Annotated in this window: 46 protein-coding genes and 2 tRNA genes (1 of these 48 running past the window's edge); 27 read left to right on the plus strand and 21 right to left on the minus strand. The window is 46.3% G+C overall.

What is annotated here, in order from left to right:
* Positions 1-322: 322 nt before the first annotated feature.
* Both ACOJTG_RS14655 and ACOJTG_RS14660 read right to left on the minus strand, forming a co-directional pair.
* Entirely contained in the window at positions 323-1,345 is a 1,023-nt protein-coding gene (locus ACOJTG_RS14655; protein ID WP_420154511.1) for an acyltransferase family protein, read from the minus strand.
* A gap of 79 nt (positions 1,346-1,424) precedes the next feature.
* Positions 1,425-2,339: a hypothetical protein gene (locus ACOJTG_RS14660; RefSeq protein ID WP_420154512.1), complete on the minus strand. Its 915-nt coding sequence runs from the start codon at positions 2,337-2,339 to the stop codon at positions 1,425-1,427.
* A 235-nt stretch (positions 2,340-2,574) separates the two neighbouring features.
* On the opposite strand from ACOJTG_RS14660, the gene nadC reads away from it, so the two are divergent.
* Entirely contained in the window at positions 2,575-3,426 is an 852-nt protein-coding gene (nadC, locus tag ACOJTG_RS14665) for a carboxylating nicotinate-nucleotide diphosphorylase (RefSeq protein ID WP_420154513.1), read from the plus strand.
* A 109-nt stretch (positions 3,427-3,535) separates the two neighbouring features.
* A complete protein-coding gene (gene nadA / locus ACOJTG_RS14670; protein ID WP_420154514.1) occupies positions 3,536-4,540 on the plus strand; it encodes a quinolinate synthase NadA in 1,005 nt (334 codons plus the stop codon).
* A gap of 116 nt (positions 4,541-4,656) precedes the next feature.
* On the opposite strand, the gene ACOJTG_RS14675 is transcribed toward nadA, so the two are convergent.
* From ACOJTG_RS14675 to ACOJTG_RS14690, 4 genes are all read right to left on the minus strand, one after another.
* Positions 4,657-5,625 carry an AAA family ATPase gene (locus ACOJTG_RS14675; protein WP_420154515.1) on the minus strand — a complete coding sequence of 323 codons (969 nt, stop codon included), beginning with the start codon at positions 5,623-5,625 and terminating at the stop codon, positions 4,657-4,659.
* 120 nt (positions 5,626-5,745) lie between these two features.
* Entirely contained in the window at positions 5,746-6,588 is an 843-nt protein-coding gene (gene prmC / locus ACOJTG_RS14680) for a peptide chain release factor N(5)-glutamine methyltransferase (protein WP_420154516.1), read from the minus strand.
* Positions 6,589-6,590: 2 nt separating this feature from the next.
* Positions 6,591-6,827, minus strand: coding sequence for a DUF4834 domain-containing protein (locus tag ACOJTG_RS14685; protein ID WP_420154517.1), 237 nt, complete (start codon positions 6,825-6,827; stop codon positions 6,591-6,593).
* A gap of 13 nt (positions 6,828-6,840) precedes the next feature.
* Entirely contained in the window at positions 6,841-7,473 is a 633-nt protein-coding gene (locus ACOJTG_RS14690; protein WP_420154518.1) for an NUDIX hydrolase, read from the minus strand.
* A 201-nt stretch (positions 7,474-7,674) separates the two neighbouring features.
* Here ACOJTG_RS14690 and ACOJTG_RS14695 point away from each other — a divergent pair, with 201 nt between their 5' ends.
* The 3 genes from ACOJTG_RS14695 to ACOJTG_RS14705 all read left to right on the plus strand — a co-directional run bounded on the left by ACOJTG_RS14695 (position 7,675) and on the right by ACOJTG_RS14705 (position 11,054).
* Positions 7,675-9,144, plus strand: coding sequence for a capsule assembly Wzi family protein (locus tag ACOJTG_RS14695; RefSeq protein ID WP_420154519.1), 1,470 nt, complete (start codon positions 7,675-7,677; stop codon positions 9,142-9,144).
* 386 nt (positions 9,145-9,530) lie between these two features.
* Positions 9,531-10,277: a ferritin-like domain-containing protein gene (locus ACOJTG_RS14700; protein ID WP_420154520.1), complete on the plus strand. Its 747-nt coding sequence runs from the start codon at positions 9,531-9,533 to the stop codon at positions 10,275-10,277.
* Positions 10,278-10,301: 24 nt separating this feature from the next.
* The gene (locus ACOJTG_RS14705) at positions 10,302-11,054 is read left to right on the plus strand and encodes a ferritin-like domain-containing protein (RefSeq protein ID WP_420154521.1); all 753 of its coding nucleotides are present in this window, start codon (positions 10,302-10,304) and stop codon (positions 11,052-11,054) included.
* Positions 11,055-11,180: 126 nt separating this feature from the next.
* Here ACOJTG_RS14705 and ACOJTG_RS14710 read toward each other — a convergent pair whose 3' ends face one another.
* Together ACOJTG_RS14710 and carB are read right to left on the minus strand one after the other, a co-directional pair.
* Entirely contained in the window at positions 11,181-12,041 is an 861-nt protein-coding gene (locus ACOJTG_RS14710; RefSeq protein WP_420154522.1) for an alpha/beta fold hydrolase, read from the minus strand.
* Positions 12,042-12,277: 236 nt separating this feature from the next.
* Positions 12,278-15,103 carry a carbamoyl-phosphate synthase large subunit gene (carB, locus tag ACOJTG_RS14715; protein ID WP_420154523.1) on the minus strand — a complete coding sequence of 942 codons (2,826 nt, stop codon included), beginning with the start codon at positions 15,101-15,103 and terminating at the stop codon, positions 12,278-12,280.
* Between the two features lie 281 nt (positions 15,104-15,384).
* Between carB and ACOJTG_RS14720 the strand changes: the two genes are divergently transcribed.
* Positions 15,385-16,269 carry a hypothetical protein gene (locus tag ACOJTG_RS14720; RefSeq protein ID WP_420154524.1) on the plus strand — a complete coding sequence of 295 codons (885 nt, stop codon included), beginning with the start codon at positions 15,385-15,387 and terminating at the stop codon, positions 16,267-16,269.
* A 46-nt stretch (positions 16,270-16,315) separates the two neighbouring features.
* Positions 16,316-17,779, plus strand: a complete 1,464-nt coding sequence (locus ACOJTG_RS14725) for a hypothetical protein (RefSeq protein ID WP_420154525.1) — start codon at positions 16,316-16,318, stop codon at positions 17,777-17,779.
* Between the two features lie 53 nt (positions 17,780-17,832).
* Here the strand turns inward: ACOJTG_RS14725 and ACOJTG_RS14730 are convergent, their stop codons facing one another.
* Together ACOJTG_RS14730 and ACOJTG_RS14735 are read right to left on the minus strand one after the other, a co-directional pair.
* Positions 17,833-19,434: a hypothetical protein gene (locus ACOJTG_RS14730; protein WP_420154526.1), complete on the minus strand. Its 1,602-nt coding sequence runs from the start codon at positions 19,432-19,434 to the stop codon at positions 17,833-17,835.
* 172 nt (positions 19,435-19,606) lie between these two features.
* Positions 19,607-20,617, minus strand: coding sequence for an NAD(P)H-dependent glycerol-3-phosphate dehydrogenase (locus tag ACOJTG_RS14735; protein WP_420154527.1), 1,011 nt, complete (start codon positions 20,615-20,617; stop codon positions 19,607-19,609).
* Positions 20,618-20,929: 312 nt separating this feature from the next.
* Here ACOJTG_RS14735 and ACOJTG_RS14740 point away from each other — a divergent pair, with 312 nt between their 5' ends.
* From ACOJTG_RS14740 to ACOJTG_RS14750, 3 genes are all read left to right on the plus strand, one after another.
* The gene (locus ACOJTG_RS14740; RefSeq protein ID WP_420154528.1) at positions 20,930-23,053 is read left to right on the plus strand and encodes a peptidylprolyl isomerase; all 2,124 of its coding nucleotides are present in this window, start codon (positions 20,930-20,932) and stop codon (positions 23,051-23,053) included.
* A gap of 139 nt (positions 23,054-23,192) precedes the next feature.
* Positions 23,193-24,285 (plus strand): peptide chain release factor 2 gene (gene prfB / locus ACOJTG_RS14745; RefSeq protein WP_420154529.1). Its coding sequence is split into 2 segments (ribosomal slippage): positions 23,193-23,252 and positions 23,254-24,285, totalling 1,092 coding nucleotides; the frame shifts between segments, so codons are not numbered across the junction.
* 106 nt (positions 24,286-24,391) lie between these two features.
* The gene (locus tag ACOJTG_RS14750; protein ID WP_420154530.1) at positions 24,392-25,174 is read left to right on the plus strand and encodes an alpha/beta fold hydrolase; all 783 of its coding nucleotides are present in this window, start codon (positions 24,392-24,394) and stop codon (positions 25,172-25,174) included.
* A gap of 39 nt (positions 25,175-25,213) precedes the next feature.
* Here ACOJTG_RS14750 and ACOJTG_RS14755 read toward each other — a convergent pair whose 3' ends face one another.
* The 4 genes from ACOJTG_RS14755 to ACOJTG_RS14770 all read right to left on the minus strand — a co-directional run bounded on the left by ACOJTG_RS14755 (position 25,214) and on the right by ACOJTG_RS14770 (position 28,421).
* Entirely contained in the window at positions 25,214-25,363 is a 150-nt protein-coding gene (locus ACOJTG_RS14755) for a hypothetical protein (protein WP_165795901.1), read from the minus strand.
* A gap of 266 nt (positions 25,364-25,629) precedes the next feature.
* Positions 25,630-26,655, minus strand: coding sequence for a Holliday junction branch migration DNA helicase RuvB (gene ruvB / locus ACOJTG_RS14760; RefSeq protein WP_420154531.1), 1,026 nt, complete (start codon positions 26,653-26,655; stop codon positions 25,630-25,632).
* A gap of 106 nt (positions 26,656-26,761) precedes the next feature.
* Positions 26,762-27,280 carry an HNH endonuclease gene (locus tag ACOJTG_RS14765; protein WP_104709419.1) on the minus strand — a complete coding sequence of 173 codons (519 nt, stop codon included), beginning with the start codon at positions 27,278-27,280 and terminating at the stop codon, positions 26,762-26,764.
* Positions 27,281-27,383: 103 nt separating this feature from the next.
* Positions 27,384-28,421, minus strand: a complete 1,038-nt coding sequence (locus ACOJTG_RS14770) for an ATP-binding protein (RefSeq protein ID WP_420154532.1) — start codon at positions 28,419-28,421, stop codon at positions 27,384-27,386.
* 277 nt (positions 28,422-28,698) lie between these two features.
* Between ACOJTG_RS14770 and ACOJTG_RS14775 the strand changes: the two genes are divergently transcribed.
* Both ACOJTG_RS14775 and ACOJTG_RS14780 read left to right on the plus strand, forming a co-directional pair.
* Positions 28,699-30,927 carry an ATP-binding protein gene (locus ACOJTG_RS14775; protein WP_420154533.1) on the plus strand — a complete coding sequence of 743 codons (2,229 nt, stop codon included), beginning with the start codon at positions 28,699-28,701 and terminating at the stop codon, positions 30,925-30,927.
* Positions 30,928-30,938: 11 nt separating this feature from the next.
* Entirely contained in the window at positions 30,939-31,361 is a 423-nt protein-coding gene (locus tag ACOJTG_RS14780) for a response regulator (protein ID WP_104709416.1), read from the plus strand.
* A gap of 418 nt (positions 31,362-31,779) precedes the next feature.
* Here ACOJTG_RS14780 and ACOJTG_RS14785 read toward each other — a convergent pair.
* Both ACOJTG_RS14785 and ACOJTG_RS14790 read right to left on the minus strand, forming a co-directional pair.
* Positions 31,780-31,864: transfer RNA gene (locus ACOJTG_RS14785), tRNA-Leu, on the minus strand.
* A 41-nt stretch (positions 31,865-31,905) separates the two neighbouring features.
* Positions 31,906-31,978: transfer RNA gene (locus ACOJTG_RS14790), tRNA-Gly, on the minus strand.
* A gap of 329 nt (positions 31,979-32,307) precedes the next feature.
* On the opposite strand from ACOJTG_RS14790, the gene ACOJTG_RS14795 reads away from it, so the two are divergent.
* The 6 genes from ACOJTG_RS14795 to ACOJTG_RS14820 all read left to right on the plus strand — a co-directional run bounded on the left by ACOJTG_RS14795 (position 32,308) and on the right by ACOJTG_RS14820 (position 39,205).
* Positions 32,308-32,778, plus strand: coding sequence for a DUF4293 domain-containing protein (locus ACOJTG_RS14795; RefSeq protein ID WP_104709415.1), 471 nt, complete (start codon positions 32,308-32,310; stop codon positions 32,776-32,778).
* A gap of 205 nt (positions 32,779-32,983) precedes the next feature.
* Complete coding sequence (locus ACOJTG_RS14800) at positions 32,984-35,302, plus strand: RecQ family ATP-dependent DNA helicase (RefSeq protein ID WP_420154534.1); 2,319 nt, start codon at positions 32,984-32,986, stop codon at positions 35,300-35,302.
* Between the two features lie 136 nt (positions 35,303-35,438).
* Entirely contained in the window at positions 35,439-36,716 is a 1,278-nt protein-coding gene (gene purD, locus ACOJTG_RS14805; protein WP_420154535.1) for a phosphoribosylamine--glycine ligase, read from the plus strand.
* 90 nt (positions 36,717-36,806) lie between these two features.
* Positions 36,807-38,000 (plus strand): PSP1 domain-containing protein, encoded by a 1,194-nt coding sequence (locus tag ACOJTG_RS14810; protein WP_420154536.1) that lies wholly within the window; start codon positions 36,807-36,809, stop codon positions 37,998-38,000.
* A gap of 43 nt (positions 38,001-38,043) precedes the next feature.
* Positions 38,044-38,505 (plus strand): gliding motility lipoprotein GldH, encoded by a 462-nt coding sequence (locus tag ACOJTG_RS14815; RefSeq protein WP_420154537.1) that lies wholly within the window; start codon positions 38,044-38,046, stop codon positions 38,503-38,505.
* A 76-nt stretch (positions 38,506-38,581) separates the two neighbouring features.
* Entirely contained in the window at positions 38,582-39,205 is a 624-nt protein-coding gene (locus tag ACOJTG_RS14820; RefSeq protein WP_420154538.1) for an LON peptidase substrate-binding domain-containing protein, read from the plus strand.
* Here the strand turns inward: ACOJTG_RS14820 and ACOJTG_RS14825 are convergent.
* Positions 39,177-40,379 (minus strand): AI-2E family transporter, encoded by a 1,203-nt coding sequence (locus tag ACOJTG_RS14825; protein ID WP_420154539.1) that lies wholly within the window; start codon positions 40,377-40,379, stop codon positions 39,177-39,179. The two genes, ACOJTG_RS14820 and ACOJTG_RS14825, sit on opposite strands and share 29 nt — an antisense overlap.
* A gap of 100 nt (positions 40,380-40,479) precedes the next feature.
* On the opposite strand from ACOJTG_RS14825, the gene ACOJTG_RS14830 reads away from it, so the two are divergent.
* The 8 genes from ACOJTG_RS14830 (at position 40,480) to ftsZ (ending at position 50,683) form a co-directional block, all read left to right on the plus strand.
* Positions 40,480-41,331 (plus strand): hypothetical protein, encoded by an 852-nt coding sequence (locus ACOJTG_RS14830; RefSeq protein WP_420154540.1) that lies wholly within the window; start codon positions 40,480-40,482, stop codon positions 41,329-41,331.
* 111 nt (positions 41,332-41,442) lie between these two features.
* Positions 41,443-42,243 (plus strand): serine O-acetyltransferase EpsC, encoded by an 801-nt coding sequence (gene epsC / locus ACOJTG_RS14835; protein ID WP_108724052.1) that lies wholly within the window; start codon positions 41,443-41,445, stop codon positions 42,241-42,243.
* Between the two features lie 131 nt (positions 42,244-42,374).
* Entirely contained in the window at positions 42,375-43,604 is a 1,230-nt protein-coding gene (locus ACOJTG_RS14840; protein ID WP_420154541.1) for an FtsW/RodA/SpoVE family cell cycle protein, read from the plus strand.
* A 113-nt stretch (positions 43,605-43,717) separates the two neighbouring features.
* The gene (murG, locus tag ACOJTG_RS14845) at positions 43,718-44,818 is read left to right on the plus strand and encodes an undecaprenyldiphospho-muramoylpentapeptide beta-N-acetylglucosaminyltransferase (protein WP_420154542.1); all 1,101 of its coding nucleotides are present in this window, start codon (positions 43,718-43,720) and stop codon (positions 44,816-44,818) included.
* A gap of 119 nt (positions 44,819-44,937) precedes the next feature.
* Positions 44,938-46,347: a UDP-N-acetylmuramate--L-alanine ligase gene (gene murC, locus ACOJTG_RS14850; protein WP_420154543.1), complete on the plus strand. Its 1,410-nt coding sequence runs from the start codon at positions 44,938-44,940 to the stop codon at positions 46,345-46,347.
* 134 nt (positions 46,348-46,481) lie between these two features.
* Positions 46,482-47,240: a cell division protein FtsQ/DivIB gene (locus tag ACOJTG_RS14855; protein WP_420154544.1), complete on the plus strand. Its 759-nt coding sequence runs from the start codon at positions 46,482-46,484 to the stop codon at positions 47,238-47,240.
* 253 nt (positions 47,241-47,493) lie between these two features.
* Positions 47,494-49,050, plus strand: coding sequence for a cell division protein FtsA (gene ftsA, locus ACOJTG_RS14860; RefSeq protein ID WP_104709406.1), 1,557 nt, complete (start codon positions 47,494-47,496; stop codon positions 49,048-49,050).
* A 121-nt stretch (positions 49,051-49,171) separates the two neighbouring features.
* A complete protein-coding gene (gene ftsZ / locus ACOJTG_RS14865) occupies positions 49,172-50,683 on the plus strand; it encodes a cell division protein FtsZ (protein ID WP_420154545.1) in 1,512 nt (503 codons plus the stop codon).
* Positions 50,684-50,764: 81 nt separating this feature from the next.
* Here the strand turns inward: ftsZ and ACOJTG_RS14870 are convergent, their stop codons facing one another.
* From ACOJTG_RS14870 to mutL, 4 genes are all read right to left on the minus strand, one after another.
* Positions 50,765-51,544: a porin family protein gene (locus ACOJTG_RS14870; protein WP_420154546.1), complete on the minus strand. Its 780-nt coding sequence runs from the start codon at positions 51,542-51,544 to the stop codon at positions 50,765-50,767.
* A 6-nt stretch (positions 51,545-51,550) separates the two neighbouring features.
* Positions 51,551-52,273, minus strand: a complete 723-nt coding sequence (ubiE, locus tag ACOJTG_RS14875; RefSeq protein ID WP_420154547.1) for a bifunctional demethylmenaquinone methyltransferase/2-methoxy-6-polyprenyl-1,4-benzoquinol methylase UbiE — start codon at positions 52,271-52,273, stop codon at positions 51,551-51,553.
* Positions 52,274-52,483: 210 nt separating this feature from the next.
* Positions 52,484-53,020, minus strand: coding sequence for a hypothetical protein (locus ACOJTG_RS14880; RefSeq protein WP_420154548.1), 537 nt, complete (start codon positions 53,018-53,020; stop codon positions 52,484-52,486).
* Positions 53,021-53,199: 179 nt separating this feature from the next.
* Positions 53,200-55,263, minus strand: coding sequence for a DNA mismatch repair endonuclease MutL (mutL, locus tag ACOJTG_RS14885; RefSeq protein ID WP_420154549.1), 2,064 nt, complete (start codon positions 55,261-55,263; stop codon positions 53,200-53,202).
* A 345-nt stretch (positions 55,264-55,608) separates the two neighbouring features.
* Between mutL and ACOJTG_RS14890 the strand changes: the two genes are divergently transcribed.
* Positions 55,609-57,671: the 5' portion of a glycoside hydrolase family 3 N-terminal domain-containing protein gene (locus ACOJTG_RS14890; RefSeq protein WP_420154550.1), read on the plus strand. 832 nt of this gene lie beyond the right edge of the window; only the first 2,063 of its 2,895 coding nucleotides appear in the window; its start codon is at positions 55,609-55,611; its stop codon lies off the right edge, out of view.

Consider the following 57,671-nt stretch of genomic DNA (forward strand, 5'->3'; position numbering starts at 1 on the left):
CTGAACGGTGGCTTTCGGCGTACCGGACGTATGACCTGATTTTTCAGTCGGAGCGGCAGGAAGCGGCAAAGGCCTGGCCGACACTCCTTTCACTGCTACCGAAGCAATCAGCAACACACTTGCCAGAAACAAGCTGAATAACCGTGCTATGGAACGTGGACTTTTCATTTGCGGGGACGAAAATAGCAATTTTTTTGGAAAGACAAACGGTCTTCAACGGATTACTTGGGAAAATGTTTGCCTTTCCAGAAAAAAGAATAGCTATGTCAGCCGTAGACCTTATTTTCTTTTCCGAAAAAAGGAAAGACCATTGCTCAATAGCCTATAGTACTACTCTTCTGGCTAAAGCCATGGCCGGTTTTTCAATGCACTGATAAAACAAGGCAGCGAAAGTGAGGCAAACACCCAGAATCCCTATTCCGGCCAGACTTTTCAGTACTGGGCCAGAGGCAGGATAGGTTAGTGTAAACCAGTTGCGAAGAATCTCCACACCCAGCGTCCAGTGAATCAGATACAGAGAATAAGATAGTTGCCCTAATCGGTACAGGCTCTTCAAGGGTATCTGGTAATTTGTTAAGATGACTAGTATTGCCAGGGTAGATGCCAGTGCATAGGCTTTGCCGTGAATTATTGCGATAAGAGCGAGGACTATACCCATCTGTATAGCAAAAGAAGAGCGAGAGATTAAGCCCCTGTATCGTTTGAAACTTAAGATACCCGCCATAAATACATCAAAGTAGAAGGGCAGAAATCGTTCGGTTCCCTCATACGCGGTGAAACGTAGACAAGTTAATAAGACCAGCCATAGAGCAAGGGTATGTATTACTTTGTTTCCCCGTATAAAAGGAACAATCAGACCGATTAGGGTATAAAACTGAATTTCAATAAATAGAGTCCAGGCTACGGGGTTAATCCAGGGACTGTCCAGAAAAACATTGCCGTAAACCGCATTCAGAAACAAGTTTTTGGGACTAAATGACGGCGTTTCTGTAGCTGAAATGACTGAATAGATATATAAACTGCCGACGGCTATTACCAACGAAGCGATATAGGGAATCTGGATTCGGAGGATCCGACGAATCCAGAAAACCGGATACGCTTTTAAGGAATAACTCTTCTTATCCAGTGAATACGTGATAATAAATCCTGAGATGACGAAAAACATGGGTACCCAAAATCGTCCCATTTCCTGAAAATAACGGAAGTAGCGTTGGTAAAAAACGTCCTGGCTATCAAAGTAATTCAGCGTGAAAAAGATATGTACAATACATATACCTAAGGAGGCAATGCCGCGTAACCATTCGATGGATTCTATTCGAGTAGTATTTCTACTAGTATTGCTCATTAAGGATAGATAGACGCCCGTTTAGGGTGAGACACGAGGCTCGTTTAACTGCAAATAAAGTTAACCTTTCCATGGGTCTCTATTTTACTGTCTTACTAACGGCGTTTCTTACCCGAATTCCCAGTTCATTCCGTACCCGTAGATCTTTGGCCCGAAGTCGGTCGCGTAAGGCCAACCATTCCCGGTTACTAAGCCCATCGGCAATGAAAGAATGGGTTTTGAAATCCTTTCGAATCACTGTCAGAGCGGTAAAACCTTTTCCCTTGGATTCATAAGCCACTTCCCGTAGTTGCTCCAGAAGAAATACTTTTTGATACCCAGGCCACAAACGGTTTTTAATAATGAGTTCGGTTTCTGATAGACCTATATAGTGTAAACTAGATGTTACTCCACGCCAGAGCAAAAGGGCTACAACACCACAACCAAGGAAATACATAGGTTCCCGGTTAATTGGGTTGAGTATTGGTACAAAAAACATAACGTTTATGAAGAGGAAGAGGTAAAAGGGCATAGCCCGCCATACACTCCCTTGATAATAGGTGGCTTTACTCGTGCTGTATTCCAGGACAGTTACTTGAGGCAAAGTAATGCGTGCTTGGCCCTGCTGTACGATCTGTTCCAGAAAGAGCTTCATTAACCAGCTATTCTGGTACATATGATCGAAAAAGACGCGTTTGACATTTCCCTTAAATAACATCTGTACGCCCTCACCCGTGGCCCATAGAAGTTTGGAATGATGCTTGCCGGTTAATTCCAGTCGTTCCAGATCTTCCCAGTAAAATATTTCTGTATCGTTGTAGATTAGTTTTTCAGTATCCAGAACGATCCTCGGGGCCTGTTCCCAGAATGACCAGGCTCCGTAGAAGGAAGTAATAATTAAACCGATCCCAAACAGCATCGAGAACTGCTCACCCGTAGTCGTTTTTTGCAGCCCGTAGTGACTAAAAAAAGAGTAAGAACAGGCAATGCCTGCACCTAAACAGAACAATACCATAGCTACGAGATTTCCCCAGAAATAAAGCCAGTGACGCTTGGATTGAACAGTTAATAAAGGTCCATTGTTAATCATATGTTTTCCGAAAAACGGTTTGAATAGAGGCTTTCCAATATACATAATCTCATCAAAAGGCCCAACCCTTCTGATAGGTTGCGTGAAGCTAAGGACCATTCACCCGAGGAAATGTATTATTTTCGCTTACTAAACCAGCCTCTGGGAAGCTCTTTTTTATATGTACGGACAAGACATTCACGAATTCATACGCCTGGCTTTGCAGGAAGACGTAGGCGACGGCGATCATACTTCTCTGGCGACCATTCCACCCTTTGCCATGGGCCGGGCCCGTTTGCTAGTGAAGGACACGGGTATTCTCGCCGGAGTCGAACTGGCACAACTTATTTTTACGGAAGTAGATCCGGAATTGAAGGTAGAGGTATTGCTTCAGGAGGGTACGCCGATTCAGAAGGGAGACATCGCTCTGACCGTTGAAGGTAGTTCGCAGTCGATTCTGAAAGCGGAACGCTTGGTACTAAACTGCATGCAGCGGATGAGTGGTATTGCGACTTACACCCGTAGTCTGGCTAACCTGATTGTTGATCTGCCCTGCAAATTGCTGGATACGCGAAAAACTACGCCTAATTTCCGCATTTGCGAAAAATGGGCCACGCGGATCGGCGGAGCCGTCAATCACCGCTATGCTTTGTACGACATGATTCTCATTAAAGACAATCACGTGGATTATGCCGGTGGAATCGAAGCCGCTCTCACGAAAGCGAATGCGTACCTGAAAGAAACCGGCAGAGACCTGCAAATTGAGATTGAAGTACGCAATCTGGCGGAACTGGACGAAGTACTGCGGGTCGGTGAAACCCAATCGCTGCACCGCGTGATGCTGGATAATTTTAGCTTTGATAATATGCGGGAAGCCGTTCGCCGCGTGAATAAAAAATACCCTACGGAAGCCTCGGGTGGGATCAATGAGCAAACTATCCGCACCTACGCTGAATGTGGCGTCGATTTTGTATCGGTAGGTGCTCTAACCCATCAGGTGAAGAGTTTAGACCTTAGTTTAAAGGCCTGGTAACAACGAGAAAATAAGTTGAGTTTGGTATTTGGGTTTAGCATTTTAAGTCGATGATCATTTACTCAAAACGCTAAACCTAAAACACCAAACTCTAAACCCAAGGAAATTTATGCCTGCTGTATTCCCCATGAGCACTGAAGAGGAAGTCAAACGTATTGGCTATATCAGTCGCTCTGTACCCAAGAATGTTGATTTAAAGGCCGAGATTCTTCGCATGAAAAAGGAGAAGAATGCGGTTATTCTGGCTCACTATTACGTGGATGGCGAAATTCAGGATCTGGCCGATTTCGTAGGCGATAGTCTGGGTTTAGCTCAGGCAGCCGAACAGACTACGGCGGATATGATTGTTTTTTGCGGCGTTCACTTCATGGGCGAAACTGCTAAAATCCTGAATCCAAACAAGAAGGTAGTTATCCCGGATTTCAATGCGGGTTGTTCGCTGGCCGATTCGGCTCCGAAAGAAGATTTTGCGGCCTTTAAAGCTCAATATCCGGATGCTGTTGTAGTAAGCTATATCAATTGCACGGCAGACATCAAGGCGATGACGGACATAATCTGTACTTCATCAAATGCCTTGAAAGTCGTCGAATCCATTCCCGCAGATCGCCAGATCATCTTTGCTCCTGATGCCAATTTGGGTCGTTTCGTAGCCAAGAAAACGGGTCGGGATCTGATTTTATGGGATGGTGCCTGTATCGTTCACATTGACATTTCGCGGGAAAAACTGGCCAAACTACGGGCCGAGCACCCGAATGCTTTACTGGTAGCCCACCCCGAATGTAAGGAAGATATTTTGATAGAAGCCGACTACGTGGGCAGTACCACGGGTCTGCTAGCGTATGTGCAGACGTCCCCGAACAAGGAATTTATTGTAGCAACGGAAGCCGGAATTATGCACAAAATGAAGCTGGCTAATCCGGATAAGCTGATCATTCCCGCTCCGGCCAATGAACAGAATTTCTGTGCCTGCTCCGAGTGTCCCTACATGAAAATGAATACCGTTGAAAAACTGTACAACTGCATGTACTACGAAATGCCAGAAATTCACGTTCCGGAAGAAACGCGGGTGAAAGCATTGAAAGCCGTGAAAGCGATGTTGGAAATTAGTAAGTAGATTTCTAGTTGATGGTTGTTGGTTGATCGTTGTTAGGGCTACTATTTCTGCTTTTCAGAGTCTATTTGACTCCTTGCAAAAACGATCAACTCACAACCATCAACCAATAGCTCTATCTACCGTCCGATAGCGACTCTTCGTAAAATAGAATCGATTACTTGCAGACTGGTAATGCCGTCAGCTTCGGCCTCGTAGTTGAGCAATACCCGGTGATTGAGTACGTCGGGAGCTATTTCCTTAATGTCTTCGGGTAATACGTAATCCCGCTCATTGAAATACGCCAGCACTTTGGCCCCAAGGTTCAGGGCGATGCTGGCCCGGGGTGAAGCTCCAAACTGAATGTACCGGGCCTCTTCTTTCAGACCGTACGTTAACGGACGACGCGTCGCGAATACCAACTCAATGATGTAGTGTTCGAGCGTTTCAGAAATGGCAATCTGATTGATTTCCTTGCGAATCTCGAAAATTTCGTCCCGACTTAGAATGGGTTTCACTTCATAGACGGCTTCCATATTCGTCATCCGACGCATGACTTCCAGTTCATCCTGCTTATCAAGATAATCCACGAAGACTTTCATCATGAACCGGTCTACCTGAGCTTCGGGCAAGGGATAGGTTCCTTCCTGCTCGACCGGGTTTTGCGTCGCCATCACGAAAAAGGGCTTATCCAGTGGAAACGTTTGATCACCAATCGTTACCTGTTTTTCCTGCATGGCTTCCAGCAAGGCCGATTGTACCTTGGCCGGAGCCCGGTTTACCTCATCGGCTAGGATCAAATTGGCGAATACGGGTCCTTTCCGTACCCGGAAATCGTCCATCTTTCGGTCAAAAATCATGGTTCCGACTAAATCAGCGGGAAGCAGATCCGGCGTAAACTGAATTCGGTGGAAGTCCAGATCCAGTACTTTTGCCAACGTATTGATCGTAAGGGTTTTTGCCAAACCCGGAACTCCTTCCAGTAAGACATGCCCTCCCGTAAATAAGCCAATCAGTAAACGATTGAGCAGCCGTTCCTGTCCGACTACGACTTTGCTCATTTCGGTAAACATCTGTTTGATTTTTCGGGCGTGCTGTAGATCAGCCATAATATGCATGTTACGGAAACAAGGCTAGCTTCCGGAAAAACAGTTTTTAGTTCGTAAGTGGTCCGCTAGAACCGGGGATCGAAAATAGGGCGGAATCCGTAGACGGACAATCTTCGTTCATTATTTACGGGCCAGAATCATCCGATCCCGTCCCGAAAGATCCGTTCTAATCTCCACGTGGTCAAAGCCAGCTTTACTGAATTCTGCCGCCGTCTCTCGCCCTAGGGCCTGATTGATTTCAACCGCACAAAAGCCGTTTTCCAGCAAATGTGTGCTGGCGTACTGAGCAATAGCCCGGTAAAAAATCAGGGGATCGCGATCGGCTACGAACAAGGCCAGATGAGGCTCGTGATTGAGTACATGGGGAAGCATGCTGGCGGCTTCAGCCTGTTTCACGTACGGCGGATTGGATACGATGGCGGTGTATCGTTGAGCCGGTAAGTCCTGAGAAATCAGGGCATTTTTTTGAATAAACTCGACAGTTACTCCCAAACGTTGGGCATTGTTTCGGGCAACGGTCAACGCTTCCTCTGAAATATCCAGAGCCGTTACACGGGCGTCCGGGCGTTCAGCTGCCAGCGTGAGAGCAATGCAGCCGCTTCCGGTACCTATGTCAAGTAAGTCAGGGGTAGTCGTTCCTTTCAGTTCCTGTAGTACCCAATGTACCAATTCTTCGGTTTCGGGTCGGGGAATGAGTACGGCTGGAGTTACTGCGAACGTACGGCCGTAAAAATCAGCTTCTCCCAGCACGTACTGTACGGGTTCCTGATTTTTTAAACGTTCCAGGAGAGGCGTTATCTCCGCCACATCCGTGGCTAATGGTGTATCAAGAATTACGGCCGTTCGGCTGAGGCCATACCGCGTTTCCAGCACCAAATACGCGATGGATTTGGCTTCATTAGAATCGTATACGTTAGCAAGCGTTTCGGAAATGTGCCGAAAGAGTACTTGGGCTGTCATCATACTTACTCTTTCACTTCCTCGTAATCAATATAATCGCCGCCTTTATAGCCTTCCTTTTGGGGCGGAGCATAATCAACATTTACTTTTCCTTCGCGTTGCCGATTCTGTGCTTTTTCCTGGCGGAACTCCCGTTCTACCCGGGAAAACTGATCTTTCAGAAACAGACGGAATACCCAGCGAACAATGCGGGGGAAAATAAAGCCAATGGCCATTACAACTAATAATATCTTGAATATCATAGGGTTCTAAAGCTTAATCACACAACACGGGAGCATCCGGATTTGTTACAAAGTTAAACAGCATTTCGAGTTGCGAGGCTGTTACCCGGTCCTCTGATAACGGAAGCTCGGGAATTTCCGTTCGATGCACCCAGCGTACCTGTCCAATATCGTGACCATCGGCCGTAATCTCACCACCAACGGTTTCACAGCGGATGAAAAACTTATACACGTACCAAGGCTGCGGTGGATGCGGGTGCTGTCGCTTATCGAGTACGGCCAGCAAGCGTACGGGTCGTACTTGCAATCCGGTTTCCTCCTGCGTTTCCTTCACGGCTACTTCCGTGGGTGTATACCCGACGTCGGCCCAACCACCCGGCAACGTCCAGCGAAGGCTGTCAATTTTCTCCTGCACCATCAGTACCTCCTCCTCCCCCCGAAAGATGACCGCCCGAATATCTACTTTGGGTGTTGGGTACTCGCCAGCACCGCTAGCAAACAGGGGAGCAATCTTTTCGATGGGCTCGTCCGTCAGCGTGTGAAGCAGTTCTACGCTAATCTCCCGAATTTCTTCGAAACGTTCTAAGTCGTAGGGATTGGGTGAATACGTCAGGCCCGCCTGAGCGAGAGCATTTAACCGTTTGGCGATTTCCAGAAGCTGACTCATGAAGGGCGATCAGTCGATGAATCACAAAAATAGCGGCTAGGCTCAAAAGACTTCACGTAAAATTTATAAACAACTCATCTACGATCCTAGTTTGTACTGTTACTTTTACCGCTTCTGTCCAATTCCACACCTGTTTGTCGCTCATTCATGCCTCTTTGCCGGACCACGTTACGGTTTTTTTTCGGAGCTTACGGTCTAGCCATGCTGGTAGGGCTACTTCCCAGTACTGCCTGGGGTCAACTGGTCAAACCCTACACCTTGCAGGCCGAAGCTAGTGGACTTGTATCCGGAGCCGATCAATCGCCTTTTTGGCTACGGGCTAATCAATATGGTTTAATCCCACTCGACGCACCCGCGGGACTTATTCGGGCGGGGCTTTCGGTTGATTTCGCTACGCCATTGCCAGATTCTACCCGCCATAATCGGCGGAAACTGGATTGGGGTATGGGCATTGAAGGAGCACTCATCAGTAGTACGCAACAAAAGTTTTTACTTCCTGAAGCTTACTTAAAACTCCGTTACGGAAAGGTAGAACTCTGGGGAGGACGTCGCCGGGAATTCATCGGTATTACGGATACTACACTCACTTCAGGTTCAGTAGCCTGGTCGGGTAATGCCCTGCCCATTCCTAAGATTCAAATTGGTACGGCGGGATTTATTCCGCTGAAATTTCTTCGCAATTTCGTGGCACTACGCGGCACGCTGGCTCATGGCTGGTTCAATGTTCCGTATATTCAGGGAGCCTATCTACATTACAAATCATTGCATGGCCGTTTTGGGAAACCTTCGGGTCGGGTGGCGGTGTACGTAGGAATCAATCACATGGTTCAATGGGGTGGCCATGCCGACTATCTGCGTTCGTCGCCTTTTGCAGTGAACGGGCATCTGACTACCAATCCGGGAGATTTTATTCGTGGTATTCTATTAGGTCAGCTTTCCAGCGAACGTAATAATGACCGCTTTACGGGTTTTGACGGCGAAAATCGCGTGGGTAATCACCTAGGGAACTATGACTTTGCCGTATCAATAAAAGGCAATGGCCAGTCCTTCCTGTGGTACCATCAACATCTATTTGAAGACCTGTCAGGCCTTTTATTCCTGAATGGATTTGATGGACTGCATGGCTTTAGCTGGTCACTTCCTACCAGTTCCCGGCGTGTAAAACTTAGCAAGCTCCTTTTTGAATATCTAACTACTACCAATCAGGCGGGCTCAACCTTCGACATCACGGCCCGATTTCAGGGAGGCGATAATTACTTCAACCATTCCCAATACATAAAGGGCTGGTCGTATTATGACCGGGCAATTGGAACACCCTTACTGCCCGTTCGTTCAGAACTATTGAATGGAAAGCTAACGAACGTACAGTTTTTCTTCCCGAATAATCGGGTCAATGCTTTCCATTTGGCTGGACAAGGAAGTTTGTTCGAAAAACTTAATTTTCAGGCTCGTTTCACCTACAGTCTCAACAAAGGGACTTTTTCATTGCCCTTCCCGCGTACACTCCCGCAATTCTCCTCATTGTTAGGCTTATCCACGCATCCAAACTGGTTAAAAGGTTTCTCCGTAGCGACTCGACTTGCCTATGATACTGGTGATTTGTACCCGTCCACATTTGGGGCTTTCTTGTCCGTATCGAAAACTTGGACGGGTGTGAAACAAGGAAAATAATGCCCAGTCCCCTAAAATTAGGGTCTTGCAACCTTGATTGATGTTTGGTATGATTTTTTACTAAGCCAGTTATCGTCAGAGTTCACCCAATACCTTGTAACTTATTCTCATGTTGTTAGCCGCCTCTATTCACTCTTCTCGTACTTTTTGTGGAGTAAATACCTTATATCTGTTCGCAGCTAATTACTACTTTCTTTCCGATTTGTAAAAATATTAACAAAAATCAATTTTCTTTAAACCCAAATCTTGATCTCTGCGTATGTATAGGATATATTACCATTTGTTAATTTTTTAGTTTGCTTATTATTTTTTTAGTTATTACTTGTGTGTTTTTAGTATTCAACCCGAGTTGAACTTATTTACTAATCCTTTTTCAATAATAATTTATGAATCGTTCTTCTGTTACCTCTGCTCAATCGGAAGGGAGTCCTTCGGAGCGTAAGGCAGCTGTGGGTCGTCGTACTTTTTTGAAGTCGGCGGGTATCACTTCTGCGGCGGCTGTAGGTTTATTTGCTGCGGCCTGTACTGATCACAATGGTGAGCCCCCAGCTGGCGTATTTGATCTGGGTCAGGGCGATTTAGGAGCCTTGAATTACGCCTATGCTCTGGAACAATTGGAAGCGGCTTTTTATACGAAAATTGTAGCTAGTCCGGCAGTAATGAGTCGTTTCTCTTCGCAAGAGCAGATGGTGTTCAATGATTTGAAACTTCATGAAGTAGCCCACCGCGATTTCTTCAAAGCGGCAATTACGGCGGCCGTGAAAGGCGACATGTCCAAGGTGCTACCTACGCTTGAAGTCAATCTTCCAGACGATCTTTTTTCTACGAGTGCGAAAGTTCTCACCCTAGCGAAGACATTTGAAGACCTAGGCGTTGCTGCTTACAATGGAGCTGGTAAATACATCGAAAACGTTGATTACTTACTCTTAGCGGGTAAAATTGTTTCGGTTGAAGCTCGTCACGCTGCTATCATCAGCAATATGATTGCCCCTAAAACGGCAGCTTTTGCCAGTGATATGGAAGTAGATCCAGCCACGGGCTTGGACAAGGCATTACTGCCTTCACAAGTTTTGAAAATCGTTACGGACGGTGGCTTTATCAAAACGGCTTTTACTGCTAAATATCTTCCTTAGTAAGTTCTCAAACTTTCGATTACTATGAATTTATTCGATATCTTTTCGAACATTGAAAAAGTTGACGCAGAAGCTGCGGATCGCTTTTCCTTCTATAACCGTCGTCACGTACTGAAATTTGGAGCTAAAGCTACAGCACTGGCTGCTTTGCCCACTTTCTTCAGTTCAGTAGTAAATAAGGCATACGCCGCTTTACCTAATGCTACGGAAGTACTCAAGTATGCCTTAACGCTGGAGTACCTCGAAGCGGCTTTTTACAAAATGGGCTTGGAGAAATCTGGTCTTATTCCAAGTACGGATCGGGCTATTTTCGCTCAGATCGGTAAACACGAAGATGCTCACGTGAAGTTGTTGCAAGGGGCATTGGCTAGCAATTCTATTGCCTCTCCCATGTTTGACTTTGGTCCTGCTTTCGATAGCTATCAGAACTTCTTAACGTATTCGCAGTCGTTTGAAGATTTAGGCGTTCGGGCTTACAAAGGTCAGGCGGGTGTTCTTAAACAAACGGATTACCTTACGGTAGCTCTCCAGATCCACTCGGTTGAAGCTCGTCACGCAGCTATGGTACGTGCTCTTCGCGGCGATAAAGGCTGGATTCAAGGCAGTAACAGTGGTGGAGCCGTAGCAGCGGTATACGCAGGTGAAGAGGTAACTACCCAGGCGGGCGTATCCATTCTTGGCTTACCAGGTCAAACAGCTAACTCAGCTTCCGAAGCGTTCGATGAACCCTTGGATGAAAAGGCAGTATTAGCCTTGGCTGGAGCGTTCATTAAATAATACAAGTTGTCCTGAATAAAACTCCGGCTAGATGATCTAGCCGGAGTTTTTGTTCGCTACTATCCATACAAAAAGCGGACGCACTTCCATGCGTCCGCTTTTTGTATATCAATTACGTTGACTTACTTACCAGGTAGTACCGCTGGGTACTGTACTGGAAGTTACGACCGGAACTGCCAGGAAATCGAGTAGATCCTGGTTCAGGCGAGGCCACTCCGTATAGAAAAATCCGTGCGGAGCACCTTCGTAAGGAACCAGTTGCGATCCAGCAATATTTTCTGCCAGCAGCTGGCCGGAAATTTCGTAGGGTACCACCTGATCGCTAGTACCGTGAATAATTAAGGTTGGCACCTGAATGCTAGCCAGATCAGCCCGTAAGTCGGCCTGACTAAACGTCAATATATTATCAACCGTCGCTTTAGGTGAAGCCTGCATTGCTAGTCCATGGAACCAGTCAGCCAGTTTGCTACTAACCGGATTGTTCAACAGACTTACACCGAAGAATTTCTTCGAGAAGTCTTCGATAAAGGCGGCCCGATCCTGTAAAGAGTTTTCGATCATTTCATCGAACATACTCTTGTCGATTCCATCGGGAAAATCGTCGGTCTTCAGCATATGCGGAGCCGCAGCTCCCAACAGAACTAGTTTCGATACCCGAGCACCCTGGTACCGGGACATATAGCGGATGGCTTCGCCACCACCCTGCGAAAAGCCTACTAAGGTAATATCCTGCAAATCCAGGGCTTCAAATACCGCATTGAGATCATCCGCTAGGGTATCATAGTCGTAGCCTTCCCAAGGCTTGTCGGACATACCAAAACCCCGACGGTCGATCAGGATACAGCGGTAATGGTTCCCCAGCTGATTTACCTGATATTCAAACATTTTATGGTTTAGCGGCCAACCGTGCAGGAATACTACGGGTTGTCCTTGTCCCCAGTCTTCAAAGTAAAGTTGAACGTCGGGAGCAGTTTCTACATAAGGCATACAAGTGAGCGTTTTAACCGATCAGACGGTTGTGGATAAAATAGTATCGCTCTTGAATGTTAAAATTCCGTACCCGATTGACTAAAGGTAACAGTGTAGCCGAACGGCCCCATTCTTGATCAACGCCTGGATTTATATACCGATTCTTTTCTTTTAATGCATTAATAATCAGTAATTCAGCCCATAAAAAAGCCCCGCTTAAAAATAAGCGGGGCTAGTAATTATTTCTCTAGAACCTAGCGACTCAGATACAGATTCCGTTCACCGTAAATCTGCTGGAATACTTCGTCCGTAAGATCTTCAATGAAGTAAATGGCTTCACCCGTCGATTTCATTTCAGGTCCCAGCTCCTTGTTTACTCCGGGGAATTTGTTGAAAGAGAATACCGGGATTTTAATCGCGTATCCGTTTTTGACGGGGTTGAAATTAAAGTCCGTTACCTTCTTATCACCCAGCATTACCTTGGTTGCGTAGTTTACGTAAGGCTCCTGGTACGCTTTACAGATGAACGGTACCGTACGGGAAGCCCGGGGATTGGCTTCGATTACGTATACTTTTTCATCCTTGATGGCGAACTGAATATTGAGCAGACCTTTCGTGCGTAGAGCTACGGCAATTTTCTTGGTATACTCTTCAATTTGCTGGAGTACGTTTTCGCTCAAATCGAACGTTGGCAGTACCGCGTGCGAATCACCGGAGTGAATACCGGCTGGTTCGATGTGCTCCATAATACCAATGATGTGCACATTTTCTCCGTCACAGATCGAATCCGATTCCGCTTCGATGGCATTCTCCAGGAAGTGATCGAGCAGGATTTTGTTACCCGGAATATCGCGTAGTGTATTTACGACGTGTTGCTCGAGTTCTTCTTCGTTGATGACAATCTTCATCGATTGTCCACCCAGTACGTAACTCGGGCGAACCAGCAAGGGATAACCCAGCGTACGGGCTACTTCTACGGCGTGATCGGCCGTTTCAACCGTATCAAATTTGGGGTACGGTACACCCAGATCACGTAACAGACTCGAGAAAGCTCCGCGGTCTTCCGCTAAGTCGAGTGCTTCGTAGCTGGTACCAATGATTTTGATACCGTACTTGGACAGTTTCTCAGCCAGTTTCAGAGCCGTCTGACCGCCCAACTGTACGATTACTCCTTCGGGTTTTTCGTGCTGAATGATATCGTATACGTGCTCCCAGAATACGGGTTCGAAGTACAGTTTATCGGCGATGTCCGGATCCGTCGAAACCGTTTCGGGGTTCGAGTTGATCATGATCGTTTCGTAACCCGCCTCTTTCGCGGCCAGTACGCCGTGTACGCAGGAGTAGTCGAACTCGATACCCTGACCAATCCGGTTGGGTCCGGAGCCCAGGATAACTACTTTTTTCTTCGGCGTTACGATGGATTCATCCGAAGCTTCGGATCCACTGGTAAACGTCGAGTAGAAGTACGGGGTTTTCGCTTCAAACTCAGCGGCACAGGTATCTACGCATTTGAATACGCGTTTGATACCCAGATCGTTTCGCTTCTCGTATACTTGGCTTTCCAGACAGTCGAGCATGTGAGCAATCTGACGGTCGGCGAAACCTTTCACTTTAGCTTCTTCCAGTAAATCTTTCGTAATGGAGTCGAGCGTATGTTTTTCAATCTCCTTTTCCAGGCGAACCAAATCCTCAACCTGGTACAGGAACCAACGATCGATTTTGGTCAGCTGCTGGATTTTCTTGAAAGAAATACCCAGTCGGAAGGCGTCGTAAATGTGGAAGAGACGATTCCAGGACGGATTTGCCAGCGAGTGCAGAATGGCTTCCTGATCGGTCAGTTCCTTGCCATCTGCTCCCATGCCATTTCGCTTGATTTCCAGCGATTGACAGGCTTTCTGCAGGGCTTCCTGGAAGTTACGACCGATACCCATGGCCTCTCCTACGGATTTCATCTGCAGACCCAAACGACGATCCGAACCTTTGAATTTGTCGAAGTTCCAGCGGGGCACCTTTACAATAACGTAGTCAATAGCAGGCTCGAAGAAGGCCGACGTACTGCCCGTAACCGGGTTAATCAGCTCGTGCAGACGATAGCCAATGGCCATTTTTGCCGCAATTTTCGCAATCGGGTAACCCGTAGCTTTAGAAGCCAGAGCCGACGAACGCGAGACACGGGGGTTGATTTCAATGGCGATGATGTCATCGTTGGCAGGGTTTACAGAGAACTGTACGTTACAGCCACCCGCGAACTTACCGATGCCATTCATCATCATGATGGCCATATCCCGCATTTTCTGGTACAGCGTATCGGGAAGCGTCATGGCCGGAGCTACCGTTACCGAGTCGCCCGTATGTACGCCCATCGGATCGAAGTTCTCAATCGAACATACGATGATGAAGTTTCCATCTCCGTCGCGTAGTAATTCCAGCTCGTATTCTTTCCAGCCCACAATCGACTGCTCGACGAGCACTTCATGTACTGGCGAGGCGTGCAGACCACGGTTCAGCATTTCGTCAAATTCCTTGGGGTCATTCACGAAACCACCGCCCGTACCACCCAGCGTATAAGAGGGACGGATCACCAGCGGGAAACCCACTTCCTGAGCAATTTCTTTTCCTTCCAGGAAAGAGCGAGCCGTGCGGCCTTTACAAACGCCCACACCCAGTTCCAGCATTTTCAGCCGGAATTTCTCCCGATCCTCCGTCGTCTCGATGGCGTTGATATCCACACCGATAATCTCCACGCCGTACTTCTTCCAGATACCGGCTTTGTCGCAGTCGATAGCTAAATTTAACGCCGTCTGGCCTCCCATAGTCGGCAAAACGGCGTCAACCTTGTGTTTCTGAAGAATCTCGATAATGGACTTTCGTTCCAATGGCTTGAGATACACATGATCAGCACTGAGGGGGTCTGTCATGATCGTAGCCGGATTGGAGTTGATCAGAATAACCTCGATACCCTCTTCGCGGAGGGAGCGAGCCGCTTGGGAGCCAGAATAATCGAACTCGCAGGCCTGACCGATGACAATGGGGCCGGAGCCAATAATCAGAACGGATTTGATGTCGGGATTTTTGGGCATTGTTTCAGGTATCAGTTAGCAGTTCGCTGATTTTGTAGAGCCTGAATTTCAAGGTCTTACTAAAACAGACAAACGAATAACGATCAAGGTCCCGGAAAGGGCCGGGCAAAATTCGTGCAAAATTAGGGGATCGGAAGCAAACGAAAGAACTTGCACCCAAAATTTCTAAAAAGTTTCTTGATTGCCGGAGGCTTTGGAGGGAATAGTCTTTCTTTGTAACAGGGACTTTACAAACTTTTTCCGGTAAGGTTCGTTCTCGTATTAACCAGTTGCAGTTCTTTATGCCCTCTCGCCCCCCCGTAGATGTAGCCATTAATGTATACGGCAAACCTTATCAAACCGCAGTTACACTTCTTTCTTTGCTAAAGCATTCGGGACAGTGGATTGATAAGATTTATTTCATCGAAGAACGGAAACAACCCCAAGGGACTGATTTTTCCTTTTTGTACCCGCTGTTGGGTGATAAACTCATTCGATACCGGCCCTGGTTCTGGTTATGGACCAATCCATTCAAAAAGGAATGGCTCATGAAACTTCCCTTCATTCGGCGAGCGATTCGGTATCAGTATGCCTGGGAGAAGTCCGATAAAAAATTTCTGTTGGTTACGCATAATGATGTGCTTTATGAAAAAGATTTGGTGGGCGTTTATCTCTCCGAAATCGGCGATCACATTGGCGTAGGTAAAGTAGGACAATGCTGGAATTGCCCCGCCTATTTTGCCAACAAGTGTAACAGTGAAAAATACTGGGATTACCGACCTTCAAAGGAGGAGGTACAGGAGTTAGTTCGTCAGCATCCCGGAGCCCGGACGGTCCATTTTGATTATGAAATGAATCGTCGTAGCTCCTGGCCTATTCCCGAATGTCGCCTGAATGAATACACGGCTATGTTGAATCTGGACCTGGCCCGTCCACTCACGACACCCCAGGGTCCGGCTACTGCTTTCGGAAATATTGACGGTCTGGATACCGCCACTGGCTGGTTCTGGTCGATCAGTAATGCGGGTTATCGTGTCAAGCACGTAGACTTTGATCCGTACGCCACGCACGACTGGACGGGTGGCATGAACAGTGGCCATGCAGCCCTGTTTGATCATCAATTATACGAAAAAGGCGAACTCATTGCGAAAGAGTATCTGATTCAGCAGTACGGCCTTGATGTGTAGTTTCACTTCTCACTATATAAAACGATTTATTCCTCGGAACCCGCTTATGAAGACTTTTTCTTATGTTAAAACCGCACTTGTTTTAGTAGTCGCCAGCGGCCTCTTAACCAGTTGTAGCGATCTGGGTTTTCTATTCTCGCCTAAGAAAAACAATGCTGTTGATGAACGCGGACGTGGCGATGGAACCGGAGGTGGGACTCCCAACCCTCCCGTTATAAAGCCCGCATCCATGGTGTATCTGACTAGCGAAAGCATGAAAGTAGGGTTTAGTATGGACTATGGCGGAGCCATCACCTATCTGTCGCCTGCCAATAGCTCTACCAGCATAATTAATAACTTCGACCTGGGTCGTCAATTGCAGTATGCGTATTATTCGTATCCCCTGGAAACGTACAAACCTAATGGTGTTTCTCCACACCCTGCCTGGGCAGGTATGGGTTGGGATCCGATTCAGACTGGAGACGTTTATGGTAACGGGTCCCGAGTGATCGAGCGGCGGGTAGAGGGTAACAAGCTTTATTTTAAGACCATTCCTATGCAATGGGCCTTTAATAATGTCCCCTGTGAGTGTACCGTCGAGACGTATGTTGAGCTCAAAGGGAATGTATTGGAAATGCGGAATGTATTGCAGATGAATCGGACGGACAGCTATTCGCTCGTAAGCCGAGGTCAGGATATAGCAGGTGGATTCCTAACTTCCGATTTCACTCGTGGCAAGGCCTATTGGGGTTTAGCACCTTTTACCAATGCACCGCTAACTGATATTGACTTAGCATCACCACCTTTTACCAACGGTACTACCAACAGTATTGAAATGTACTTACCCGAAAACTGGACGTACATTTATAATGACAAGGGTGTAGGGCTCGGTATGTGGGTTCCATCGGTTACTTATTTTTCTACGGAGATGATCGGTCGTCCTAACGTAGGTGATGAATTTAGTGGCAACACAGGAAGGATCGGAGCTCATATGAATGAAGTCTTAGATCGTAATCTTCGCTACGAGAGCAAATTCGCGTATATCTTAGGTACTGTTGAACAAACGCGTCAATACGCCACCGAGCATAAGAGTGAACAGATTAAACCTGACTTTAACTTCGCCAAAGACCGACAACATTGGAATTATTTCAATGAAATCGTCGAAGCTCCTTTTAATGGAGAATGGAATATTGATTTAGATAATAGCCTGGCTAGTTTGTGGAGCCCTGACTTTGTATGGGATACTCGAAAAGATAAGAAACTATATATTCAGATGGCTTATGACGGTAGTGGAGACAAAATGACAATCGTAGGATTTCGTCAAAATTCTTCTCGCTTAGCCGATTATACCCACCTGGAAACAACTCTTAAACTTATTCCGGATGGGCAGTATCATACCTATGAGTTAAATGCAGGAGATATACCGGAATGGCAGGGTATGATTCGTAAAATCATTGTCAGTGTGCCGAAAGAAAACCAGAAAGGGAAGCGGCTGAAGATTAAAGCTATTTCGACTAATAAACCTTCCTAAATTAAAAAAGGCTTCCTTTTAGGAAGCCTTTTTTAATGGCCTCTGACCTACCTCTAAGGCTTTGTCCATTTCTGGGCAAGCCACTTTACAGTATCCTGACGAAATAACCCTAATTCGTAGGTTCCTGCGGGCATGGTTTCTACTAATACAGTAGCTTTTCCACCTGGAGCAAATACATGGCCTGTCGCTGCAAAGTTATTTAATGTATTAGAGTTGGCCCGGAAAGGTGCTAAAAAGGTGTGATTTACTGAATCTTTTATGACCAGATACGTACTTGCTTCATTTAAATTTATTCCAGGTGTTTCTGCTACAAAAGCTTCTGTTCCACTATACATTTGGCCCGAATAATACTGATACCTTACCGAATCTGGGGATATTGTTTGAGTAGCCTCTTTCAGTCTATTACGTAATTCAGCAGGAAAACGATACATATCGTTTTTAATAAGCTCGGGATAAAATCGTTTTGTAATCTTATTGTCACTTTCGTATACACTCATAAACCTACCGTTTTCTTGCCAGTTTACTGCTTCAGCTTCCATCAGGTGTTTACGATAAATCAGGGCAGGCCAGTACGTATACCAAACTAAAACCGAATAAATTACCATCATTATAACCAGAGGAGCTATTAAGTATTTCTTCCAGTGATAATTAGCAATCAAAAAGACCACTAAAACATAGGCTCCAACCACTGCATACGTAGCATAAATCTGATACCTACCAATAACGGATAGTCCCAGCCAGGAACGCGATAAGGAAACTAATCCAGCCGTAAAAATTAAAAAAGCGACTAGAGACCAAACCGGAAAAACGTTAGTCTGACCGGTCCGTACAAAATAGATAAGTGCTGCTACGGCAATACTAACAATGAATAAGCCAACCAGCATTGCTTTACCAGTATTGGTAACGGAAACATTGGCTCCCAGAAAAACAAATACATACTCAACTAATCTTACTGGATTAGCTAAACTTTCTCCGTAGTGCGAAGGACTAGTTTGGTTAAAACCAATAAAGTAACTACCGACAGCAATGCCTATCAAAAAAGCCCATATGATTACTTCTTTTTTACGCTGCTGCATCAATAGCATTAGTACCCCTGGAAACCAAACAAGCAAACCATTTCCACTGGTAAAAATCGCCAGAATAGCACTTATACAGGCAGTAATAAAATAGGCCTTTTTATTAAACTGTAAGAGATGCAGGGAAAGGAGCACCCAAAAAATAACCAGCGTATGCTGTACTACACAAATCAGCCAAAGACTATCTTCCCAATAGACGGGCTGAAATAATAGGAATGTTACAGGAACGAAAAACCAGGGAGATAAAAGGGATCGCTTGAAATATCTATATAAAATATAGGCCGAGCCTAGTATGCTTAGGTTACCTATCAATAAAACCGTTTTGACATTGATTTCCCCCTGAATTAAATAACTAAGTAACATCAACAACCGGGGTACGACAATTCGGTGTTCAGCATGTACAGAGAAGGCATCCTTCCAGAAGTGGAACCAGCTGACTTCCGGCAATTTATACATGTAAAGGAAATAGATCAGGATCGAATCATCGGCCCAGGGTAAATTGACGGCTACCTGATTAATTACTACATAAAAAAACACAATGGGAATACAGGCAATAAAGATGGGTAAAGCTTTACGCATTGGTTCGGCGGTTTCATTAAGCCCATGATTCCTCTTCCCTAAGTAAATTAATTAGTAAGGGAAGGATCAGTAGGGGAAGAATAAGCAGGGCCAAAAATACAGCGTAACCGACAAAGTATAGTTCTAAAAAAGAATTTATACTTTGCCGGTTACGCTGTATCTTCTTAAACTACTACCGCAGCAAATTTTTCAGAATTTCAATTTCAACCGTCGGAGAAGAGCGTTCGTATAAGATCGCGTAGACGGCATTCATAATGGGCATGTTTACCTCAAACTGGCGATTAATTTCATAGATAGACTTAACGGCATAATACCCTTCAGCCACCATATTCATCTCCATCTGAGCGGACTTCACGCTGTATCCCCGCCCAATCATGCTTCCAAACGTACGGTTTCGGCTGAATTGGGAATACGAAGTTACTAACAAGTCGCCGAGATAGGCTGAGCCCATCAAATCGCGATAATACGGATAAATGACGTCCAGAAAACGTTTGATTTCCTGCATGGCATTCGAAACCAGTACCGCCTGAAAGTTGTCACCGTATCCAATTCCATGACAGATACCGCAGGCGAGAGCAATGATATTTTTCATCACTGCACAGTATTCAACGCCGTATAAATCGGTTAGCGGATGGGTACTGACGAAACGGCAATTCATCAGGTCGGCAAACGCCGTAGCCCGCTGTATATCCGGTGAAGCGATGGTTAAGTACGACTGCTTTTCCAAGGCTACTTCTTCGGCATGGCAAGGACCGGCGATTACGCAGAACTGATCCTGCGAAACGCCGTAGTTTTTTTCCAGCCAGTCGGTAACCAGCAGATTTTCACCCGGAATCATCCCTTTAATGGCCGATACCACGGTTTTGCCCACAAAGTCTTCGGGTTTTAGCTCTGCCAGAGCTTCCGTTATAAAAGCAGCGGGTACGGCTAAAATGATGACTTCACTTCCTTTCACCGCTTCGGGCAAACGCGTAAACGGTTTAACGCGTTTGGGATGGAGTACCACACCACTTAGATACCGGGGATTGCTGTGAAATTTACGGATATGTTGAGCATCCTTTCGGTTGCGTAACCACCAACGAATTTTCACTTCGTTCTCGGAAAGAATACGAATAATGGCGGTTGCCCAGCTCCCTCCGCCAATGACTGCCACGGACGTAGGCGTTTTACTAACTTCTTTCAAGGTGTATAATCAAAAAAGTTGAGTAGAATGTAGCGAAGTTTCTGTATATAATTTAGGCGAGTACTGCCCTATTTTCCGGCATAAGGCCAAGATTTGTTACGCCTTTTCTACCCAACGCTTCTCAGAAATATCGTTTCGGTCGGGTGAAAATACAGCATGTACGTCGAATCTCTCCCATTCATTCCTGAAAAACCCGGTCAATCCTCAACCTTACTTCGTAAATACACGAACTACTTTCCTGAAAAGCAGTCGGGATACGTTTGGGAATCAATGGAAAAAAACGTTAATTTGCGGTTCTAATAAAATGGTCGTATGGCTTTAGTTAACAAAATCAGAGAACGTTCAGGAATTGCAATTACCATTATTGCCATTGCCCTCATTCTATTTATTGTGGGCGGTGACCTCCTCGGATCGCGGGGACTTTTTGGTGGAAAGACTCAAAAAGTAGGTGAGATAGCCGGAAATAGTATTCTGGCCCAGGATTTCCAGAAAAAATTGGACCAGGCCCGCGTCGAGTACGAAGCTCAGTCAGGTCAGTCAGCCAATGATCAGGTGCTGGCCCAGCTCCGCGAAAAAGTCTGGAATGATCTGTTAATCGACTACGCCTACCAAAAAGAATTTGATGCTTTAGGACTGACGCTTTCCGACCAGGAAAAAGCGGATATGTTCTTCGGTAAATATATTGACCCAGCCGTACGCCAGAGTTTCACGGATCCCCAAACGGGCATCTTCGACAAAAATCGCGTTCTTCAGCAACGGGAGCAAATCATGAAAATGCCCGCTGGTTCGATTCAGCAACTGGGCTGGCAGGCTTTCGTACGGGACATTCAGCGTCAACACCTGATGTCACGGTACGTGAACCTGATCCGTATGTCCAGCTATGTTACGACGGCCGAAGCGAAGAAAGATTACGAAGGACAAACGGCGAAAGTGGACGCAAAATACCTTTATGTACCTTTCTACTCGATTGCGGATTCTACCATTAAAGTGACCGATTCAGAGCTGAAAGATTATCTGAATGCTCATAAAGACGAATACAAAGGAGCGAACACCCGTAGCCTCGATTACGTAGCTTTCGGTGTAGCCCCTTCTAAAGCGGATAGCTTAGCGTTAAAGAATACGTTGACTCAACTGGCGAAAGATTTGGCTAAATCGCCTAACGATTCGTCGTTTGCCCGGATGAACTCGGATGTACCGCACCCACTTTACTGGAGTCTGCGTGACATGGACGATCAACTGAAAGAAGCAGTAGCCGGATTTTTCCCCGGTCAGATTGCGGGTCCTTTCCGTACGGATAATACGTATACGATTTATAAGTACACGGGTACCAAACGTGATTCACTGTATACGGTTAAAGCAAGCCACATCCTGATCCGTCCTACGAATGAGTCAGATTCGGCGAAGGCCTCTGCTAAGGTACGGGCTGAGAATATCCTGAAAGAACTGAAAGGCGGAGCGGATTTTGCCGCTATGGCTGCTCAGAATGGTTCAGATGGTACGGCTCAACGTGGTGGCGATCTGGGTTATTTCCAGAACAATGGCTCCATGGTAAAACCGTTTGAAACGGCTGTATTTGGCTTCAACGGTACGGGTCTGCTTCCTAGCGTCGTTGAAACGGATTTTGGTTACCACATCATCAAAGTAACCGAAGCGAAAAACAACCTGCAGTACCGCATCATTGCCGTATCGAAACAACTCGGGCCCAGCCAGGCTACCCGCGACGAAGTATACCGTAAAGCGGATGCGTTTGCCGCAGCCAACAAATCGCTTGAAGACATGGAAGCAGCGGCTAAGAAAGACAAGTCGCTGGTACTGTTGAAAGCAAACCGTATTCCGGAAGGATCGACGAACCTGAACATGATGCAGAATGCTCAACCCGTCGTTCGGTGGGCTTTTGATGACAAAACGGATGTAGGTGATGTATCGCAGGTATTCGAAGTAAATGATGCCTACATTGTAGCGGCTCTGACGGGTAAAACTTCGGAAGATGAAGTGAAAGTAGATGATTTCCGTGACGAGCTGACTGCCAAAGTACGCAACGAACGCAAAGCTGAAGAAATCATGAAGAAACTCGGTGGACTGTCCGGTGCCGGTACACTGGAGTCTATCGCTCAGAAATACGGAGCGGGTGCTTTGGTAGAATCAGCCAATGATCTAACGCTAACTAGCGGTCTGCTGACGTCAGCGGGTGCCGATCCTACCGCTTTGGGTAAAGCCTTCGGTATGAAACCCGGTCAGAAATCAAAGCCTTTCAAAGGTGAAGGTGGTGTATTCATCATGGAAACCTTGAAAAAAACGCCTGCTCCGGCGATTGCTGATTACGCTCAGTACAAAAACACGGCCTTACAAATGGAACTGCAACGTTCCGGCTACTTTGTAAATGAAGCCATTCGTGACAACGCGAAAGTGAAAGATTACCGGGCGAAATTCTTCTAGGAACAACCTTACGGATTTTACAGTTAATCCGTATGTCGGATAATGAGAACCCGGCTTAGGCCGGGTTTTCGCTTTTATAAGGAAAAACGATTATCATCAACCATAGCTTTTCGTCGGCAACGACGAACTTCCTGAGCATATGACACAAGACAAGTTGAAAGACTTGAAGGCCAGCATAGAGGCCTTGAGGGGGTACCTTTGACTACGATGGCAAAAAGTACCAAATTGAAGAATTAGAACAGAAAACGCTCGATCCGGAATTCTGGAACGATCGCGACCGGGCGGAAAAAATCCTTCGTGAAATTCGCGGCCTTAAATTCTGGACGGAAGGTTTCGACCAGCTCAATCAACACTTGGGCGATACGGAAACCATGATGGAATTTCAGGAACTTGGTGAAGCTAGCGAAGCAGATGTAGACGCTGAAGCAGCGAAGTTAGAAGCCAAGCTGGCCGAAATTGAATTCCGTAAAATGATGTCCGATGAAGGCGACAACATGGACGCTGTACTGGAGATCAACGCTGGAGCCGGTGGTACCGAATCCCAGGACTGGGCCAACATGTTGCTTCGGATGTATACGATGTGGGCTCAGAAAAATGGCTTTAAAATCAACGTCGTCAACGTAGCTGATGGTGATGTAGCGGGTGTAAAATCGGCTACGCTAGAAATTCTAGGTGAATATGCGTACGGGAATTTAAAGGCTGAAATCGGTGTGCACCGACTGGTACGGATTTCCCCTTTTGATTCCAATGCCCGCCGTCATACTTCTTTCGCGTCCGTATTTGCGTACCCGCTCGTGGACGATACCATTGAAATTGAAATCAACCCAGCGGATATCGACTGGGATACGTTCCGAAGCGGTGGAGCGGGTGGACAGAACGTGAACAAGGTGGAAACGGCCGTTCGTCTGAAACACAAACCCTCGGGTATCATTATCGAGTGTCAGCAGGAACGTAGCCAGCTACAGAATAAGGAAGTAGCCTTACGCTTGCTGAAATCGCGATTATACCAGATGGAGCTGGAAAAACGTCTGGCTGCGAAAGCTGAGCTAGATGCTACTAAACGTAAAATCGAATGGGGTAGTCAAATTCGTAGTTACGTACTGGACGACCGCCGGGTAAAAGACCACCGTACCGGTCATCAGACCTCTAATACAGATGCCGTTTTAGATGGGGAAATCAACGACTTCATCAAGGCGTACCTCATGTCGGACGTAAGTGAAGAACAGAGTTAACATAAAGGGTATCCCAGGGGTACCCTTTCTTATTCCGTACGAAGTCCCGGTTCAGGAATAGATCATCGCCTATTTCTTTATGGTACTGCTTCACAGCTATCCAACTATGTCACTGATTACCTACCACCGTTGGGGCAATGGGCCCGAGGTCTTAATCGCTTTTCACGGTATCGGACAAAGTCACCAGATTTACCAAAGCTGGGCTGAATCATTGGGTACACTGTATACCATTTATGCGTTCGATCTGCCTTTTCACGGAGCCAATACCCATACCTCTGACGAAGCTTTTTCTAAAGCCCAATGGCAAGCACAGTTTAAGGAGTTCCTAACTCAGCAGTCCATCGAAGATTTTAGTATCGTAGGTTTTAGTATGGGTGGGCGTTTTGCTCTGGCTACCCTTGAAGGATTTGCTTCGCGTATTCGGCATGTATTTTTGCTGGCTCCGGACGGAATTCGTGAAAGTCCCTATTATACATTGGCAGTACGCAATCCCATGAGTCGTTCTATTTTCAAGTACACGATTTTCCATGTTTCCTGGCTGATGAAGCTAGCCCAATGGCTGGGACGAGTCAAGCTGATTCATCCCAGTACGATGCGATTTGCTCTGTGGATGCTAGATTCTCCGGAAAAACGAACTCGCGTATATCATTCCTGGGTTGCCTTTCGTCACTTGCGGTTCTCTCCGCATTCACTCATCCATTTGTTGAATCAATATGCGATACCAGTGCAATTTTTCATGGGTGAGTTTGATCGAATGATGCCTCCCGAACTGGTTAATCACTTATGTGAACAAGTGCCCACAGCCAGCCGAATCGTATTGCGATGTGGACATAATCATCTCATTCAGCATACGGCTGAATATCTGCAACGAAAAAAGCTCCAAGCCTAGCTTGGAGCTTTTTTTATATATGCAAACAGAGTAGTGAGTTTAAGAAGCGACGTCCGTTTTGATTTGGTGAATAACTTTTCCAAACGTAGTCTGAATTCCTTCAATAGCTCCCATTACTAAGCACAGCGGAATCAGAATTGGTGAAAAAACTACCCATTGCAAGAGGCGGTAATGATTGAGCTTTTTCATACTTGTATTGGTAGTTTTAGGTGGTTTTGGTGGTATACGCGAATCTTTAGGCCTATAAATTTACAATAAAAATTTTAGAAATCGCGAATAATCAATCTTCGTATTATCTAATTTTTTATGATTTACAGACAAGATGATCAAAGTTAACCATTTGTTGAATAAAACAAAAATTTCTTGAATTAATTCAATACACCTAACTTTTTTTCTACCCTTCTCCTATTCTTGGCTCAATGCAATCTGTTTTCAACTCGTACCAACCAACAATTTTAGAATAGCTCCCCCGCCCGGTACTTAGGAATAATCCCTAAATGACTATACGCTTTTTCCGTAGCTTCTCTTCCGCGAGAGGTTCGCTTTAAATACCCTTCCTGAATCAAGAACGGTTCATACACCTCTTCAATCGTCTCTGCTTCTTCGCCTACGGCCGTGGCAATAGTAGACAGACCTACGGGTCCACCTTTGAACTTCTCAATGATGGTACTCAAAATTCGGTTGTCCATGTCATCAAGTCCATTATGATCGACGTCAAGAGCTGCCAAAGCCATTTCAGCAATAGCCACCGTAATGACTCCACCACCTTTTACCTGAGCAAAATCCCGCGTTCGACGAAGCAGGTTATTGGCAATCCGTGGGGTTCCACGACTTCGGCGGGCCAGTTCAAATGCAGCCGTCTCCTCTACCGGAGTCTTCAAAATGGCACACGAACGCTTGATGATCGACGTCAGTAGCTTTGCATCGTAGTACTCCAATCGGGCATTGATCCCAAACCGAGCCCGTAACGGCGAGGTCAGTAAACCCGCCCGGGTAGTAGCTCCAATCAGGGTAAAAGGATTGAGTCCAATTTGTACGGTACGAGCATTGGGGCCAGAATCCAGTAAAATGTCAATTTTGTAATCTTCCATCGCCGAATACAAGTATTCTTCAACAATGGGATTCAGCCGGTGAATCTCATCAATGAACAAAACGTCGTGGGGCTGAAGATTGGTTAAAAGCCCGGCCAAGTCGCTGGGTTTGTCCAGTACGGGTCCGGATGTAATTTTAATACCGGCCCCTAACTCGTTGGCAATGATATTGGAAAGCGTCGTTTTGCCTAATCCCGGAGGGCCGTGTAAGAGTACATGGTCTAAGGGTTCCTCCCGCATCTTAGCGGCAGAAACAAATATTTTCAGATTATCAAGAATCTTCTCCTGCCCGGTGAAATCACTAAAGCTCAAAGGCCGTAACGCCCGCTCCATCTCCCGGTCATCTCTCGTAAGCGTTTCTTTTTCGCCTTTCAAATAATCTTCCCGCATGCTCTGGTTCCTGTTTGATCGTCCACTTTCAAAAATACAAGTTTCGGCAACGAAAACCACCTACTACGAGATACAGGGAGAAGGAATTTTAGAAAAGGTAGGGCTTTTAATCCGTCACCTTTTTTTCCTTACGCGTCAGAAAAGGCAGCCAGGTTTCATCAATCATACCCGAAAAATCCCGAATAAACATGATGAACGATGGTTTGAAAGGCCGTTGTCGCAAAGGCATTCCGGCTTCTTCGGGAGTAAAATCACCTTTCCTTGAATTACAGCGTTTACAGGCCGTAGTCAGATTATCCCAGCTTGATTTGCCACTTCTGGATTTTGGTAGTACGTGATCAAGCGTCAGGTCGTCGCTGGTACCGCAGTACTGGCAACGGTGCCCATCCCGCCGAAAAATGTTTTGTCGCGTCAGCATTACGCCCCGGTACGGTAAGTACACGTACTTGTGCAAGCGAATGACCGTCGGCATAGGAAAAGATTGTGAAATGCTCCGTAGATTTTCCGTCTGAGATTCTGAAACCAGATCAGCCTTTTTGAGGTAGACGAGTAAAAAAGCTTTGGCGACTGAGCAAATCGTCAAGGCTGAGTAATCCTGATTCAGCACTAATACTTTTCTGCCCATGGTTTTGCGAGGGTTTTGACGCTAAGCAAGTTAGCGTTTTCTCAACAATAACGAAGTATTTGCAAAAAAATAATATATGCCTTTCAGAAGTAGCCGAACGAACTCAATTCAGCTGAGAAGGGGATGCTTCGGGCAGTGTCAGCGTGATAGTTGTCCCCTCACCCACTTGCGTTTGAGCCTGTATATTTCCCCGATGACTTTCAACAATTTTCTGACTAATGGCCAGACCTGCTCCACACCCTGCGGTATTGCGATTGAGTTGTTTGAAGAGCTGAAAAACATCCGTCCGATAGACGGGATCAAAGCCCAGTCCGTTATCGCGTACGTGAATCTGGACCATATTCTGGCCAGCTTCGGAAGTTTGTACCGCGATTTGTAGCGGTCGTTGCGGATTACTGAATTTTACGGCATTGTCTAATAACTGATAGAACAACGCTTGTAGAGTATCCGAATGCCCCCATACCACCGGTAATTTCCCGGCAGTTAGTATCTGAGACGAAAGTCCGTTTTCTTCCTGAACTTTATTCCAGGACTTGTTGAGAACCTCATTAAGATTAATGGGTCTCAACGTACGCCGCGTGACGTGAGCAAGCGAAATATAGAGTTGAATGGCATCAAGCAGTTGTAGGGCTCGGTAACTAAGATCGTTGGTAATCTGTAATAGCATTCGGCTATCGGGCGTAATAACGTTCTGCGTATTTCCCCGAATCATATCAATATTTAGCAACGTCTTACGCAAGGGTTCCCGCAGATCGTGCGATACGACTTTACTCATCAGCGACCAGTCTTCACTCAGAGCAGGTTTGGGACCTTCCGTAGATTCGGCGTAGCTAAACCGAATGCCTTGTTCTTCTTTAGCGATCTCATAGGTACCCTGGATTTCTGCTCCCGCACGTGTAACGAGAGAGCCCTTAGTACTTGTAATGGACTGCTCACTCGCCTGATCAATCCATTGAACTGTTTCAGGCGTAAAAACGTCGCGAATAGATTTTCCTAGTAAGGATGCAGCTGAATAAGAAGTAAACTGAAGGAAGTGAAAACTACAGTCTACAAACGTTCCGTCTAAGGATAGAAGAAAGAAGCCAAGCGGCTTCCTGATCTCTGAATGGGATATACGGCTGGAATTCATGTATGTGGCCAAGCCAACTACGCATTTATCTAAAAGCGGGCGACGGATATGTAGCACGCAATATATCCGTTTTCCCGCTGATTCTCTATTGAACAAGCATTTTTAATGGCCAATCCTATACATCTTCTGGGCAGTTTTCATGCGGAGCAGATTCGGGCAACTCATTACTAAAGGTTTGCCTTCGTACTAACATTTCTATTATTTTTGAAAACTCTAGCTTGCCAAATTCGTTACTTAAAAAGCCTTCTTCCGTTTTTAGAAAAGTGATTTGTTTATCCATTCTGAATAGATGCAAGAAATAGATATTCAAGCTTGTGACCGCGAACCCATCCGGCATTTAGGTAAAATTCAGGCCCATGGGTATTTACTTTCGGTAGATGCTCAAACGTTTCTGATTCGTCAATGCAGTAGTAATCTTTCGGCTTTCTATCCGGATAATTTATCGCAGGTGATTGGTCTGCCGCTGGAGAAGCTGCAGCTAGGCGATTTGTCAGGGCAGGAGATTACTCATCTGATTCAGTTTGCGTTGAAACAAAGTTCGCTGGAAACGTTAAATCCTTTCAGCGTTCGGGTGCAGGAACGCGACTATCACTTGATTATTCAGCAGCTGGACGACATTTACCTACTAGAGTTTGAACTAAAAGACGAAGCCCTCTTTCCTAGTACGCTGCAAAACCTAGTAAGTCGGGTCATGACGAACCTTCAGCAGAGCAAGACGATCCAGGAACTACTGGAAAAGGTTGCGGCGGAGATCAAACTCATTACTAGGTATGACCGGGTTATGATTTATCGTTTTGATGAAGAATGGAACGGTGAAGTAGTCGCTGAAGCGAAGGATAAAGACCTCGAACCTTTTCTAGGACTTCATTATCCCGCTTCTGATATTCCCAGTCAAGCCCGCGAACTTTATAAAATTAATCTGGTCCGCACGATTGTTGACGCTAGTGACCGGGCCGTATCCATTTATCCCCCTACGGATGACCAGACTGGAAAGCCGCTGGATCTGACGCATTCGGTATTACGGGCTGTATCGCCAGTGCATATTGAGTACCTGAAAAATATGGGCGTTCGGTCCAGTATGAGCTTTTCTCTGCTGTACAAGGGAGAACTATGGGGACTGATTTCCTGCCATCATTACCAGGGTCCACGACTGGTTGACTATACTGCTCGGATGTCGGGGAAAGTCATTAGTCAGTTGCTATCCGCTGCTTTGGAATTTCGCAAGGATGAAGAAGATCTAACGCTCGTTAATAAACTTTGGCGAAGCGAACAGACCTTGTTCGAGCAAATGCAGCGGGATTGGAACGTCGTACAGGGCTTAATCAAGATGGAAACCACTGCGATGGACATTACTTCAGCGGCGGGAATGGCTTTACTGTACGAAGGAAAGCTATATACGCTGGGGAATACGCCCAATGAAGCCTTCATCCGGCAATTGATCGAGTGGCTGAAGCATACCAAAATTGATACCATTTTCCATACGCATCAGCTCCCTAGGCTGTTTGGTCCGGCCGAAGCTAACCGGGCCGAAGCTTCGGGAGTGATGGCTATCGTGATTTCCCGGCAATTGGAAGAGTACGTGATTTGGTTTAAGCCGGAAGTCATTCAGCAGGTATCCTGGGGAGGAAATCCGGATGAAAAACCTGTAGTAGCCGAACCCAGTGGTCAGCTCCGCTTGAGTCCCCGGAAGAGTTTTGCTAAATGGACCCAGATTGTACGCAGTACGTCTGACGTATGGCGGCAGGCTGAGATTAATATAGCCTTGAAATTACGGGAAGACATTTTACAAATTCTTTCCCAACGGGCCAACCAAATTCGTATCCTGAACGAACAGCTCAAGCTGGCTTACGAGGAACTCGATACGTTTAGCTATACGGTGTCACATGATTTGCGAACACCCTTAGCTTCCATTAAAACCTACGCAGAAGTACTTCTAATTGATTATTCAGATCGATTAGATGAGGAAATGTTACCCCTCTTTGAGAAAATTGTGTCCGCCAGTAATCGAATGGGAGACCTCATTCGTGAAATTCTTCATTACGCTCGAAGTGGGCGAACGGAATTATCCGCCGAGCCCATCGAAATGCGGGAATTGCTTTATTCACTAAAAGACGAATTATTAGTCAGTGAAAAAGGCACTCCTATTACCATCGAAATCGAAGAGACACCTTCGTTAAAAGGTGATAAAACGATGATTACACAAGTATTTAGCAATTTATTGTCTAATGCTATTAAATATACGCGTCCGGTAGCAAAGCCTCATATTATTGTAAAAGGAGTAAAAAATGCCGATGAAATCATCTATTCTGTAACAGATAATGGAATTGGCATTGATATGAAACAAGGTGGTAAGGTTTTTGATTTATTCAAGCGGTTGGATAATGCCAGAAAGTTTGAAGGACATGGCGTAGGATTAGCCATTGTCAAACGCATTATGCAGCGTCACCACGGTAGAGTATGGTTTTACAGCGAACCTTTTAAAGAAACAACTTTTTACGTAGCAATACCCACCCATTAATCAGGCCGGCCATGATAGATGTATTATATGTAGAGGATAATCCGGACGATGTTGATATTTTTAAGCGTGTGGTCGGCAAGATCGAGCAGCCGCCCAGTTATAAAGTATTGAACACCGGTATAGAAGCCGTCGATTACGTACTTCGTCGAGGTACCTATCAAAATAAAGAGACGTCAACGCCTAAAATGTTGTTGCTGGATTTGAATTTACCCGGTAACAATGGCTTTGAAGTTTTACAGCAAATTCGCTCTCATAATCAGGGACGTACGTTACCCATTGTGGTCTACAGCACATCGGATAATCCGAAAGATATGCGGGAAGCCTTTGACTTAGGAGCGAATGCTTATTTGATCAAACCAGGGGGTTATCGAGAAGTTAGCGAAATGTTACAAAGAGCCATTGATTTTTGGGTAGCCCAAAGAGGACAACACTAACAGAAGCCGGACTTTAGAGACCGGCTTTTTTATTAGTATCTCAAATAATAGATAGGCTTATATTGATCACAGTGCTGCATGCAGTGTTTCTTATGAAAGCTTTAATCACTTACCTAGTATAACATCACTTTCTTACGTACAGAATTTTACTTTTAATATGTATAGTGCTGTACATTTCCATTAAATGATACTATCCAATCGGTTTCAACAGTACTTATGTGGATAAAATACAAGCAGACTCTTTGCTCTTATAAAACTTCTCCTTCTCGGTAAGAATGCATTAAATAGGTATGTCCGTGTAGTCTATTTTAAATGGCTTTGCCTAACTAATTTTCTATTGGCAAATTTAAAGATTGCAATAGATAGTATTTAAAAGAGAAAACCCCTGGTAAGTTAGATACTTACCAGGGGTTTATTGTACCCGAGACGGGACTCGAACCCGTACAGGCATCACTGCCCAAAGGATTTTAAGTCCTTCGTGTCTACCATTCCACCACCCGGGCCTCCTACAAAAAAGGCTCCGACTTGCGGAGCCTTTTTGTCGAGCGAAAGACGGGGTTCGAACCCGCGACCTCGACCTTGGCAAGGTCGCGCTCTACCAGCTGAGCTACTTTCGCTTGTTAATTTGCCGTTTCCCTTACCGTTGGGACTGCAAACATACGAGCTAAAAAGGGGGTTTGTCAAGAGGCTAGTCAAAAAAATCTTAAAAATTTTGCCTCAGGAATCGATATCCTAACCGTCTCAGCCAATAAAACTCTCTAAATCAAAACCTTACCTCTTTCTACTTTTTTGCACATTTTTCTATTTTTTTCTAGCTGCCTCCTGTGTGTGGTTTTCTATAGCCAAGCTTTACCTTTACATCTCCTTCCTGTAGCTACCTGCTAGGATTGGTTACAGGATTTTTCTCCGTTACTTTTGCTTTGTACATTTCATTTGATTTATTTCTATGCTTCAGCGTCCTCAAACACTCTTTCTTGCATTAATCGTACTGTCCATGGCCCTGTACTTAGCCTTTCCCATTTGGCAAAAGTCAGTTGGAGCCGAAACAGCTGTCCTGGATGCCTATGCTTTGACGTATACGAAAGGCGAAACAACGACCGAAACAAATACAATGTATCTGGCGGGTTTAGCTCTGGTATCAGCAGGTTTGGCTCTTTTTTCGCTGCTGCAATACACCAACCGCCTGCGGCAGATGATGCTAAATTTAATTAATACGCTCGTGATGGTGGTTTTGCTGGGCTTATCTACGTACCTGTCCCACATACAGGCTAATGCTCAGTTTGCTCCACAGACCTCAGGTAGCTTCAAGATAGGCTTTTTTGTTTTGGCCGTGGCTCTGCTGTCGAATGTAGCGGCAAACCGTTTCATCCGTATCGATGAAAAGAAAGTGAAAGATGCCTTTGAGCGGCTTCGGTAAAGTAAAACGTTCGCTTTTGCGTACCTAAATGGTTGCCTTTTCTGACGGTATAGCTTTTCCCGCAGACAATTTGTGTTTTTTGCCAGCAAAGATTTTTGGTCCTGTACAGACTTTTTTTATTAATTTCAATTCCGATTCCTGTCGCTTAGACAAGATATTCCCCTAATAGCATCTAACCATCCATTGATGTTGAAGAAAAGTATAAATGGCCATGCTCGCTGATCCGTCATTGAAGGATACCCTCAAGGCAAAATTGAAAGAGGTTTTCGGCTTTACCCAGTTCCGGGGTGAACAGGAAGATATTATCTGTAACCTTCTTGCAGGAAATCATACGTTTGTGATTATGCCTACCGGGGCTGGTAAATCGATGTGTTACCAGCTTCCTGCCGTTGTAAGTGAGGGTACCGCCGTAGTGATTTCCCCGCTAATTGCCCTGATGAAAAATCAGGTTGATCAATTGAATGCCGTTGGGGTGAATGCCCAGTTTTTAAATTCTACGCTTAGCAAATCGGAAATGACGCAAGTCAAAAAAGATGTGTTGAGCGGAGAAGTTAAACTATTATACGTTGCCCCAGAGTCTTTGACGAAAGAAGAAAACCTAGCTTTTCTGCAAAAAGCAAAGATCTCGTTTGTGGCCATTGATGAAGCTCACTGTATCTCGGAGTGGGGCCATGATTTCCGTCCGGAATATCGGCGAATCCGCAGCATTGTGGAAACCATCAATCCGAGCTTACCCCTGATTGCCCTTACCGCAACGGCAACGCCAAAAGTTCAGCAGGATATTATTAAAAACCTGCAGATGGAAGATGCCTCGGTTTACAAATCTTCGTTTAACCGAAAGAACCTGTACTATGAGATTCGTCCGAAAACGAAAGATGTCAATCGGCAACTCATTAAGTATATTAAAAGTCAGGCTGGCAAATCGGGTATTATTTACTGCCTGAGCCGTAAGACAGTTGAAGAAATAGCGGAATTACTGAACGTAAATGGCGTTAAAGCTCTCCCCTATCACGCGGGTCTGGATCCAGCGACGCGTATGGGTAACCAAGACGCTTTTCTTAACGAAGAAGCGGAAGTAATCGTTGCGACGATTGCTTTTGGGATGGGTATTGATAAGCCCGACGTTCGTTTTGTACTTCACTACGATGCTCCCAAATCACTCTATGTTTACTATCTGGAACGGGGTGGGGCGGGCGGGGATGGTCTGGAAGGCAACTGTGTCATGTTCTACAGCTACGACGATATCGTTAAGCTGGATAAATTCAACAAAGACAAGCCCGTAACCGAACGCGATAATGCCAAAGCGTTACTGATGGAAATGGTTAGCTATTCTAACCTGGGCGTGTGCCGTCGCCGTCAGTTGCTGGGCTATTTTGGTGAATATTTTGCCAAAGACTGCGGTTTCTGCGATAACTGCCTCAAGCCTACGCAGAAATTCAAAATGCAGGAGGAAGCTGAATGGATACTTAAGGCCGTTCAGCAAACCGGAAACCGCTTTGATTGCTATCACATCGCGGACATTCTGCTGGGCATTGAAAATCCCTATGTATTGAGCCACGGACACAACAAACTCGATGTGTTCGGCAAGGGTAAGTACAAAATTGGCTACGAGGCCGATACCGACGACGATGAACCCGAAGAGGAGGAAGACGAAGACGGCAATGTGATCATTAGGGCCAAGCCCAAGACCGTCGACAAAAAAGATGATCGTCTGCAAACGCCCGAATTCTGGCATTCGATCATCAAACAACTGACGATTTACGGTTTTCTGGATAAGGATATCGAGAATTACGGTACTTTAAAGCTGTCTGAAAAAGGAGCTCAGTTTTTGGAAGCTCCGTTCTCTTCAGCCTTCTCCAAGGATCACGATTATACCCAGCAAGGCGAAGAAAAAGATGAAGATAAAGATGAGGTAAGTGCGTCGGCTAAAGCCTATGACGAAGCCTTGTTTGAAATGCTGAAAAACCTTCGGAAAAAAATTGCGAAGGAAAAGAACATCCCCCCCTACGTTATCTTCCAGGATCCGTCCATGGAGGAAATGGCTACTACCTACCCTTCTACGATCCAAGAGCTAGCTCAGATTACGGGCGTTGGGATGGGTAAGGCCGTTAAGTTTGGAAAGCAGTTCATTGAGCTGATTACCCGTTACGTAGAGGAAAATGAAATCGAAACGGCGACGGAAGTAGTCGTGAAAACGACGACAAACAAGTCGAAGGTTAAGATTTTTATCATTCAGCAAATTGACCGTAAGATTGATCTAGAGGAAATTGCCGAGGCTAAAAGTCTAGGTATGACGGAGCTCATTGAAGAAATTGAGCACATCTGTTATTCCGGTACCAAGCTCAATCTGGACTATTACATCAATCAGGTGCTGGATGATGATCGTCAGGATGAAATCTACGAATATTTCATGCGGGCGGAAACTGATTCTATGGCCGTTGCCTTAAAAGAACTGGGCAACGAGTACTCGGAAGAAGAACTTCGGCTGATGCGGATCAAGTTCCACAGCGAATTAGGTCACTAAGCCATAAGTAAGGGCAACCGTACCAGGGTTGGTACAGTTGCCCGCTTTTTATTCGTACCTTTTTTCAATCATTTTCACTTTATACGCTCGTAAGGAGTTTACGCTTCAGCCTGAGTGGTCATTTAAGAATTATCCGATGAATATTCTCATCGTAGGGTCTGGCGGCCGGGAACATGCGTTTGCCTGGAAAATTGCTCAGAGCCCTCTATGTCAACAGTTATTCGTAGCTCCCGGTAACGCCGGTACCGCTCAACTGGCAACAAATTTACCGATTGGAGTCAATGACTTTGACGCAATTGCTACCGCTGTTCTTGAAAACCATATTTCACTCGTCATCGTCGGGCCGGAAGAACCGCTGGTTCGTGGCATTCGGGATTATTTCGAAAGTCGCGAAGACCTGAAGAAAGTCTTGATATTAGGACCAGATAGCCGTGGAGCTCAATTAGAAGGATCGAAAGATTTTTCTAAAAACTTCATGGCTAAACACCACATTCCTACGGCTGCTTCGCGTACGTTCGTGAAAGAAACCCTAGAGGAAGGTCTGGAATACATTACGCAGCAAGCCTTTCCGCTGGTACTGAAAGCCGATGGCCTGGCCGCAGGTAAGGGCGTAATCATTGCCGCTGATGTAGCCGAAGCCCAGCAAACACTGCGGGAAATGCTGGTAGAAGCTAAATTCGGGGATGCTTCCCAAAAAGTAGTAATTGAAGAGTACCTGCACGGAATCGAATTATCGGTATTTGTGTTAACCGACGGAGAGAATTACCATATTCTACCGGAAGCTAAAGATTATAAACGTATTGGTGAAGGCGACTCCGGACCCAATACCGGTGGTATGGGAGCGGTCTCACCCGTACCTTTCGCCGATGATGCGTTCCAGAAGAAAGTAGAAGAGCGAGTGGTACGCCCCACACTCAATGGACTAAAAGCAGAAGGCATTCGGTACGTTGGGTTTATTTTCATTGGTTTGATGAATGTCAACGGTGATCCTTTCGTGATTGAATACAATTGCCGGATGGGTGATCCAGAAACAGAAGTAGTACTGCCCCGTATTGATTCAGATTTGCTAATGCTGCTCAAAGCCGCGGCTGAAGGCAAACTGAAATACGTAAATTTTGCCGTATCCAATAAGATGGCCGTTACTACCGTTGTGGTAGCTGGTGGTTATCCAGGCGATTATGCCAAGGGTGACGTAATTCAATTGCCCGGTAAACAGAATTATACGACCATTTTCCACGCCGGAACAAAACATTCCGAGTCCGGAGAAGTGGTCACCAATGGAGGACGCGTCCTGGCCGTTACGGCTCTGGGAACGTCCATCCAAGAAGCCCGCCAGCGTTCACAAACGGCGGCAGCCGCTGTCCAATACGAAGGCAAGTACTTCCGACGGGACATCGGCCTGGACCTTTTATAATTTTGGATGGTAGAATCAACGAATGAGTGACAGGCTCGTTACGAGCTGCGTTCAGGCTTCTATCATTCAAAAATTCTACATACAAAAAAAATGGGATGTGCATCATGTGCAACGGGTGGCTGTGGAAGCATTCGTTCGAAAGATAAAGCAGGTGCCTCCGTATCCGGTTGTAAGAACAACGGAGCCTGCGGTACGGGTGGCTGTAATAAAATGAATGTGTTCGACTGGTTGTCGGACATGGAAGCTCCGGGATTAGGAATCCCGGTTCACCAGCGGAGTAACCTGGTAGAAGTAAAATTCAAAGGGGGCCGGAAGGAATATTTCCGTAATACGGCTCAACTTGAACTCTATACGGGCGATCCAGTAGTGGTAGAAATGCAGAGTGGTCATCACTTGGGTTTCGTCTCCTTACAGGGTGAGCTGGTCCGGTTGCAAGTCGTGAAACGCGGGGTGAAAGATCCCGAAATTCGGCAGGTATATCGGAAAGCGACGCCCAAAGATCTGGAAAAACACGAGCAAACCATTGCCCGGGATTTACCGACGATGTACCGGGCTCGGGAAATCGTGAAGGAGTTGAAACTCAACATGAAACTATCAGACGTTGAGTTTCAGTCCGACGGCACCAAGGCAACCTTTTATTACTCCTCGGATGAACGCGTAGATTTCCGGGAGCTAATTAAGGTGCTGGCCAGCGAGTTTAAGGTCCGTATTGAGATGAAGCAGATCAGTCTGCGGCAGGAAGCGGCCCGTATCGGTGGTATTGGCGTCTGTGGTCGCGAATTGTGCTGTTCGACTTGGTTGACGGATTTCAAAAACGTAACCACTTCAGCAGCCCGTTACCAGAATCTTTCGCTGAATCCGGTAAAATTATCTGGTCAGTGTGGCCGTTTAAAATGCTGCCTGAATTACGAACTGGAAACGTACATCGACGCCTTGCGGGATATTCCAAGTCTGGAAGGGCCGCTGAAAGTACAGAAAGGCGATGCGAACCTGATTAAAACGGATATCTTCCGTAAGATCATGTGGTTTAGTTTCCGAGGCGATGACAACTGGTATCCGGTTGCTATTCCGCAAGTACTGAAAATTGTGGAGATGAATAAGCGGGGTGTCATTCCTCCTTCGTTCGAAGAACTGGAGATCATGCCCGTCATCGAAGCAAAAAACTCAGGCATTAATAGTGACCTGGTACGCATGGATAAGAAGTTTCAATCGCAAAATCGTCCTGCGTCGAAGAATAAGAAAAAACGGTCGGGCGGAGGCTCAAACCGTCCCCCTTCTAAATGATTTCGTTCCCGGAGGCCTCAACACCTCCGGGACTTTCATTCCTATGCGACTATTTCTCTTTCTATGCTTTCTGGTCAGTCTGACGGCCTGCGATACAAACGCAGTATTTAAGGATAATATGGAACTGCCGGATGCCAAATGGCCGGTCAAAACCGTTCCTAGTTTTTCCTTTGAAATCAGCGATACTACCCGAACGTACAATCTGTATTACAACCTGCGGAATACGAAGTCGTACCCGTATTACAACCTTTACGTTACCCGTACGCTAATCGGCCCGGATGGTAAAACCATCGAACGAAAGTTAGATGAGCTTATCTTAGCCAATGCTACGACGGGCAAACCTACCGGTAACGGCCTGGGCGACATCTACGATCATAAATTTCTGGTCGTAAAAAATTACCGTTTCGCCAAAGCAGGTACTTACACCTTCAAAGTGGAACAGTACATGCGTCAGGATCCACTACCGGAGATTCAGACGGTAGGCCTTACCGTTGAACGGAATTAGCTCTTCCCCAAAGCGGAGCTAGCGTTGTATTTGGATAGTTCAGGCGATTCTTTCCACCCCACTTCGATACAGATCTATGGCTTTCCTGCCTTTGTTTCCGCTCAACCTGGTAGCTTTTCCGGGGGAAAAACTAAACCTCCACATCTTCGAGCCCCGCTACATTCAGTTGATTACGGAGTGTTTGGAAGCAAATACGTCCTTTGGTATTCCTGTATACATGCCGAATCAGCGTATAGATTTTGGTACTTCCCTACGCGTACTTGAGGTATCCCAACGTTACGACGATGGCCGAATGGACATCCGTACGGAAGGGCTGCAAATTTTTCGTCTGCTGAGTTTTATCAATCCCGTAGAAAGAAAGTTATACGCTGGAGGCCAGGTAGCCTACCAGGAGCATCAATCTAGTACTGAACTGCTACCCGGCTTACTGGATCATCTCAAAAAACTGTATCAGCATTTACAGACAAACGTAGATTTTAACGAGCGATCCGAGAACTTTTCGTACCAGATCGCTCATAAAATTGGCTTATCGCTAGAGGAAGAATACGAGTTATTACAAATTCCGAAAGAACTGGAAAGGCAACGTTTTATCTCCCGCCATTTGAATCGGATCATGCCAGTCATTCAGGAACTGGAAAAAACCAAAGAGCGAATTCGGCTCAACGGGCATTTCAGGAATTTTGATCCCTTAAACTTCTAGTTTCGGTCTGATTCTGAGGCTGCTCTTCGTTGGCCAAAGCTTCTTCCACTTTCCGTTTTCGTTTGGTTAATGTATCGAGTTTCGGCAGCTTGCTACTCGACTTTACGACGGATCCTTTACTGTACTCAGGGTCGCCGAGCAGGAATCCGTACGGCTTGAGTCCATCGACATTATCACAAATCACTTTCACAATAGCAGTCACGGGCAGGGCCAAGACCAGTCCTGATATTCCCCACAACTGTCCACCCAGAATCAACACAACCATCGCCGCTAGCGGGTTAACGCTTACCTTTGAGCCGACAACGTAAGGCGTAATGAAGTTTCCTTCCAGAATCTGAACAAAACTGAATACGCCGATTACCCCGACGGCATACATCGGTGAATCTTTCGTAACCAGGGCGTAAATGGTAGGTAACAGCGACCCGATTAGAATACCGATGTAGGGTACCAGTAGCAAGACTGCCGCCAGCGTTCCGAAAAACCAGGCATAGTCAATACCTAGAATCAGAAGTCCGGTCGTATTTAAACAGGCTACAATGCCAATTACCAATACCAGACCCGCCAGATAGCCCTGTACGACGACGTAAATTTTGCTCAGCACGTCATCCAGACGCGAACGTTTGGTTTTCGAAAACAGCTTGTAGACAAAGCTTCGGAAAAAGTCCCGGTACAAAAGAATAAAGAATACAAACAAGGGAATCAACGACAAGTCAGCCAGTGTAGACGTAGTAGACGACAGGAAAGTAGTGATATAGCTACCACTATTGTGTAGAACGTCGTTGGTAATACGTCTAATTTCTGTATTCTGACGGGTTTTATCCAGTCCCAACTGATCGTTTGCCATTTCCTGGGCACGGTCCAGGACGGCATTCATTTTATTCTGAAATTTGGGAAAATCGTCGGAGAAGTTAGCCATTTGCATGGAGACAACCCAGCCAATACCTACCAGAACGCCGATCAGAATGACCAGGCAGACGAAAATGGCAGCTACTCGCGGAAATTTCCACCGCTCCAGTTTCCGGCATAGGGGAAATAGTAACATTGCCAGTAGAAGCGAAAAAAGTAGCAGGGTTACTACGCCCTGTAGAGCGTATAAGCCATAAATGATGAGCAATACGCAAATGAGTGTCGCGGCCAGTCGGACGGGATAGGGTAAAGTAGGTTCTGGAGTCATGGGGCGGGGATTTCCTTGTAAATAAATGGTTGACGGGATGATGATGGATTCAGTGATTTCGGGGTGTACGGTTCAACTTGATTAGAACAAATTTTACGGAATGCTTACTAAACTATTCTTTTTGCTATTTGAAATACAAACCAGTTTGTGTTCTTGCCAGCCCGACATCTACCGTCAGGGCTTTCACCGGGCCAAACCTCAGTACCGGATTGAGAAAACGGGACAAATGCCTGCCGTAGCCAATGAAAATTCTGGTTTAGCAACGGCTTCCGCAAAACCCACCTTCTGGACGCACAACGACTCGGGTGGCCGACCTGAACTTTACGAAATCGATGCCTCCGGCCGTTTGCTTACTACTTGGTCGCTGCCACAACTTACCAACAAGGACTGGGAAGAACTTAGTCGGGACGATCGGGGTCATTTGTACATTGGCGATATCGGCAATAATACAAACACCCGGCAGGATTTATGCATTTATCAGGTCTCTCTATCCAGCGATTCATCGGCTACTTTACCTAAGAAAATAACATACCATTACGAAGATCAGCGAGCGTTTCCTCCCGAACGTTCACGCAAGAATTTTGACTGTGAAGCGTTCTTCTATGCTCAGGACAGTCTCTTTCTGTTTTCGAAAAACTGGGGTCATAAAACAGCCACTTTGTATACCATTCCGGCCCGGGAAGGACACCATACCGCCATTCGAAAAGATAGTATTCGTTTAAACGGCATGATTACCGCTGCCGACATCAGTCCAGACCGACAAAGCTTTGCCCTATTGACCTACGGAAAAGTCTTTTTCTTTGGGATTGAGCACGGGCAGATTAACTTTAAGCATCCAATTTCTTGCCTGAAAGTGGGTCGTGGACAGATAGAAGGTCTCGTTTTTATCAGCAATACCGAACTACTGCTGACCAATGAAAAAGGAAAAATATATAAAATAAGCAGACGTTAGGGAACCTATTCCACCGTTTGGGCAATAGTAGAGACAGCCCTGAAAGTATCGTTGAGAATACGTTTGCTTAACACTGCGGATTGCATACCGATCTTATAAACCACTCGTTGCATGTTGCCACGCCCCTTTCTGGAAAGTTTGTATGAAGCCCATACGACTACGGAATATTTTCCAGCGACCTCTTCTGTAGCTCGTTTGGTTACTAGACTGGTTTTGCTTCTATTTCCCGAGCAAACGAAGAAACATTACGATTCCGTAGAGAAACTCGGAGCCGCATTCGATCGGATTGAGCAGGATTTAGGCGAGCTTTTACAGTCCATGCAAGGGCACCTACCTCAGGATGCTACGCAGCTTGCCTCCCAATTTGTTAATCAAATTCCTGAAATTTACCACTTACTCCGTACCGATGTTTCGGCGATCATGGCGGGCGACCCGGCTGCTACTTCGGAGTACGAAGTAGTACGGGCTTATCCGGGTTTCTACGCCGTCGCTTTCTATCGGATCGCTCACGCTTTTTATGATCTAGGGATTCCGCTGTTACCCCGCGTACTGACGGAATTTGCTCATTCCCGTACGGGCATCGATATTCACCCCGCCGCTGAAATTGACGAGCACCTATTCATTGACCACGGTACGGGTATTGTCATTGGAGAAACCACCAGCATTGGCAAGCACGTAAAGTTGTATCAGGGCGTAACGCTGGGAGCATTAAGTGTAAATAAAGAACTAGCTTCGCAAAAGCGACATCCAACGGTGGAAGACCACGTCGTCATTTATTCTGGAGCAACCATTCTAGGCGGAGAAACGGTCATCGGCCATCACAGCATTGTGGGCGGGAACGTGTGGCTCGTACACAGTATACGGCCTTATACCAAGATTTATCATCAGGAGCAGGTTTTAATTAAAGAATAGCCGAAGTCCTGATAATGACGATGCTCCGAAAAAAAGTCGGAGCATTTTTTTATTGATTTTATTTTGTATTTCCAAATGTAAATAATTTACATTTGTAAACGTAATTATCGTTCATCCTTCCTTTTTTCTTTATGACCCTCGAACGACTCCGTACCTTTTTTCGTCTGGAAGGTGATCGTACCATCTGGAATATTGTCCTAGCTCTGCTTGCCATTGGTTTGATCGTTGTTTTTTCGGCTCGGGGCACGTATCAATTCCACGATTTACCTGACACGGGGTCGTTCTTATTCAAGCACATTCGGGACTTAACGTTCTGTCTCATCATCATCATCGTTTGTCACCGGTTACCTTTCAAGAGTTACGCCAGCTTATCCCGGTATTTGCTCATGTTATCGGTTTTGCTACTGATTCTGGTTCAGGTTTTAGGCGTAGAAAGTGGTGGAGCCAAACGGGCTTTACCGATTCCATTCTTTTCCGGTTTCATGCCCTCTGATTTAGCCAAGTTTGCTCTCATTGCCAATCTGGCTGCCATGTTGGCGAAACGGCTCAAGGCCAATTATAGCGATCCGCTGGTTTTCGTACCTCCTATCTTCTGGTGCGGTTTTCTGGGTTTTCTGCTGGCTTTGAACTCCGGAAGTGCGGCTTTACTACTAATGGCTCCGTGCTGGCTACTGATGTTTATTGGTCAGGTGCCCATTCGCTATCTGGTATACCTGACACTAGCAGGTTCGCTGGCCTTTACGATCGCCTACGCTTTTGGGTCACGGGGAACTACTTGGGAAGGCCGTTTTAGCCGTCCTACGAATGTTATCTCACAAGTCATTCAGAAAGTACGCCCACCCGAACGGCTCACGCCGGAAGATCGTCGAATTGATTCGCAGGAAGAGTACAGTTTAGTAGCCGTAGCTTCAGGCGACTGGATTGGTCGGGGACCCGGAAATAGCTTACAGCGAAATTTCATGACCCAGGCTTATTCTGATTTTGCCTATGCTATTCTGATTGAAGAGTGGGGATTTATCGGCGGCGTCTTTACCCTGGTTCTGTACCTCTGGTTGCTGTACCGTAGCGTTCGTTTCGTAGCCTTCCGGCGACTGAAAAAGGCTGAAATTCAGAGTGGTCAGGCCTTTGGTTATTTCTTGGCAGCCGGACTAGCCTTTAGCTTAGTACTGCAAGCCTTGGTTCACATGGCGGTTTCGGTACAACTCATTCCCGTAACGGGTCAGACGCTTCCGCTCATCAGTTGGGGTGGTTCTTCACTCCTCTTCACGGGTGTTTCGATTGGAGCTATTTTAAGTGTTAGTCGGGAAGCGGCTGAAACTCAACCCGCTGAACCCCGAGAAGAAGCGGCAATGGCTGCATAATTTTTATTGACTTCTAAGCAGCCGCGTTGTTTTTTTGCAGAAATGATTCTTTTCAGTACTCGGAAAAGAATTGATAACGACGGATTTAATTACGTAAAAAAGCTTTCAACGACGTGTCGAAACGCATTATCATAAGTGGTGGAGGAACGGGTGGACATATTTTTCCGGCTATTGCCATTGCCAATGCTCTCAAGGCGAAAGATCCTCAAACGGAGATTCTTTTTGTCGGGGCAAACGGCCGTATGGAAATGGAAAAAGTCCCTCAGGCGGGTTATCCCATTTTCGGACTCGATATTGCGGGGATCAATCGATCCAATCTTTTAGCGAATCTTAGTTTTCCCGTCAAACTAACGAAAAGCCTCTGGGCCGCTCGGAAAGTAATTCGGGATTTCAAACCCGACGCAGCCGTCGGTGTCGGTGGCTACGCCAGCGGTCCACTGTTGCTTATGGCCGGGATGAACGGCGTACCGTATCTCATTCAGGAACAAAATTCCTACGCTGGCATTACCAATAAGTTTTTAGCTCAGAATGCCCGGAAAATCTGCGTAGCCTATCCGGATATGCAGTCGTTTTTTCCCACCGAAAAGGTAGTCATGACGGGCAATCCCGTACGAAGTGACATCGGAAGCGTTTCAGCAACTGATCCTAACGTTTGGGAATATTTCAAAGGCTTATCGCCTGATGTACCTACGTTACTCGTTATTGGAGGTAGTCAGGGAGCCCGTACCATCAACGAAAGTATCGATGCCGGACTCGAACAACTGCTTGCATCGGGTTATCAGATTATCTGGCAAACCGGTAAGCTATACATTGACAAGGCTCGCCAACGGGTAGCTGCCCTGCATTCGAATCGGATCTGGGTATCGGATTTCATCAACCAGATGCCTTATGCGTACGCAGCAGCCAGTGTGGTGATTTCCCGAGCCGGTGCTTTATCGATTTCAGAACTGTGTCTGGTGGGTAAGCCCTCCATCTTTGTCCCGCTACCTACGGCGGCTGAAGACCATCAAACTAAAAATGCAATGGCCTTGGTACGCGAAGAAGCGGGCCTACTGGTGAAAGACGCTGAAGCACGAGAAAAACTGATCCCGACTACGCTGGAATTATTCAAGAGTAAGGAAGTACAGCATAGCATGGGCCAACAAATCAGGCAACTCGCTAAGCCTCAGGCCGCTCAACAGATTGCCGAGGAAGTCTGGAAGCTAACGCAATAATCATATTTATTATTTTTTTCTTTTGATTATCAGCAGCTTATATGTTTGGCCACGGATTTCCGAAAACAAAACGCAACGCTTGTAGTCTCTTTTTAAAAGCTTTCTATTCTGTTCATTGCATGGTACCAGTCAAACCCATTCGTTCGTATAAGTCTGTTTATTTCCTGGGTATTGGAGGAATAGGAATGAGTGCCATTGCTCGTTGGTTTCACGTCAACGGGTACGCAGTGGCGGGTTATGATAAAACGGCTACCACGCTAACCAATGCGTTACAGGCCGAAGGAATTGCGATTCATTTTACCGATACTCTGAAAGAGATTCCAGAAGCGTACCAAAATCCCGAAGAAACGCTGGTCGTACTGACCCCAGCCATTCCGAAAGAACACACGGAATGGGCTTATTTTCGAGATAATGGATTTCGTATTCTGAAACGCTCGCAGGTACTGGGTTTACTTACGGAGGAAATGTTTCTGATTGCCGTAGCGGGTACGCACGGTAAAACGACTACCTCTTCCATGGTTGCTCATATTCTTAAGCACAGTGGACGGAACGTAGCGGCTTTTCTGGGCGGTATTACGCAGAACTATCAAACGAATTTTCTGCTTAATGAGCCTGCTGAAAACCTGCACGAAGTATTATGCGTGGTAGAAGCCGACGAATTTGACCGTAGTTTTCTGACTCTGCATCCCGACCTGGCTATTGTCACTTCGACCGATGCCGATCACCTGGATATCTATGGTTCGGGCGACGAAGTACTCAAGTCATTCGGAGATTTTGTCAGTCAGATTAGGACGGAAGGCGTACTGTTTCTTAAAAATGGTTTGTCTTTAAACAATCAGACCAGAGCTGAAGTTCGTACGTATGGTTTTGAGTCAGGGATGTATCACGTTGAAAACTGCCGCATTGCTGACGCCCGTTTTAAATTTGATCTGGTTTATCCGGGTGGATTTTGCGAGGATATTACGCTGGTAGTACCTGGTTTTCATAATGCTGAAAATGCGGTTGCGGCCTTTGCAGTTTGTCTGCAGGCAGGTCTTTCACCGCAGGAAATTCGGGCCGGATTGAATTCGTATCGAGGCGTAAAACGTCGGTTTGAATATCATCTGGAACTTCCGGAAACGGTCTATATTGATGACTATGCCCATCACCCAACGGAGATCGAGGCTTTTCTCAAATCGGTAAAAGCGTTGTATCCGAATCGGCATGTAACGGCTATTTTCCAGCCTCACCTGTTCACGCGAACCCGCGATTTTCAGGAAGGTTTTGCCGAATCTCTGTCGCTGGCAGATCGGGCTATTGTACTTGATATTTATCCAGCCCGCGAGTTACCGATTCCCGGTATTACTGCTGCTGTGATTTTCGATAAGGTCACCAGTGAAGACAAAATTCAGTGTACCAAGGATGAAGTACTGAATGTTGTGAACGACCTGCCACTCGATATCGTCGTAACTATTGGAGCCGGTGACATTGATACGTTGATCACTCCATTGCGGGAGTTAGTCCAAGTGAAAGCAGGAAGGAAACTATAGTTTTCTTTGTGAAATAGATTAGGAAAAATCAGTATAGACTTTCCTAATTACCATAGAATAAATTTTGAAACTCAGGCCCTAAGGACTTGGAGAAGTTTTCTATCTTTCGGTTAAGAAACTGGGTAAAGGTCGTCTTGGGAGTCCTGGTAGTCGGCCTTTTGGTAGCTTTTGCCGAGAACTGGTACGCTTCCCAGCCCTGTGAAAAAGTAACGATTACGCTTAATGAAGGCAGCAAGGAAACGCCTTTGTTATCGCAGCAAGACATTAAGAATTTGCTCTCGGAATTCGGCAGAAAGCCTTTGGAAGGAAAGTCGTTTGAAACGATTGATCTGAGCTTTCTGGAAAGTCGGGTGAAGTCGAGTCCCCTAGTAAAAGATTGTCAGATTGCCCGGAATTTACGGGGTTGGCTGGAAGTACATGTACAGACCCACCGTCCCATTGCCCGGCTTATTCAAACCGATTTACCTGATAATGGGTTGGATCGATATTTAAACGAAGAAGGTAGGTTTATGCCACTTTCAGAGCGGTACACGGCTCGAGTAATGTTGCTTTCAGGTCCGTATTTTGAACGCAAAAATCATCTGAGAGCCCGACAGGATACGTCTTTATTTCATTTAATAGAGGCGATTCAAACGGACTCGCTTTGGCGGGCTCAGCTCGAATGGATGGAAGTAGATGCGGAAGGAAATATAACGCTCTGGCCTCAAGTAGGTGATACGGCTATTGAATATGGTCCAGCTACGGCTCGGGATGTGAAGTTCCAGAAGATAAACCTGTTTTTTCGAGAAATTTTGCCGTTACGGGGTTGGAAAAGTTTTTCGAAAGTAAGCGTTCGTTACAAAAACCAGCTGGTTTGTACAAAAGCAGATACGTTATTGGCTGCTCGCAAATAGCATTTTTTTAAAGAGAAGAATGTCAGCTTTCAAGCCCGCTTATGCTCAAGTTTTACATGAACGAGCTAACGTTTAATTTATCCGGAAAGCTGTCATACTGAGAATTTTAAGTGAAAAACACATAAAAATATCCTAGTCAAAATCCTATTTTTTTTATTACTTTAAACCACCATAGGATTCTTGTAATTGACCGCCATAATTACTAGACTAAATTGATGAGCAATAACACCAATCAACCCTAAAGCTGTGCCGTATGGAGAAAAAGATTGTTTGCGGGATTGATGTAGGAACGACCAAAGTCTGCGTCGTGATCGGTCAACAAGATCACGACGAAAAACTGGACGTGCGTGGCGTTAGTCGGGTTGAATTCAAGGATAAGAAATTTAAGAATCTTGTCACCAAAGGAGCTATTCTCAACCCTGACTTTGTCAGCAAATTCATTAAAAAAGCACTGGCAGAAGCCATTGAACAGGCAGGCGTTACTCCGAACCAGTATTTTATTAGTGTAGCTAGTCACCAAGTTGCCTGTATACCGAAGATCAGTGATATCTCACGGGATTACGTATCTGAAGGTGATGAAGTACGTCATGATGATTTACAACGCTTATTGGGTAGTGTAGGCCGTACGAAAATTGACGGTTCTGCCATTTTGCACGTATTACCACAAGAGTATAGCGTCGACGGAGATTCTGAAGAGCATTACCATATTGTAGGCGTTACCGGAACTCATCTTCGGGGTAAGTTTCAGGTAATTACCATGCCTTTGAAGCCTTTAAGTACGCTATTGAAAAGCTTGGATTGGGCTGGTTTGAGCAACATTCCGCCCAAACATGTGTATTTGGCTTCCTTGGCTTCGACAATGGCCGTACTGAGTGACGAAGAAAAAGAACACGGAGCTATACTGGTCGATATTGGAGCTGGAAAGACGGACGTAGTAATTGTGCAGGGTGAACTAGTACGCTATGTTGCTTCGTTTCCAGTAGGTGGAAAAGCCATTACCAAAGACATCGAAATTGGTTGTGACGTATCAGAAAACGTAGCGGAAGATCTAAAGCTCCGCTTTGGTACGGCTACGCATAAGGAAGTTCGCCTGAATGAAGTAGTAGCCGTTCCGAACGTACTGGAAAGTCTACCTCCGAAAAATGTTTCGCTGAAAAACGTAGCCGTCATCATTGAGGCCCGCGTGAAGGATATTGCTACGTTCGTAGCAGCCGTGGTACGCCACGCTGGTTTCGAGCGTAAAATCAAAACGGGTATTGTGTTGACGGGTGGCGGTGCTCGGCTGGATAGCATTCAGGAAGTATTCCGCTCCGTAACGGGCATGCACGTACAGGTAGGTCGTCCGAATCAGGGTTTTAATAAACAAAAACCTGAAACGACGAATAACCTTTCGTATGCAACGGCATTGGGCCTCGTTCGTTTAGGCTTCCGTTCACTCGATCCCCGCGATGAGCTGTACGAATCGCTCGTATCGGTACCCTCGCCTATTCAGGCACCCGTACCTACGCGTCCGCATACGTATACGACTAGTCAACATCATAGTCCGGTGCCCAGTAATGGATCGAATGGCAGTAATGGTAGCTACACCAATGGCAACAATGGCCATACGCCACGACCTCCCGAACCTCCCCGGAATCCGGAAACAAAAGAACCGACCAAAGAGCCTGAACCACAAACTGAACCTGAACAGGAATGGAAATGGTGGCGGTTACGCATGGATTTAAACTCCTGGTACAAAGCCATCTTCCGAGATGAATTTGAATCACGGAATGGTCAACGTCCCGATGGTTGGGAACCCAAAACTGTATAGTAGAAATCAAACGGTCTTGGCCGTTTGATTTTCTGTTTATCCCCTGAATTGAAAGTTTTACCTCCGGACTAAACTCATTACGTTGAGGTACTAATGCCTTTACGTAACCAACCTCAATAGTATGCTTCTTGATCATAATTATTCCTTTAGCTCCGTCAAGCATTTTCGCTCGTACATTAAGGTATTTGGTGTAGGTGGCGGAGGTTGCAATGCGGTCCGACACATGTTTAACCAAACGATTGAAGACGTAGACTTCATCGTTTGTAATACGGACCGCCAGTCCCTTGACGAAAGCCCCATTGATTACAAAATTCAGTTAGGGAACCAGAGCGTCAACCAGAAAGGGATTGGAGCGGGAATGGACGCAGCTCAGGGTCGGGCTGCCGCCGAAGAAAGTGAAGCAGAAATCCGGAAAGTCCTTGAGGACAATACGGAAATGCTCTTCATCACGGCTGGTATGGGCGGAGGAACGGGTACGGGTGCGGCTCCAGTCATTGCCCGCATTGCTAATGATCTGAACATTCTGACCGTAGCTATTGTCACTGCTCCCTTCGATGATGAGGGTGAAGATAAAATTGCCCAGGCCCGCGAGGGTATCCGCGAATTACAGAAATACTGCGATACAGTCGTTGTTATTCTAAACGAAAAACTGCTGGAGCTTTATCCGGACATGACCGTCGATGAGGCTTACGCCAAAGCCGACGATGTCTTAGCTAATGCGGCCCGTTGTATTTCCGAGATCGTTACCAAGTCCGGTAAGATCAACTCCGATATGAATGACGTCAAGACCATCCTAAAAGGTGCTGGACAGGCCGTAATTGGCTTGTACACGGCTGAAGGCGATGATCGTGCCGTCACCTGCGTTGAAGAAGCACTGAGCTCTCCCTTGCTCGATAATCGCGATATCAAAGGTGCCAAGCGTATCCTGATTACGATTTCGTACAGTAAGGATTGCCCGATGCGAATGATGGAACAGAAAGCCATTACCAAATTCATCGAAGATCGTATTGGAGGTAAAGCTCGTTTACTAAAAATTAGCCCCATTCCTGACGACAGCCTTGGTAAAGCCATGCGGTTTACGATTATTGCGGCTGGTTTTGATTTGCCCGGCAACTCGGTCTACCAGCGTCCGATGGACGAACCCGTGAGTCAGGCTCCGAAGCTGCCTTCGTACCAGAATCAGCCCGTTTCTGCTCCCGTAGTGACTCCTCCCGTTCCCGTAGTTGAAGCGGCCCCTTCGCCGGTAGCTAATTACGGATTCAATGAGTATCGTCGCGATACCCCTGAGGCTTCGTTTACACCGGAAGCTTCATTTACGCCCGAGGTTTCGTCCGTAATGCCGGAAGCAGTAGTAGAAACGCCGATCATGGCTCCTTCGTTTACGGCTCCTGCTCCTACGCTGAATGAGGAAGATAAGGTTAGACATATTGAGCAGGAAATCTGGCGGGAAGAAGATCTTAGTTCATCTAATGCCCGAATGATTCAGGAGTTCGTACATAAGCTCAACCACCCCGATCAGGGTTGGGAAGCAGATCTGGAAACGCCCGCGTATATTCGTCAGAATATTCCGTTAGCTGATCTAATGGTCATTCTGAATGGTGAGAAAGTCAATCATTACAATCTGAACGACTAGGTCATCCTATCAATAAAAAAGCCCGGCAGATAGAAATTTGCCGGGCTTTTTTATTGATAGACAATGTATAGACAGTTCCGCTTATTCAAACATCAGATAAATCGTTACCGTATGCGAAGTCAGTCGACTGATGCCCCGATTCGATATAGAGTTGGTTGGCTGAATCAGGTTTGCAATACCGTGCGAAAAGTGTAACTCCGGTGTAAACTTGAAATACTCAAAGAAGCGTTCAAGACCGACCCCGTATTCCACACTAAAATCGGCCGAGCGGGTGGCTAGCTGCCCTACACCTCGGTTAATATTCTGTTTTCTCCGTACGTTCGCCTCTAGCCCGGCCCGGAAGCCGGCCACAGCGTACATCCGCGTATTCCCTCGCCGCTCAGATTTGTACTTCAGCATGAATGGAAATTCTATCCACGTCGACTCACGAGTCAATCGCTGCTCAGTACCGTTGGTATACGTCACATCTACGGGACGGCTGTAAATCGAAAGCGTTAGTGGCGAAAAACGAAAATCCAGCCGTGGGCTCAAGTATACATTCATCAAAAAACCCATCCGGAAACCCATGGAATTCGGTGAATGCATGGAACGAACTGAATCCTGTGTATTGTATTGGTCAGAGTGTTTGACCTGGAAACGCGTATTGGGTAAACCAAAGAAAAACCCATAATGAACCGATTTATCATCATAAAACTCCAGGTGTTTTCGCTGATAAATTGTATTCTGAGCTTTTACGGCGGGGATACCCAACACCATAAAAATAAAAATCAGGCCCGGAAGCGTTGAGCGTTGAAAAGAAGAAGAGCCGGAAACACGATCCGCGGAAGTCTGTACTTTAATAGCTCGAAACGCAATCGCCATAAATGATTATTTCTTTCCTATATAAATAGAACTGATACCAAAGGTCAAAGAGATAGCCCGGGTTTGGCGAAAACCAGATTGTTCGTAAATCGCCAGAAAATCCTTACCATCTGGAAATGCCTGAACGGATTCGGGCAAATAACTATACGCCGCCCGATCTTTCGAAAAGAACTCTCCAATCGTTGGCGTAATGTACTTAAAATAAAAGTTGTACAGGTGCTTGAAAAGAAAACCTTTCGGCTTAGAAAATTCCAGTACAACACAGGTTCCACCCGGCTTCAGTACTCGGTTCATGTCAGATAGACCTTTACCCAGATTTTCGAAATTCCGTACGCCGAAAGAAACGATCACAGCATCAAAAGAATTGTCCGGGAAGGGCAGCTTTTCTGAATCCCCCAGTTGTAACTCGATAATGTCGTCGTGACCCAGCTTTTTGATTTTCTCCCGGCCGTGAGCCAGCATACCCGCTGAAATATCTACGCCTACGATTTTCTTCGGCTTCAGGGCAAGAGCTTCCAAAGCAAAATCGCCCGTACCCGTAGCAATATCCAGAATCGTCTGGGGCTTTTCGGGCTTGAGTAAACGAATGGCTTTTTTCCGCCAGAGAATGTCAATCCCAAGGCTCAGAAAGTGATTCAGGAAATCATATCGGTGCGAAATGTTATCGAACATTTTGGCAACCTGTTCCTTTTTGCTGCTATCCTGCTCTTCTTTATAAGGTACGACCACGTCTGCTAGAATTTAAATGACCTGAAAATCATAGGCTTGCTGTATAGTATTATACGCTGGTTTGCCCGGGAAAGTTCGGCAAAGGTACGCGACTTCGCACGAATGATTTTTACGAGGTACAAAAAAACAGCGACTCCAAAGAAGCCGCTGTTTCCGAGTAAACGTTTTCGGAAGACCTTCGTACGAAACGATCAGCCGTACCGAAGCGTTTTATTTGATTTCCACATCAAAATCGACATTGGCGTCGTCATCGCCGGGAATGGGAGAGCCATCCTTGACCCCGGGCTGATGCCGAAGCTGTATTTTTAATTTGCCCTTTACCGCCGCAGCCGAAGTTTTAATTTCTCCGACCAACCCAACGGGTCGGTTGTTACGATCCTTGTCCGTAATTGTAACGGTCATCGAGCCAACCGGACTAGGAGTCATTACCACGAGGTGTTCATAATCTCTTTCCTTAATTTCTTCCGTTACGTTCTCGACCGGTGATTTCGATTCGTCCAGAAAACGTAAGGCATAGGTATAGGTCTGATCTTTCGCCAGCACGATGGAATCGATTACGGGAGCATTTCCGCCCTCCCCATCTACATCCTTCCAGGTATATACTTTTGAAGTACCATTACCCGTCAGCGTTAATTCTACGGTTGTAATCAATTCATTTTCATCCGGTTCCGGATCATCCTCTTTCTTGCAGGAGGCCAAAGTAACTAAGGCAAGGAGCGGCAGATACAGCCAGAATTTTTTTTGCATAAAACGTTGAAGTTTGCGAACGGAAATTTTCCTTTCGGTAAACGTGGAACAAATTCATTACAAAAGTAGCATACTTTGCAACATTGTTGCATAAACAGGATAAACTTTTGTTTCTGAACACAAAAAAAGCTCAGGCCATCAACAGACCTGAGCTACGAATGAATGAGACCAACGTATGATTACCGTAATAAACCCGCGAGTTTTTCGAGTCCTAGAATAGTAAAGGTCGGATCGCCACCGGGTGTGTAGGAAGGATTGCTCGAAGCGAATAACTGATCGACTAGAGCACTCATTTCTTCGGCAGATAAACGCGTCAGGTAGCGAGCGGCCGAACGCTTGGCAAACGAACGGGCCAAAGCCTCGGGCCGATCCAGTTTTAGCTCGGCGTAATGTTGTCGAAACTGAGCCAATAAGCCTTCGAACAAATCCTCTTCATTTTCGTCCATCACTTCGGCGGGTATACCGTACAGGATGAACGCATCTTTTCCAATTTCAGCGAAATCGAAGCCTAAGGCCCGGATTTCCTGCTGAATTTCGAGTACCAATTGAAAATCAATCGGATTTAGGGTGACCGTTTTCGGAAACAACAATTGCTGGGATGCTGCATTACGCTTTTCCAGGGAACCCCGGTATTTATCGTAAAGAATCCGTTCGTAAGCCGCCTTTTGGTCAATCACCATGAGCCCTGATTTCACCTGCGAGAGTACGTAGCGATTATGCACCTGAAACAGCATCCGCTCATAATCCAGTAAGGGAGCTTTAGCCGCTGGGCGGGGCGTCGCTTTCGAACTGAAGGTTTGCTCGTGGGCAGACTCTTGTGGGGTTTCTTGCATGGGTTCCGCAGGCGGCTCTTCCATCGGCAGCCGATTGGCTTTACTCTGAAAGGTAATGCTGGATCCTACCAAAGTCGCGTCTTCTTCCGGAGCGGCTTCGGGAATGGGTGGCGTGAAGGGTTTCACGCTAGGAATAATATCGGGGGGAATGGCAAAAATACTATGACGTTCTTCCTTAATGGGTCCTTCGAGTCCTTCAAACAACTTTTCCCAGCTACTGATATTTCGTTTAGGAACCGGAGGCCGGGAAGCCTGCGAAGCGTACGAGTCACGGCTGGGAGCCTGCTCCTCGTCGGTAACTTTTCGATTTTCGCGAACGGACGCGTCGAAGTGACTAGCGTAGTCTTTCTGCTGAAATGACAACGATTGAGCGGGATTGAGCAGATTGACGTCCATCTCGAAATCGATGGCCGGAGCCAGTCCGTACACACCCGTCGCCCGTTTCACCGCCGCCCGGACAATCGCGTATACGGAGCGTTCGTCATCAAACTTGATCTCCGTTTTGGTTGGATGGACGTTGATGTCAATATGAGCCGGATCGATCTCAATATTGAGTACGTAAAAGGGATGATTGCCTTCGGGAATGAGTCCTTCAAAACCACTCAGTACAGCGTGATGCAGGTACGGATGGCGAATGAATCGCTGATTGACGAAAAAGAATTGCTCCCCGCGTACTTTCTTGGCAAACTCCGGTTTCCCAATGAAGCCCGATACTTTCACGAATGGGGTTTCTTCTCGCGTATCTGCCAGTTGTTCCCGGTAGTTTTTCCCGAATAAATCAACAATCCGGCGGGACATTTTGCCCCCCGGCAAATTGTATACTTCCGTTTCGCCGTGGTGTAATGTGAAGCTCACTTCAGGATACGACAAAGCAACCCGCTGAAATTCGTCCAATACGTGACGCATTTCTACGGGATTGGATTTCAAAAAGTTACGACGAGCCGGAACGTTAAAAAACAGATTTTTCACGCAGATGTTCGTGCCTACGGGCGTCTGGCAAGGCTCGTGCGTTTTCAGTTCAGAAGCGTCAATTTTCAGGTGCGTACCCAGTTCATCCGATTCCCGGCGGCTGCGTAATTCGACCTGAGATACCGCCGCGATGGATGCCATCGCTTCACCCCGGAAACCCATGGTACGGATTTTAAACAAATCTTCTGCCGTACGGATTTTAGAGGTAGCGTGACGTTCAAAACACATCCGGGCGTCGGTTTCAGACATTCCGATGCCATTATCAATGACTTGAATCAGTGTACGACCCGCGTCTTTGACTAACAGTTGAATTTGCGTAGCCTGTGCATCGATGGAATTTTCAAGCAACTCCTTCACTACCGATGCGGGTCGTTGTACGACCTCGCCCGCCGCAATCTGGTTCGCAATAGAATCGGGCAGGAGTTGAATTATATCTTGCATGAAAAGAATCGGCTTATAATGGGTCTTCCGAATGAATGTATGATTCCGAAAAAGACTCTAAATGAATTCCTAATCGGGTGTGTTGGATACGGTAGAAACGCGAATTTCGTCCAAATCCTTCGCAAAAGCGAACCGAATTTTTGAAATATCTATGTTTTGAACTCATACTTTAGAGATATTTTCGCGTTCTCGTAGTACGTATTGATGATCAGGATGTTGAAGAATAAGTTAGTTTATCTGGGATTAAGTGTTTTGTGGGCTCTGACGGCTTGGAAATCCCCGAAATCTATTGAACGTGTAAGTACGGAAAGTCAACCGGTCTCTTCCCTTGTACTGACGAACCCGATGCTGGATTCTACCAGAGTTTCGGCGGCTCAGTTATGGGTGGACAGTACCCTTTCGAGCATGACACTGGACGAGAAGATCGGCCAGTTTTTTGTCATTGGTACGTACTCCAATCGGTACGAATCGTACTACGCGACCATTGATCGACTCATCAAAGCGTATCACGTCGGTGGAGTCATCTTTTTTCAGGGAGACCCGTATTCACAGGCTGAACTGAGCAATCGGTATCAGCGGCAGTCGCGGATTCCCCTCATCGTTTCATTGGATGCTGAAAACGGTTTAGGGATGCGGCTGGCGTTGGGTACGTCCTTTCCCCATCAGATGACCCTGGGAGCCATTCAAAATAATCAGTTGATCTACGAAATGGGGCGGGAGATTGGTCGTCAGTGCAAACGCATTGGTGTACAAATGAATTTTGCCCCGGTCGTAGATGTTAACTCCAATCCACTCAATCCGATTATTGGGTACCGTTCGTTCGGCGAAGATCCCGTAAACGTAGCCGAAAAAGGAAAGGCCTACGCCCGAGGCTTACAGGAAGCGGGTGTACTAGCCTGTGCCAAGCATTTTCCCGGCCACGGCGATACCCACACCGATTCACACCGCACCTTGCCCAAAATCACGCACGATCTGGCCCGTCTCAATCAGTTTGAGCTGCCGCCGTTTCGAGCCTTGATCGAAGACAGTGTGGCGAGTATTCTGGTCGCTCACCTGGAAGTACCGGCCTACGAATCCCGACCCATTGCGTCTACCCTTTCGGCCCCCATTGTTACGGATTTGCTAAAAAATCAGCTCAAATTCAATGGACTCGTAGTTACGGATGCCATGAACATGCGGGGTGTGACGAAAGGAAAACCTGCTCCGGAGGCCAACCTACAGGCGTTGCTGGCGGGTAATGACCTGCTGCTTCAACCCGAAAGCGTGGGAGCTTCCGTACAAAAAATCAAGCAGGCCATCGAAAGCGGCCTCATTAGCGAAGAGGAAATTAATCGTCGCGTACAGAAAATTCTGTATGCAAAACATCGGGTCGGACTGGTTCCGTATCAGGCGGTTCCGGTGAGTAAGAATCTGGTCAAAGAATTAAAAACGCCGCAGTCGGAAGCCCTGCGGCAGCAACTGTACGAAAATGCGGTAACGGTCGTCAAAAATGACCAGTCTCTAATCCCTTTCGTCCAGCTGGATACGCTGAAACTGAGTGCCATTGCCATTGGTGAAAGCGATGGTAACGTTTTCCAGAATACCTTACGCAAGTATGCTAACGTAAAGTGTTACGCCAACGGTACCAAAACCGACGAGCGTTTTTTTGCGGAAATGCTGGCCAAGGTCGATTCCAGTCAGGTAGTTATTGTCAGTCTGCACGAAATGCGGCAGAAGGTGGCTCAAAACTACGGGGTTTCCTGGGCATCAGTAGAATTTATCAAGCAACTGGTCAAACGGGGCAATCGGGTAGTGGTTTGTGCTTTTGGTAACCCCTATAGCCTGAAATATTTCCCCACGGCACCTACGCTAGTCTGCGGTTACGAAGGTGATCCCTACGCCCAGACGGCCGTGGCAGAAGTACTCTTCGGAGCCATTCCGGCTCTGGGCAAGTTGCCTGTATCCGTCGAAGGTTTGTTTCCAGTAGGACACGGTTTGCCTACCCAGGCCATTGGCCGACTTAGTTACGGTCAGCCCGAAACAGTGGGAATGAATTCAGGCAAGCTGCAACGCATTGATGCCATTATGGACGAGTCGATTCGGAAGGGAGCTTTCCCCGGCGGACAGGTACTCGTCGCTCATAAAGGCCGCGTAGTCTGGCAGAAAAACTACGGAAAACTTACGTACAACCTCACTCCGTTCGAGCCCGTTCGGGATACTACCCTGTATGACCTAGCTTCGGTAACGAAAGTAGCTGCTACGCTACAGGCCGTGATGTTACTCAACGAAAACGGAGCTCTGGATCTCAATCAGAAAGTATCGTATTACCTGCCTGATCTGAAAGGTACGTCGAAAGAACATCTGGTCATTCGCGACGTCTTGATGCACCAGTCGGGACTACTAGCCTATCAGCCCTTCTGGGAACGTAC

The sequence above is a fragment of the Siphonobacter sp. genome (assembly GCF_048595215.1).
GTDB lineage: Bacteria > Bacteroidota > Bacteroidia > Cytophagales > Spirosomataceae > Siphonobacter.

What these genes read in the sequence shown, in the direction of transcription:
- ACOJTG_RS14655 (WP_420154511.1), bottom strand. Translation starts at nt 1,345, where the DNA reads ATGAGCAATACTAGTAGAAATACTACTCGAATAGAATCCATCGAATGG.
- ACOJTG_RS14660 (WP_420154512.1), bottom strand. Translation starts at nt 2,339, where the DNA reads ATGGTATTGTTCTGTTTAGGTGCAGGCATTGCCTGTTCTTACTCTTTT.
- nadC (WP_420154513.1), top strand. Translation starts at nt 2,575, where the DNA reads ATGTACGGACAAGACATTCACGAATTCATACGCCTGGCTTTGCAGGAA.
- nadA (WP_420154514.1), top strand. Translation starts at nt 3,536, where the DNA reads ATGCCTGCTGTATTCCCCATGAGCACTGAAGAGGAAGTCAAACGTATT.
- ACOJTG_RS14675 (WP_420154515.1), bottom strand. Translation starts at nt 5,625, where the DNA reads ATGGCTGATCTACAGCACGCCCGAAAAATCAAACAGATGTTTACCGAA.
- prmC (WP_420154516.1), bottom strand. Translation starts at nt 6,588, where the DNA reads ATGATGACAGCCCAAGTACTCTTTCGGCACATTTCCGAAACGCTTGCT.
- ACOJTG_RS14685 (WP_420154517.1), bottom strand. Translation starts at nt 6,827, where the DNA reads ATGATATTCAAGATATTATTAGTTGTAATGGCCATTGGCTTTATTTTC.
- ACOJTG_RS14690 (WP_420154518.1), bottom strand. Translation starts at nt 7,473, where the DNA reads ATGAGTCAGCTTCTGGAAATCGCCAAACGGTTAAATGCTCTCGCTCAG.
- ACOJTG_RS14695 (WP_420154519.1), top strand. Translation starts at nt 7,675, where the DNA reads ATGCTGGTAGGGCTACTTCCCAGTACTGCCTGGGGTCAACTGGTCAAA.
- ACOJTG_RS14700 (WP_420154520.1), top strand. Translation starts at nt 9,531, where the DNA reads ATGAATCGTTCTTCTGTTACCTCTGCTCAATCGGAAGGGAGTCCTTCG.
- ACOJTG_RS14705 (WP_420154521.1), top strand. Translation starts at nt 10,302, where the DNA reads ATGAATTTATTCGATATCTTTTCGAACATTGAAAAAGTTGACGCAGAA.
- ACOJTG_RS14710 (WP_420154522.1), bottom strand. Translation starts at nt 12,041, where the DNA reads ATGCCTTATGTAGAAACTGCTCCCGACGTTCAACTTTACTTTGAAGAC.
- carB (WP_420154523.1), bottom strand. Translation starts at nt 15,103, where the DNA reads ATGCCCAAAAATCCCGACATCAAATCCGTTCTGATTATTGGCTCCGGC.
- ACOJTG_RS14720 (WP_420154524.1), top strand. Translation starts at nt 15,385, where the DNA reads ATGCCCTCTCGCCCCCCCGTAGATGTAGCCATTAATGTATACGGCAAA.
- ACOJTG_RS14725 (WP_420154525.1), top strand. Translation starts at nt 16,316, where the DNA reads ATGAAGACTTTTTCTTATGTTAAAACCGCACTTGTTTTAGTAGTCGCC.
- ACOJTG_RS14730 (WP_420154526.1), bottom strand. Translation starts at nt 19,434, where the DNA reads ATGCGTAAAGCTTTACCCATCTTTATTGCCTGTATTCCCATTGTGTTT.
- ACOJTG_RS14740 (WP_420154528.1), top strand. Translation starts at nt 20,930, where the DNA reads ATGGCTTTAGTTAACAAAATCAGAGAACGTTCAGGAATTGCAATTACC.
- ACOJTG_RS14750 (WP_420154530.1), top strand. Translation starts at nt 24,392, where the DNA reads ATGTCACTGATTACCTACCACCGTTGGGGCAATGGGCCCGAGGTCTTA.
- ACOJTG_RS14755 (WP_165795901.1), bottom strand. Translation starts at nt 25,363, where the DNA reads ATGAAAAAGCTCAATCATTACCGCCTCTTGCAATGGGTAGTTTTTTCA.
- ruvB (WP_420154531.1), bottom strand. Translation starts at nt 26,655, where the DNA reads ATGCGGGAAGATTATTTGAAAGGCGAAAAAGAAACGCTTACGAGAGAT.
- ACOJTG_RS14765 (WP_104709419.1), bottom strand. Translation starts at nt 27,280, where the DNA reads ATGGGCAGAAAAGTATTAGTGCTGAATCAGGATTACTCAGCCTTGACG.
- ACOJTG_RS14775 (WP_420154533.1), top strand. Translation starts at nt 28,699, where the DNA reads ATGCAAGAAATAGATATTCAAGCTTGTGACCGCGAACCCATCCGGCAT.
- ACOJTG_RS14780 (WP_104709416.1), top strand. Translation starts at nt 30,939, where the DNA reads ATGATAGATGTATTATATGTAGAGGATAATCCGGACGATGTTGATATT.
- ACOJTG_RS14795 (WP_104709415.1), top strand. Translation starts at nt 32,308, where the DNA reads ATGCTTCAGCGTCCTCAAACACTCTTTCTTGCATTAATCGTACTGTCC.
- ACOJTG_RS14800 (WP_420154534.1), top strand. Translation starts at nt 32,984, where the DNA reads ATGGCCATGCTCGCTGATCCGTCATTGAAGGATACCCTCAAGGCAAAA.
- purD (WP_420154535.1), top strand. Translation starts at nt 35,439, where the DNA reads ATGAATATTCTCATCGTAGGGTCTGGCGGCCGGGAACATGCGTTTGCC.
- ACOJTG_RS14810 (WP_420154536.1), top strand. Translation starts at nt 36,807, where the DNA reads ATGGGATGTGCATCATGTGCAACGGGTGGCTGTGGAAGCATTCGTTCG.
- ACOJTG_RS14815 (WP_420154537.1), top strand. Translation starts at nt 38,044, where the DNA reads ATGCGACTATTTCTCTTTCTATGCTTTCTGGTCAGTCTGACGGCCTGC.
- ACOJTG_RS14820 (WP_420154538.1), top strand. Translation starts at nt 38,582, where the DNA reads ATGGCTTTCCTGCCTTTGTTTCCGCTCAACCTGGTAGCTTTTCCGGGG.
- ACOJTG_RS14825 (WP_420154539.1), bottom strand. Translation starts at nt 40,379, where the DNA reads ATGACTCCAGAACCTACTTTACCCTATCCCGTCCGACTGGCCGCGACA.
- ACOJTG_RS14830 (WP_420154540.1), top strand. Translation starts at nt 40,480, where the DNA reads ATGCTTACTAAACTATTCTTTTTGCTATTTGAAATACAAACCAGTTTG.
- epsC (WP_108724052.1), top strand. Translation starts at nt 41,443, where the DNA reads ATGTTGCCACGCCCCTTTCTGGAAAGTTTGTATGAAGCCCATACGACT.
- ACOJTG_RS14840 (WP_420154541.1), top strand. Translation starts at nt 42,375, where the DNA reads ATGACCCTCGAACGACTCCGTACCTTTTTTCGTCTGGAAGGTGATCGT.
- murC (WP_420154543.1), top strand. Translation starts at nt 44,938, where the DNA reads ATGGTACCAGTCAAACCCATTCGTTCGTATAAGTCTGTTTATTTCCTG.
- ftsA (WP_104709406.1), top strand. Translation starts at nt 47,494, where the DNA reads ATGGAGAAAAAGATTGTTTGCGGGATTGATGTAGGAACGACCAAAGTC.
- ftsZ (WP_420154545.1), top strand. Translation starts at nt 49,172, where the DNA reads ATGCTTCTTGATCATAATTATTCCTTTAGCTCCGTCAAGCATTTTCGC.
- ACOJTG_RS14870 (WP_420154546.1), bottom strand. Translation starts at nt 51,544, where the DNA reads ATGGCGATTGCGTTTCGAGCTATTAAAGTACAGACTTCCGCGGATCGT.
- ACOJTG_RS14880 (WP_420154548.1), bottom strand. Translation starts at nt 53,020, where the DNA reads ATGCAAAAAAAATTCTGGCTGTATCTGCCGCTCCTTGCCTTAGTTACT.
- mutL (WP_420154549.1), bottom strand. Translation starts at nt 55,263, where the DNA reads ATGCAAGATATAATTCAACTCCTGCCCGATTCTATTGCGAACCAGATT.